Origin of the sequence: Pseudomonas chlororaphis (genome assembly GCF_001921865.1) — a bacterium.
Lineage (GTDB): Bacteria > Pseudomonadota > Gammaproteobacteria > Pseudomonadales > Pseudomonadaceae > Aquipseudomonas > Aquipseudomonas chlororaphis_D.
Window position 1 is genome coordinate 114,226 of the sequence record NZ_MSCT01000009.1, and the last position, 55,245, is coordinate 169,470.

Annotated in this window: 51 protein-coding genes and 3 pseudogenes; 27 read left to right on the forward strand and 27 right to left on the reverse strand. The window is 63.5% G+C overall.

Going from position 1 to position 55,245, the window contains the following annotated elements; all coding sequences use genetic code 11:
- Positions 1–231: 231 nt before the first annotated feature.
- The 9 genes and pseudogenes from BTN82_RS30995 to BTN82_RS10580 all read left to right on the forward strand — a co-directional run bounded on the left by BTN82_RS30995 (position 232) and on the right by BTN82_RS10580 (position 8,737).
- Positions 232–1,374, forward strand: coding sequence for an aromatic ring-hydroxylating oxygenase subunit alpha (locus tag BTN82_RS30995; RefSeq protein ID WP_075119063.1), 1,143 nt, complete (start codon positions 232–234; stop codon positions 1,372–1,374).
- Positions 1,371–2,126, forward strand: a complete 756-nt coding sequence (locus tag BTN82_RS31000) for an SDR family NAD(P)-dependent oxidoreductase (protein WP_075119064.1) — start codon at positions 1,371–1,373, stop codon at positions 2,124–2,126. Before BTN82_RS30995 ends, BTN82_RS31000 begins: the two co-directional genes overlap by 4 nt.
- Positions 2,127–2,134: 8 nt before the next feature.
- The gene (locus BTN82_RS10550) at positions 2,135–3,064 is read left to right on the forward strand and encodes a 3-keto-5-aminohexanoate cleavage protein (protein WP_075119065.1); all 930 of its coding nucleotides are present in this window, start codon (positions 2,135–2,137) and stop codon (positions 3,062–3,064) included.
- A 25-nt stretch (positions 3,065–3,089) separates the two neighbouring features.
- Positions 3,090–4,511, forward strand: coding sequence for an aminobutyraldehyde dehydrogenase (locus BTN82_RS10555; RefSeq protein WP_075119066.1), 1,422 nt, complete (start codon positions 3,090–3,092; stop codon positions 4,509–4,511).
- A gap of 5 nt (positions 4,512–4,516) precedes the next feature.
- A complete protein-coding gene (locus BTN82_RS10560; protein WP_075119067.1) occupies positions 4,517–5,266 on the forward strand; it encodes an SDR family NAD(P)-dependent oxidoreductase in 750 nt (249 codons plus the stop codon).
- On the forward strand, positions 5,266–6,201 hold the full coding sequence (locus BTN82_RS10565; protein ID WP_075119068.1) for a 3-hydroxyacyl-CoA dehydrogenase NAD-binding domain-containing protein: 936 nt from the start codon (positions 5,266–5,268) through the stop codon (positions 6,199–6,201). The genes BTN82_RS10560 and BTN82_RS10565 overlap by 1 nt, the downstream gene beginning before the upstream one ends.
- A gap of 88 nt (positions 6,202–6,289) precedes the next feature.
- Entirely contained in the window at positions 6,290–7,240 is a 951-nt protein-coding gene (locus BTN82_RS10570; RefSeq protein ID WP_186828379.1) for a PDR/VanB family oxidoreductase, read from the forward strand.
- Between the two features lie 29 nt (positions 7,241–7,269).
- Positions 7,270–7,731 carry a thioesterase family protein gene (locus BTN82_RS10575; RefSeq protein WP_075119069.1) on the forward strand — a complete coding sequence of 154 codons (462 nt, stop codon included), beginning with the start codon at positions 7,270–7,272 and terminating at the stop codon, positions 7,729–7,731.
- 64 nt (positions 7,732–7,795) lie between these two features.
- A pseudogene (locus tag BTN82_RS10580) lies at positions 7,796–8,737 on the forward strand (choline ABC transporter substrate-binding protein).
- A gap of 138 nt (positions 8,738–8,875) precedes the next feature.
- Here BTN82_RS10580 and BTN82_RS10585 read toward each other — a convergent pair.
- Positions 8,876–9,322: an HIT family protein gene (locus BTN82_RS10585; RefSeq protein ID WP_075119070.1), complete on the reverse strand. Its 447-nt coding sequence runs from the start codon at positions 9,320–9,322 to the stop codon at positions 8,876–8,878.
- A gap of 98 nt (positions 9,323–9,420) precedes the next feature.
- Positions 9,421–10,242, reverse strand: coding sequence for an alpha/beta fold hydrolase (locus BTN82_RS10590; protein ID WP_075119071.1), 822 nt, complete (start codon positions 10,240–10,242; stop codon positions 9,421–9,423).
- Between the two features lie 351 nt (positions 10,243–10,593).
- Here BTN82_RS10590 and hemB point away from each other — a divergent pair, with 351 nt between their 5' ends.
- Complete coding sequence (gene hemB, locus BTN82_RS10595) at positions 10,594–11,568, forward strand: porphobilinogen synthase (RefSeq protein ID WP_075119072.1); 975 nt, start codon at positions 10,594–10,596, stop codon at positions 11,566–11,568.
- Between the two features lie 132 nt (positions 11,569–11,700).
- On the opposite strand, the gene BTN82_RS10600 is transcribed toward hemB, so the two are convergent.
- The 3 genes from BTN82_RS10600 to BTN82_RS10610 are packed head-to-tail and all read right to left on the reverse strand — an operon-like array spanning position 11,701 to position 14,291.
- Positions 11,701–13,221 carry an FAD-dependent oxidoreductase gene (locus BTN82_RS10600; RefSeq protein ID WP_075119073.1) on the reverse strand — a complete coding sequence of 507 codons (1,521 nt, stop codon included), beginning with the start codon at positions 13,219–13,221 and terminating at the stop codon, positions 11,701–11,703.
- 52 nt (positions 13,222–13,273) lie between these two features.
- Positions 13,274–13,888 carry a LysE family translocator gene (locus tag BTN82_RS10605; protein ID WP_075119074.1) on the reverse strand — a complete coding sequence of 205 codons (615 nt, stop codon included), beginning with the start codon at positions 13,886–13,888 and terminating at the stop codon, positions 13,274–13,276.
- Positions 13,889–13,922: 34 nt separating this feature from the next.
- Positions 13,923–14,291: a VOC family protein gene (locus BTN82_RS10610; RefSeq protein ID WP_075119075.1), complete on the reverse strand. Its 369-nt coding sequence runs from the start codon at positions 14,289–14,291 to the stop codon at positions 13,923–13,925.
- 139 nt (positions 14,292–14,430) lie between these two features.
- On the opposite strand from BTN82_RS10610, the gene BTN82_RS10615 reads away from it, so the two are divergent.
- Complete coding sequence (locus tag BTN82_RS10615) at positions 14,431–15,558, forward strand: DUF1615 domain-containing protein (protein ID WP_261792949.1); 1,128 nt, start codon at positions 14,431–14,433, stop codon at positions 15,556–15,558.
- 143 nt (positions 15,559–15,701) lie between these two features.
- On the opposite strand, the gene BTN82_RS10620 is transcribed toward BTN82_RS10615, so the two are convergent.
- The 3 genes from BTN82_RS10620 to BTN82_RS10630 all read right to left on the reverse strand — a co-directional run bounded on the left by BTN82_RS10620 (position 15,702) and on the right by BTN82_RS10630 (position 17,703).
- On the reverse strand, positions 15,702–16,142 hold the full coding sequence (locus BTN82_RS10620; protein WP_075119076.1) for a phage infection protein: 441 nt from the start codon (positions 16,140–16,142) through the stop codon (positions 15,702–15,704).
- Positions 16,143–16,451: 309 nt separating this feature from the next.
- The gene (locus BTN82_RS10625; RefSeq protein ID WP_075119077.1) at positions 16,452–17,240 is read right to left on the reverse strand and encodes a DUF4349 domain-containing protein; all 789 of its coding nucleotides are present in this window, start codon (positions 17,238–17,240) and stop codon (positions 16,452–16,454) included.
- Positions 17,241–17,280: 40 nt separating this feature from the next.
- Positions 17,281–17,703: an NUDIX hydrolase gene (locus tag BTN82_RS10630; protein ID WP_075119078.1), complete on the reverse strand. Its 423-nt coding sequence runs from the start codon at positions 17,701–17,703 to the stop codon at positions 17,281–17,283.
- Between the two features lie 150 nt (positions 17,704–17,853).
- On the opposite strand from BTN82_RS10630, the gene BTN82_RS10635 reads away from it, so the two are divergent.
- The 5 genes and pseudogenes from BTN82_RS10635 to BTN82_RS31835 form a co-directional block, all read left to right on the forward strand.
- A complete protein-coding gene (locus BTN82_RS10635; RefSeq protein WP_075119079.1) occupies positions 17,854–18,276 on the forward strand; it encodes a PaaI family thioesterase in 423 nt (140 codons plus the stop codon).
- Between the two features lie 150 nt (positions 18,277–18,426).
- Complete coding sequence (locus BTN82_RS10640; protein WP_075119080.1) at positions 18,427–19,056, forward strand: glutathione S-transferase family protein; 630 nt, start codon at positions 18,427–18,429, stop codon at positions 19,054–19,056.
- Positions 19,057–19,142: 86 nt separating this feature from the next.
- Positions 19,143–19,436 carry a DUF3144 domain-containing protein gene (locus BTN82_RS10645; RefSeq protein WP_075119081.1) on the forward strand — a complete coding sequence of 98 codons (294 nt, stop codon included), beginning with the start codon at positions 19,143–19,145 and terminating at the stop codon, positions 19,434–19,436.
- Positions 19,437–19,800: 364 nt separating this feature from the next.
- A pseudogene (locus tag BTN82_RS31830) lies at positions 19,801–20,436 on the forward strand (cache domain-containing protein); the annotation flags it as partial.
- A 588-nt stretch (positions 20,437–21,024) separates the two neighbouring features.
- Positions 21,025–21,558 (forward strand): annotated as a pseudogene (locus tag BTN82_RS31835) (methyl-accepting chemotaxis protein); the annotation flags it as partial.
- 52 nt (positions 21,559–21,610) lie between these two features.
- On the opposite strand, the gene lysA reads toward BTN82_RS31835, so the two are convergent.
- Positions 21,611–22,849 carry a diaminopimelate decarboxylase gene (gene lysA, locus BTN82_RS10655; protein ID WP_075119083.1) on the reverse strand — a complete coding sequence of 413 codons (1,239 nt, stop codon included), beginning with the start codon at positions 22,847–22,849 and terminating at the stop codon, positions 21,611–21,613.
- Positions 22,850–22,974: 125 nt separating this feature from the next.
- Between lysA and BTN82_RS10660 the strand changes: the two genes are divergently transcribed.
- Entirely contained in the window at positions 22,975–23,898 is a 924-nt protein-coding gene (locus tag BTN82_RS10660) for a LysR family transcriptional regulator (RefSeq protein WP_075119084.1), read from the forward strand.
- A gap of 51 nt (positions 23,899–23,949) precedes the next feature.
- On the opposite strand, the gene BTN82_RS10665 is transcribed toward BTN82_RS10660, so the two are convergent.
- The 5 genes from BTN82_RS10665 to BTN82_RS10685 form a co-directional block, all read right to left on the reverse strand.
- Entirely contained in the window at positions 23,950–24,522 is a 573-nt protein-coding gene (locus tag BTN82_RS10665) for a hypothetical protein (protein ID WP_075119085.1), read from the reverse strand.
- On the reverse strand, positions 24,513–24,914 hold the full coding sequence (locus BTN82_RS10670; protein ID WP_075119086.1) for a hypothetical protein: 402 nt from the start codon (positions 24,912–24,914) through the stop codon (positions 24,513–24,515). Before BTN82_RS10670 ends, BTN82_RS10665 begins: the two co-directional genes overlap by 10 nt.
- Positions 24,915–25,239: 325 nt before the next feature.
- The gene (locus BTN82_RS10675) at positions 25,240–26,418 is read right to left on the reverse strand and encodes an acetyl-CoA C-acetyltransferase (RefSeq protein WP_075119087.1); all 1,179 of its coding nucleotides are present in this window, start codon (positions 26,416–26,418) and stop codon (positions 25,240–25,242) included.
- A gap of 14 nt (positions 26,419–26,432) precedes the next feature.
- A complete protein-coding gene (locus BTN82_RS10680; RefSeq protein WP_007920581.1) occupies positions 26,433–27,092 on the reverse strand; it encodes a CoA transferase subunit B in 660 nt (219 codons plus the stop codon).
- A gap of 32 nt (positions 27,093–27,124) precedes the next feature.
- Positions 27,125–27,823: a CoA transferase subunit A gene (locus tag BTN82_RS10685; RefSeq protein WP_007920583.1), complete on the reverse strand. Its 699-nt coding sequence runs from the start codon at positions 27,821–27,823 to the stop codon at positions 27,125–27,127.
- Between the two features lie 149 nt (positions 27,824–27,972).
- Here BTN82_RS10685 and BTN82_RS10690 point away from each other — a divergent pair, with 149 nt between their 5' ends.
- The gene (locus BTN82_RS10690) at positions 27,973–28,878 is read left to right on the forward strand and encodes a LysR family transcriptional regulator (RefSeq protein WP_075119088.1); all 906 of its coding nucleotides are present in this window, start codon (positions 27,973–27,975) and stop codon (positions 28,876–28,878) included.
- Here the strand turns inward: BTN82_RS10690 and BTN82_RS10695 are convergent.
- The 3 genes from BTN82_RS10695 to BTN82_RS10705 all read right to left on the reverse strand — a co-directional run bounded on the left by BTN82_RS10695 (position 28,875) and on the right by BTN82_RS10705 (position 33,365).
- Entirely contained in the window at positions 28,875–29,714 is an 840-nt protein-coding gene (locus BTN82_RS10695; protein ID WP_075119089.1) for an NAD-dependent protein deacetylase, read from the reverse strand. The genes BTN82_RS10690 and BTN82_RS10695 overlap by 4 nt on opposite strands.
- 127 nt (positions 29,715–29,841) lie before the next feature.
- Entirely contained in the window at positions 29,842–32,067 is a 2,226-nt protein-coding gene (locus BTN82_RS10700) for an LTA synthase family protein (protein WP_075119090.1), read from the reverse strand.
- Positions 32,068–32,288: 221 nt separating this feature from the next.
- Positions 32,289–33,365, reverse strand: a complete 1,077-nt coding sequence (locus tag BTN82_RS10705; RefSeq protein ID WP_075119091.1) for an AbrB family transcriptional regulator — start codon at positions 33,363–33,365, stop codon at positions 32,289–32,291.
- Positions 33,366–33,493: 128 nt separating this feature from the next.
- On the opposite strand from BTN82_RS10705, the gene BTN82_RS10710 reads away from it, so the two are divergent.
- Complete coding sequence (locus BTN82_RS10710; protein WP_075119092.1) at positions 33,494–34,396, forward strand: LysR family transcriptional regulator; 903 nt, start codon at positions 33,494–33,496, stop codon at positions 34,394–34,396.
- Positions 34,397–34,625: 229 nt separating this feature from the next.
- Here BTN82_RS10710 and BTN82_RS10715 read toward each other — a convergent pair whose 3' ends face one another.
- The gene (locus BTN82_RS10715) at positions 34,626–35,066 is read right to left on the reverse strand and encodes a CBS domain-containing protein (protein WP_075119093.1); all 441 of its coding nucleotides are present in this window, start codon (positions 35,064–35,066) and stop codon (positions 34,626–34,628) included.
- Between the two features lie 280 nt (positions 35,067–35,346).
- Here BTN82_RS10715 and BTN82_RS10720 point away from each other — a divergent pair, with 280 nt between their 5' ends.
- Positions 35,347–35,742 carry a GFA family protein gene (locus tag BTN82_RS10720; protein ID WP_222610209.1) on the forward strand — a complete coding sequence of 132 codons (396 nt, stop codon included), beginning with the start codon at positions 35,347–35,349 and terminating at the stop codon, positions 35,740–35,742.
- A gap of 66 nt (positions 35,743–35,808) precedes the next feature.
- On the opposite strand, the gene BTN82_RS10725 is transcribed toward BTN82_RS10720, so the two are convergent.
- From BTN82_RS10725 to BTN82_RS10750, 6 genes are all read right to left on the reverse strand, one after another.
- Positions 35,809–36,333, reverse strand: coding sequence for a DUF2867 domain-containing protein (locus BTN82_RS10725; protein WP_075119095.1), 525 nt, complete (start codon positions 36,331–36,333; stop codon positions 35,809–35,811).
- A 686-nt stretch (positions 36,334–37,019) separates the two neighbouring features.
- Positions 37,020–38,126, reverse strand: a complete 1,107-nt coding sequence (locus BTN82_RS10730) for a polyamine ABC transporter substrate-binding protein (protein WP_410002804.1) — start codon at positions 38,124–38,126, stop codon at positions 37,020–37,022.
- 141 nt (positions 38,127–38,267) lie between these two features.
- Positions 38,268–39,149 (reverse strand): ABC transporter permease subunit, encoded by an 882-nt coding sequence (locus BTN82_RS10735; protein ID WP_075119097.1) that lies wholly within the window; start codon positions 39,147–39,149, stop codon positions 38,268–38,270.
- Complete coding sequence (locus BTN82_RS10740) at positions 39,146–40,027, reverse strand: ABC transporter permease subunit (RefSeq protein WP_186828384.1); 882 nt, start codon at positions 40,025–40,027, stop codon at positions 39,146–39,148. Before BTN82_RS10740 ends, BTN82_RS10735 begins: the two co-directional genes overlap by 4 nt.
- 41 nt (positions 40,028–40,068) lie before the next feature.
- Positions 40,069–41,211, reverse strand: coding sequence for an ABC transporter ATP-binding protein (locus BTN82_RS10745; RefSeq protein WP_075119099.1), 1,143 nt, complete (start codon positions 41,209–41,211; stop codon positions 40,069–40,071).
- Positions 41,212–41,448: 237 nt separating this feature from the next.
- A complete protein-coding gene (locus tag BTN82_RS10750) occupies positions 41,449–42,204 on the reverse strand; it encodes a gamma-glutamyl-gamma-aminobutyrate hydrolase family protein (RefSeq protein WP_075119100.1) in 756 nt (251 codons plus the stop codon).
- Positions 42,205–42,469: 265 nt separating this feature from the next.
- Between BTN82_RS10750 and BTN82_RS10755 the strand changes: the two genes are divergently transcribed.
- The 4 genes from BTN82_RS10755 (at position 42,470) to BTN82_RS10770 (ending at position 47,685) form a co-directional block, all read left to right on the forward strand.
- The gene (locus tag BTN82_RS10755) at positions 42,470–43,846 is read left to right on the forward strand and encodes a glutamine synthetase family protein (protein WP_075119101.1); all 1,377 of its coding nucleotides are present in this window, start codon (positions 42,470–42,472) and stop codon (positions 43,844–43,846) included.
- A gap of 33 nt (positions 43,847–43,879) precedes the next feature.
- Positions 43,880–45,370, forward strand: coding sequence for an aldehyde dehydrogenase (locus tag BTN82_RS10760; protein WP_075119102.1), 1,491 nt, complete (start codon positions 43,880–43,882; stop codon positions 45,368–45,370).
- A gap of 52 nt (positions 45,371–45,422) precedes the next feature.
- A complete protein-coding gene (locus BTN82_RS10765) occupies positions 45,423–46,706 on the forward strand; it encodes an NAD(P)/FAD-dependent oxidoreductase (protein WP_075119103.1) in 1,284 nt (427 codons plus the stop codon).
- A gap of 430 nt (positions 46,707–47,136) precedes the next feature.
- Positions 47,137–47,685, forward strand: a complete 549-nt coding sequence (locus tag BTN82_RS10770) for a cupin domain-containing protein (protein WP_075119104.1) — start codon at positions 47,137–47,139, stop codon at positions 47,683–47,685.
- A gap of 191 nt (positions 47,686–47,876) precedes the next feature.
- On the opposite strand, the gene BTN82_RS10775 is transcribed toward BTN82_RS10770, so the two are convergent.
- Together BTN82_RS10775 and BTN82_RS10780 are read right to left on the reverse strand one after the other, a co-directional pair.
- A complete protein-coding gene (locus tag BTN82_RS10775) occupies positions 47,877–48,959 on the reverse strand; it encodes a DUF6516 family protein (RefSeq protein WP_075119105.1) in 1,083 nt (360 codons plus the stop codon).
- A gap of 435 nt (positions 48,960–49,394) precedes the next feature.
- A complete protein-coding gene (locus BTN82_RS10780; protein ID WP_075119106.1) occupies positions 49,395–50,840 on the reverse strand; it encodes a hypothetical protein in 1,446 nt (481 codons plus the stop codon).
- A gap of 669 nt (positions 50,841–51,509) precedes the next feature.
- Here BTN82_RS10780 and BTN82_RS10785 point away from each other — a divergent pair.
- Entirely contained in the window at positions 51,510–51,782 is a 273-nt protein-coding gene (locus tag BTN82_RS10785; protein ID WP_075119107.1) for a hypothetical protein, read from the forward strand.
- A 96-nt stretch (positions 51,783–51,878) separates the two neighbouring features.
- Here the strand turns inward: BTN82_RS10785 and BTN82_RS10790 are convergent, their stop codons facing one another.
- Positions 51,879–52,499: a hypothetical protein gene (locus BTN82_RS10790; protein WP_075119108.1), complete on the reverse strand. Its 621-nt coding sequence runs from the start codon at positions 52,497–52,499 to the stop codon at positions 51,879–51,881.
- Between the two features lie 334 nt (positions 52,500–52,833).
- On the opposite strand from BTN82_RS10790, the gene BTN82_RS10795 reads away from it, so the two are divergent.
- Positions 52,834–54,291: a PAAR domain-containing protein gene (locus tag BTN82_RS10795; RefSeq protein ID WP_075119109.1), complete on the forward strand. Its 1,458-nt coding sequence runs from the start codon at positions 52,834–52,836 to the stop codon at positions 54,289–54,291.
- Entirely contained in the window at positions 54,288–54,686 is a 399-nt protein-coding gene (locus BTN82_RS10800; RefSeq protein ID WP_075119110.1) for a hypothetical protein, read from the forward strand. The genes BTN82_RS10795 and BTN82_RS10800 overlap by 4 nt, the downstream gene beginning before the upstream one ends.
- The last annotated feature ends 559 nt before the right edge of the window (positions 54,687–55,245 follow it).

The window sequence follows — 55,245 nt, forward strand, 5'->3', positions numbered from 1 at the left end:
GATTTTTCTGCCTGCCTGAACTGATTGGCCTGCGTGGCCCTGCCGCGCCGGGCGGCCGTGCGCGGTGCTCTGGCAGGTCGCGATTCGACCGCGCATACCTGAAAACGACACCGGCCAAAAAGCAACAAAACGCGTCGAATCCTGCATAACTTCCAGCGGCCAGGACGACCACTATCGGCTCCGAGACAAGCACCCAAATCCAAGAAATCCTTGTACCGGAAGGCCGCTGATATGTCTGAAGTCATCTCCCAAGTACAGCTCGAGAACATCGCCCGGGGGTATCACCCGGACCCGCTGGTCTCGCAGTCCCTGCGTGCGGATGCGTACGTCGATCCGCAATGGTTTCGCCTGGACCAGCAGCAGATCATCGGCAAATCCTGGCAGTGGGTCTGCCACGTGGAAAAGGTCCGCGAGCCGGGCACCTACACCACCGCGGAAATCGCCGGCAACCCGATTGCCGTGGTGCGCGACCACGACGGCCAACTGCGGGCCTTCTACAACGTCTGCAAGCACCGGGCGCATCCGGTGCTGTCGGGCGAAGGCAAGGTCAACCGCATCATCTGCCCGTACCACTCCTGGTGCTATGGGCTGAACGGCCAGCTCAGCGGCGCGCCCCATGTCGGTGGCCTGAAGGATTTCGACAAGGGCGAGATCCACCTCAGCCCGGTGCAGGTGGAGGAGTTCTGTGGCTTTATCTTCGTCAACCTCGACCCCGGCGCGCGCCAGCTGCGGGAGCAGTCGGGCGCGCTGCAGGAGGAAATCCTGCACTGGGCGCCGGACATCGCCAACCTGACGTTCGGCCATCGGCTGACCTATGCGATCAAGTCGAACTGGAAGAACGTCGTCGACAACTTCCTCGAGTGTTACCACTGCCCGACGGCGCACAAGGACTTCTGCACCCTGGTGGACATGGACACCTACCGGGTACAGACCCACGGCATCTACTCCAGCCACATGGCCGAGGCCGGCAACGGCCAGAACAGCGCCTACGACACCTCCCAGGCCAAGGTGCGGACCCACGCGGTCTGGTGGCTGTGGCCCAACACCTGCCTGATGCGCTACCCGGGGCGCAGCTCGATGATCGTGCTGCACATCGTTCCCGTCGGGCCCGACCTGACCTACGAAACCTACGACTTCTACCTCGAGACGCCCGAGGCGAACGAGATGGAGCGCGAAGCCATCCGTTACCTCGACGAAGTGCTGCAGGTCGAGGACATCGCCCTGGTGGAGAACGTCCAGCGCGGCATGCGTACCCCGGCCTTCGAGCAGGGGCGGATCGTCACCGACCCCAACGGCTCGGGCAAATCCGAGCATGCGTTGCATCATTTCCATGGCCTGGTGCTGGATGCCTACGGTCAGGGAGTCGAGTCGTGAGCGCTGCTCTGGCCGGCAAAGTGGCCCTGGTCACCGGCGGCCTGGGCGGCATCGGTCGCGCCATCTGCGCGCGCTTCCTGAAGGAGGGGGCGACAGTCTTCGCCGCCGACCTGAACGAATCGCAGCCGGTGCCGGGCGCCCGTTTCATCGCGCTCGATGTCAGCTCGGAAGAGGACGCGCGCCAGGCCATGGTCGCGGTCGAGGCGCAGGCGGGCCAGCTCGACGTACTGGTGAACGCCGCCGGCATCGAGATCGAGAAGACCATCGAGCACACCAGCCTGGCCGATTGGAACCGCTTGTTCGCGGTCAACGTCACCGGCACTTTCCTGGTCTCGAAATTCGCCCTGCCGCTGCTGCGCAAGAGCGGTTCGGCGAGCATCGTCAACTTCGGCTCCTACGACGGCTTCATCGCCGACCCAGGCCTGGCAGCGTACTGCGCGAGCAAGGGCGCGGTGCATGCGCTGACCCGCGCCATGGCCTGTGACCACGGCCCGGAGGGCATCCGCGTCAACGCGGTATGCCCCGGCTACGTGGACACCCCGATGTTGCGCGGCTTCTTTCGCGACCAGGGGGATATCCAGAGCCTGGAGCAGGCGGTGCGCAACGTGCACCCCATGCGCCGCTACGGCACCCCGGAAGACGTCGCCAACCTGGTGAACTGGCTGGCCGGCGACGAAGCCCGGTACGCCTCGGGCCAGCTGTGGGTCCTCGACGGCGGACTGACCGCCCAAGTCCAACAAATGCAATGGTGAGAACAACCATGTCCAAGCCCGTGATCATTACCTGCGCCACCACCGGCGGCGTGCACACACCGACCATGTCGCAATACCTGCCCATCACCCCCGACGAGATCGCCCGCTCGTCCATCGAGGCGGCGCAGGCCGGCGCGTCGATCATCCACCTGCATGCCCGTCATCCGCAGACCGGTAAGCCCGATCCGCGCCCCGAACTGTTCCGCGACTTCATGGGGCAGATCAGGGACCGCAGCGACGCCGTGCTCAACGTCTCCACCGGCGGCGGCCTCGGCATGACCCGGGAAGAACGCCTGCGCGCGGCGGTGAGCCTGAGCCCGGAAATGGCCTCGCTGAACGTCGGCTCGATGAACTTCGGCATCTTCCCGATGAAGGACCGATATTCGAGCTGGAAGCACGAGTGGGAACCGGCCTTTCTCGACAGCACCCGCGACTTCATCTTCCGTAACACCTTCGCCGACATCGAATACATCGTGAAGGCGTTGGGGGACGGCCACGGCACGCGATTCGAGTTCGAGTGCTACGACCTCGGCCACCTCTACAACCTCGCGTGGATCATCGAGCAGGGCTGGGTCAAGCCACCGTTCCTGGTGCAGATGGTGTTCGGCGTGCTCGGCGGCGTCGGCGCCGATCTGGACAACCTGATGCACATGCACACCGTCGCCCAGAAGCTGTTCGGCAAGGACTACGAGTGGTCGGTGCTAGCGGCCGGCAAGCACCAGATGCCCTTCGCCACCCAGGCCGCGCTGCTGGGCGGCAACCTGCGGGTCGGCCTGGAAGACAGCCTGTACATCGCCCCGGGCGAGAAGGCGAAAAGCAATGCCGAGCAGGTGACCAAGGTCCGCTCCATCGTCGAGAGCCTCGGCCTCAAGGTCGCCACGCCGGCTGAAGCGCGGGTGCGCCTCGGGCTCAAGGGCGGCGACCAGGTCGAGTTCTGACAACCCATTTGCTGGAGAAGTCTTCATGCATACCCGAATGCTCATCAACGGTGAGCTGCTGCAGGGCGAGGGCCAGGCATTGCCGGTCCTCGACCCGGCCAGCGGCGAACAGATCGCCTTGGTCAACGAAGCGAGCCAGGAGCAAGTGGACGCCGCCGTGCGTTCGGCCGAGGAAGCTTTTTGCAGCTTTGCGCGGACTACACCCGCTGCGCGCTCCGCGTTGCTGCTGGACATCGCCGCGCTGATCGAGGCCCACGGGCCGGAGCTGGCCGCACTGGACAGCGCCAACGTCGGCAAGCCCTGGCCGTCGGCCCTCGACGACGAACTACCGCTGACCGTGGACAGCGTGCGTTTCTTCGCCGGCGCGGCGCGCACCCTGTCGGGCGTCGCCGCCGGGGAATACGTGGCGCGGCACACCAGCCTGATCCGCCGCGACCCGCTCGGGCCGATCGCCGCCATCGCGCCGTGGAACTACCCGCTGATGATGGCGGCCTGGAAACTTGCCGCGCCGCTGGCCGCCGGTTGCAGCGTGGTGCTCAAGCCCTCGGAGGTCACACCGTTGTCGACGTTGCGGCTGGCCGAACTGCTGCAAGACGTGGTGCCCAAGGGCGTGGTGAACCTGATCAACGGAGCAGGAGCGAGTGTCGGTGATCGTCTTGTCAATGCTGCTGGGATCGAAGGCATCAGCATCACCGGCTCGCCCGCCACAGGCGCGGCGGCCATGCGCGCGGCATCGCGGCAGCTGCGCCAGGTGCATCTGGAACTGGGTGGCAAGGCGCCGGTGATCGTCTTCGCCGACGCCGATATCGAGAAACTGCTCGCGACCCTGCGCGCCACGGCGTTCTTCAATGCCGGCCAGGATTGCGCGCAACCCTGCCGCCTGTTGGTGGCCGACGCGGTCTACGAGCGGGTGGTCGCCGGGCTGGCCGAGGCGGCGGCGTCGATCCGCACCGGCAGCCAGCGCGAGGCGGGTACCGAAATGGGCCCGCTGGTCAGCGAGGCGCACCGCCAGCGCGTGGCCGGTTTCGTCGAACGTGCGCGGGGCCGGGCCGAGGTGGTCGCCGGCGGCTATGCCGAGGATCGTCCGGGTTTCTTCTATCGACCCACGGTGGTGGCCAATGTCGATCCGGACGCCGAGATCGCCACCTGCGAAATCTTCGGCCCGGTGGTCAGCGTGTCGCGCTTTGGCGAAGGCCAGGACCCGGTCGCCATCGCCAATGCCGGGCGCTATGGCCTGGCGTCCTCGGTCTGGACCCGGGACAACGGGCGGGCCATGGACGCCACCAGCCGGCTGCGCTACGGCTTTACCTGGGTCAACACCCACGGCGTGGCGACCCCGGAAATGCCCTGGGCGGCGATGAAAGGCTCGGGGCACGGCTGCGACATGTCGGTGTTCGCCCTCGACGCCTACACCGCGGTGCGCCACGTCATGTTCGCGCACGGGTGACGGCCATGCACAACGATATCGTGATCGTCACCGGCGGCGGGCGCGGCATTGGCCGGGCCATCGTCGACAAGTTCCTCGCGCTGGGGGCGCGCGTCGCCAGCTGCGGTCGCGGCGCGCGACCGGCCGACTTGGATGCCGGCGTGTTGTGGGTCCAGGCGGATGTCTCGCGCACAGAAGATGCCGCTCGGCTGTTGCAACGCACGCTCGATGAACTGGGCCCGCCGACCATCCTGGTGAACAACGCCGGGGTACAGATCGAGCGCAGCCTTATCGACACCAGCGACCAGGACTGGGAACGGCTGATGGGGGTCAACGCCAAGGGCACGTTCAACCTGTGCCGCGCGGTGTTGCCGCTGATGCAAGAACAGGGCGGCTGCATCGTCAATATCGGCTCGATTTCCGGTCTCAACGCCGATCCGTCCATGGCGCTCTACAACGCCTCCAAGGCTTTCGTCCATGGCCTGACGCGCTCCATCGCCGTCGATCACGGACCCAGGGTGCGCTGCAACGCGGTGTGCCCGGGCTGGATCATGACGGCGATGGCCGAAGACGCTTTCTCCCTGGCCCGGGACCCGGCCCGGGCCCAGGCCGATGCCTTGGCCCGGCATGCCGCCGGCCGCTTCGGGCGGCCCGAGGACGTGGCCGAGCTGGTCGCCTGGCTCGCCAGCGAACAGGCCACGTTCATCACTGGCCAATGTTTTGTCATCGACGGCGGATTGACCGCCGCTTCTGCACTCCAACCGAGGTTGTTCTGATGAGCGAATTCAAAAATGTGGCGGTACTGGGGGCCGGCGTCATCGGCGCCAGCTGGGCCGCGTTGTTCCTGGCCTCCGGGCGTAACGTGGCGGTCTTCGACCCTGCCCAGGGCATGGAAGACGAGGTACGCGACTACGTGCGGAATGCCTGGCCGACCCTGGTCGAGCTGGGGCTGGTGAAGGCGGGCGCGCCGGGGGAACTGAGCTTCCACAGCGATGCCGCCGAGGCGGTGCGCAACGCCGATTTCATCCAGGAAAGCGTTCCCGAGCGGATCGGCATCAAGCACGCGCTGTATGCGCAAATCGAACCGCTGCTGCGGCCGGGGGCGGTCGTCGCCTCGTCCGCTTCGGGCCTGCCGTTGAGCGAAATGCAGGCCGGCTGGAAGGACCCGTCGCACTTCGTGCTCGGCCACCCGTTCAATCCGCCGCACCTGATTCCCCTGGTGGAAGTCATGGGCAACCAGCACACCGCGCCGCAGGCCGTCGCGGCGGCGGAGCGCTTCTATGAGCTAGTGGGCAAGGTCACCATCCGCGTGCATCGCGAAGTCCCGGGGCACATCGCCAACCGCCTGCAAGCGGCGCTGTGGCGCGAAGCGATCCACCTGGTGAAGATCGGCGCGGCCAGCGTCGAGGACGTCGATACCGCGGTGTGGGCAGGGCCCGGGCTGCGCTGGGCGGCGATGGGGCCGAGCCTGTTGTTCCACCTGGGTGGCGGCCCCGGCGGGCTGGAATCGTTCTGCGAGAAATACACCGCGAGTTTCCACCGCTGGTGGGACGACCTGGGCGACCCGCGGCTGGATGCCGAGACCGCCGCGCTGCTGGTGCAGGGCGTGACGGCCGAGTCCGCCAACGGCAGCCAGGCCGAGCTGTCCCTGGCCCGCGACGCGCTGATCACGGCGATGCTCAAGACCACCGCGAACCTGCGGCGCAAATGAGCCGGCAAGCTTGTTCGAGGGCTGGCGGGGAGCAGGCTCCCTGCCGGGCGAACGCGGGCAGGAGGCCCCAATCCTGGAGGCAGAAATCATGATGGAACGCCTGACATTACGGGTCGCGGGTATCGCGAGCGCGGCCAGGGAGGCGCTGGTCGTCGAGCTGCGCGACCCCGCCGGCGGCGAGTTGCCGCCCTTTACCCCCGGCGCGCATATAGAGTTGCACCTGCCCGATGGCCTGGTGCGCCAATATTCGCTGTGTGACGACGCGCGAAGACGCGACCGCTACCGGGTCGGCGTCGGGCTCGCGCCAGCCAGCCGTGGCGGCTCGCGCTATATCCATCAGGAACTGCGGGTTGGCGACCTGCTCGAGGTGACGCCGCCGCGCAACCATTTCCCGCTGTGCGAGGACGCTACCGAGCTGGTGTTCTTCGCGGGCGGCATCGGCATCACACCGATCCTGTCGATGATCCTCTGGTGCGAAGCCAACGACCGTCCCTGGCACCTGTTCTACCTGGTGCGCAGCCGCGAGCGGGCGGCGTTCCTGGAGCCGTTCGCTGCTTACGCCGACAAGGTCACGCTGCACACGGACGAGGAGGCCGGCGCCTTGTTCGACGTCGCCGCCACGGTTGCTCGCTTGCCGGCGCAGGCGCACCTCTACACCTGCGGGCCGATGCCGCTGATGCTGGCGGTCGAGGCGGCGGCCAAAAAATACCCCGCCGAGCAGGTGCATTTCGAATGGTTCTCGCCGCGCCAGATCGACCCCGCCCAGGCCGACGCGCCTTTCACCCTCAAGCTGGCCCGCAGCGGCCAGTGCCTGGAGGTGCCCGCCGACCGCAGCATCCTGCAGGTACTGGAGGCGAATGGCGTGCGGGTCGAGAGTTCATGCCGGGAGGGCACCTGCGCCTCCTGCGAGACTCGCGTGCTGTCCGGGGTTCCCGAGCACCGCGACAGCGTGTTGAGCACGGCCGAGAGAAGCAGCAACCGGACCCTGATGGTCTGCGTCTCCCGGGCGTGCTCCGCGGTGCTGGAGCTGGATCTCTGACCCCTCACGGTTAACCACAGGACGAGCCCATGCTGACTTATCGAACCCCCGTGCTGCGCGACTGGATCGATTACAACGAGCACCTGCGCGATGCCTTCTACCTGTTGATCTTCAGTTACGCCACCGATGCGCTGATGGCGCGGATCGGCCTGGACGCCGCGGGGCGCGCCGACACCGAGCACACCCTGTTCACCCTGGAAGCTCATATCAACTACCTGGCCCAGGCCAGGCTGGGCGATCCGCTGCAGGTGCGCACGCAGTTCCTCGACCGCGACCGCAAGCGCCTGCACCTGGTGCACAACCTCTATCGCGAAGGTTCGCCGGAGCCTTTGGCGGTCAGCGAACAGATGCTGATGAACATTGATACCCGCTCGGGCAAGCCCCATGCCTTTGCCGAGAGGGTGGAGGCGCGCATTACCGAGCTTTTCCGCCAGCACCAGGGTGCCAGCCATCCTGGCTACTGCACCCGAACCATCGCCATACGCCGGTGAGGCAGGCTTTCACATAACCAGGCGTAACCCATAAAAAACCAGATCTGCCTTGAGGGTCCATCAAATGAAAGTTGCATCGTTGCTGTTCCTGGGTGCATTGGCGGCGCTTCCCGTCGTGGTATCGGCCGCCGAGCCCGCGCAATGCCGGACCGTGAGGATGTCCGACCCCGGCTGGACGGACATTCAATCCACCACCGCCATCGCCAACACCTTGCTCAAGGGCTTGGGCTACCAGACCAAGGTGACCCTGCTGGGCGTGCCGCTGACCTACAAGGCGCTCGCCGAAGGCCGCAACATGGATGTGTTCCTGGGCACCTGGATTCCTACCATGGAGCCTGACCTGAAACCCTATCGCGAGGCTGGCAAGATCGACATCGTGCGGGTCAACCTGGAGCACGCCAAGTACACCCTGGCCGTGCCGGAAGCGCTGTGGAACAAAGGGCTCAAGGACTTCGCGGACATTCCGAAATTCAAGGACTAACTGAACGCCAGGATCTATGGCCTGGAGCCGGGTGACGGTGGCAACAATGCGGTGCTCAAGGCCATCGAGCAGAATGCCTTCGGCCTCAAGGACGCCGGTTTCAGCGTGGTCGCTTCGAGCGAGTCGGGCATGCTGTCGCAAGTGGAGCGGGCCATCCGACGCGATACCGCGATCCTGTTCCTGGGCTGGGAACCGCACCCCATGAACACCCGGTTCAAGATCCGCTTCCTCACCGGCGGCGACGACTTTTTCGGCCCGGACTTCGGCGACGCCACCGTCTACACCAGCACTCGCAAGGGCTATGTGGACGAGTGCGCGAACGTCGGGCAGTTGCTGAAGAACCTGAGCTTCACCCTGGGCATGGAGAACAGCATCATGGGCTCGATCCTGGACGACAAGATGGAACCCGAGGCGGCGGCGCGGGCTTGGCTGAAAGACCATCCCGAGGTACTGGAACCCTGGCTGAAGGACGTCGCCACCGTGGACGGCAAGCCGGGGCTGGAGGCGGTCAGGAGCAGTCTGTAAGACCGTGTCGATCAGGTGCTGGCGCAGCGTCCGGCACCTGATTTGACGAAGAGCCCTCGCCGGTTTTTCACACTGCGGCGCACCTGGCCAGCGATTCTCCCCATTCCCCAGGGCCAGGTTGCCAAGGCATCAAGCGCCCTAGGCGTCCTGGCTCGATGCCCCCAATAACTCAGCAATGCGTTTGCGCAATGGCCCATGGGTGTGTTCCGCGTAAGGGATGGCCGTCTTCCAGTCGTAGAACCAGGCGGGCATCTTGCGGTTTTGTTCCGGCTCCGAGGCATACCGCGGGAACAGGTGGCAATGCAGCTCCGGCTCGGAATTCCCGAGGATTTCATAGTTCATGCGCAGGGCCCCGGTTGCCTGTAGAACGGCATCGCCGATGCGGGCCATGTCGAGCAGGTAAGTTGTCCTGGCCTCGGTACTCAGGTCGTTCAGGCTGGGGACGACAGGGTCGGGCAGCAGCAGGCAGTAACCGGGCAGGAATTGCACGTCGCCCATGACTGCCCAACCCGACGCCATTCGGCAAATCACCTTATCGTTAGCCCCGTTGCGTGCGAGCTCTACACGTTGCGAAATCAGCGGCATGTCGGGTCCTTGATATGTCGTTGCCGGCGGACGGCTTCTGGGCTGCGTCCGCGGCGCTAGCGTGGATGGGGATCTGAAGTGGTTGGTCGGGCGATGGATCAGGGCACAGGCCAGGCTGGGCAAGCGCCCCGCAAATGTTCGCGCACCGCCTCCAGCACCTGATCCATCGCCTCGCGATGCGGCACGTGGCGGCAGCCGTCGAGGATCAGGCAGCGCGCAGGGGCGCTCGCCAGGCGGGCGATCCGTTCAGGGTGCAGCAGCGAGCCGTATTCGTCGTCGGCGCCGTGCAGCACCAGCAGCGGGCAGTCGATCGAGGCCACGCCGCTTTCCAGGGTCCAGGACGCGAACGCCGCCGACAGCCAGGTGTCGGTCCAGGCCGCCAACACCCAGGGCGCCTTGTCGCCGTGGTAGCTGTGCAGGCGCTGGAGTTGCCCGGGGGCCTGGAACTGTTGCTTGGCCAGTTGGATGCCCTGGCGGGTGCGGTCTTCGACGAAGGCCTGGGCCGACTCGGTGATCAAGGCCTGGCACTGCCGCGGATAACGCGCGGCGCAGGTGGCGGCCATGGCGCCGCCGACGCTATGGCCGAAAGCGACGAAGCGCTCGACCCGCCAGTGCGCCAGCAGCAGGGGCAAGAAGCGCTCGGCCTCGTCTTGAATGAAGTGCGTGGGCAACTCGCCCGGGTAGGCATCGGACCGGCCGAAGCCGAGCCGGTCGTAGGCCAGCACCTCGCGCCCGGTGGCCTGGCACAGGCGTTGCGGAAAGTCTCGCCACAGCGCCACGCAGCCCAGGGAGTCATGAAACAGCACGATGGGCGCTTGCCGTTGTTCGCGATGCTCGCCGGCCGGCGACCAGCATTGGGAAAACAGGCGGCCGTGGGGCGTCTCGATCCAGCGGGATTCTTCGTTCACCAGCGTCGGCATGGCGGTCCTCGACTCAGTGTTCAGGCAGGCAGCGGGTAACCTAACGTCGCCGTTGCCTGGATGGCAACATCCGACGGGCCAATCACCTGCTTTCGGGCGACCGCCTCGACGCGGCTGCGTTCAAAGGGTTGATCCTGGCAGTGGCGCTCAATACCCCGCGGTGAAGCGGGGCGGCCATTGGTCGCACCCCGGCGCCGCTCGGGCCTGCGCGCCGCGGTTTGCCGGCATTGTTACCAAAGTGGCAACGCAGTCTTGGCCGGGCGGGGTTTGTGCTCGTCGCCGCTTCGGGCATAAGCTGCCCTGCTTTTTTACCCCGGGTCCTGTTCACTCGGCCTGCCCTGAGGAGATCCCATGTCCAGCCAGTTCCCCCAAGCCCGTCCCCGTCGCCTGCGTCGTTCCGAGCAGATGCGCAGCCTGTTCCAGGAAACCGAGTTCAGCCTCAACGACCTGGTGCTGCCGATTTTCGTCGAGGAAGAGATCGACGATTTTGTGCCGATCAAGAGCATGCCGGGGGTGATGCGCATTCCGGAGTCGAAGCTGGCCGGGGAGATCGAGCGTTACGCCCGGGCCGGGATCAAGTCGGTGATGACCTTCGGCGTCTCCCACCACCTGGACAGCAGCGGCAGCGACACCTGGAACGACAATGGCCTGGTGTCGCGCATGTCGCGCATCGCCAAGGACGCGGTGCCGGAGATGATCGTGATGTCCGACACCTGTTTCTGCGAGTACACCGACCACGGCCACTGCGGCGTGCTGCACGGCCATGAAGTGGACAACGACCGGACCCTGGTCAACCTCGGCAAGCAGGCGGTGGCCGCGGCCCGCGCCGGCGCCGACGTGATCGCGCCGTCGGCGGCCATGGACGGGCAGGTCCAGGCCATCCGCCGGGCCCTGGACGAAGCCGGTTTCACCCAGACCGCGATCATGGCCTATTCCACCAAGTTCGCCTCGGCGCTCTACGGCCCGTTCCGCGAAGCGGGCGGCAGCGCCTTGAAGGGCGACCGCAAGAGCTACCAGATGAACCCGATGAACCGCCGCGAGGCGGTGCGCGAGTCGCTGCTGGACGAGCAGGAAGGCGCGGACTCGCTGATGGTCAAGCCGGCCGGCGCCTACCTGGACATCATCCGCGACATCCGCGAGGCCTCGCGCCTGCCGGTGACGGCGTACCAGGTCAGCGGCGAGTACGCGATGATCAAGTTCGGCGCCCAGGCCGGGGCCATCGACGAGGCGCGGGTGGTGCGCGAGAGCCTGGGTTCGATCAAGCGTGCGGGTGCTGACCTGATCTTCACTTACTTTGCGATGGATTTGGCGCTCGCCGGGATCTGAAGCATTTTATAGCGCCTTCACCGGCCTCATCGCGGGCAAGCCTCGCTCCTACAGATGTCTGGTGTTTCTTCTGTAGGAGCGAGGCTTGCCCGCGATAGCGTCATCCCTGACGTCACAGAATCCCTGTCGCCCTCACAGCGTGATCCCACGCGCCTCGAAATACCGCTCCAGCACTTTCGGGTCTGCCGAGCGCTCGGCCAGCGCCACGTAGGTGTCCGGCCGCAGCAGGTAGAAGCCGTTGCGCGCCAGGCCAGCGGCCTGGTGCGCCGGTTCCCAGTCGAACACCGTCAGCGGCAGCTGGCGCTCGGCGCACCAGGCGCGCAGGGCGTCGCTGGTGACGCCATACACATGCACCTGCCAGCCCACGTGGTCGAGGCTGGCGAAGTTGTCGGTGACCGCGCCATGGGCCCAGGGCAGGCGGTCGCCGCCGTGCACATGGCCGGCGCTGCCGACGCTCAAGGGCATGTCGCGGTAATTGAGGGTGATCTGCGACACCGTGCGGAACAGGAACTCGCGCGCCGCTTCCAGCGCGGTCACCTTGGGAATCAGCAGCGGCGCCAGGCGCGTGCGCAGCAGGTTGGCGAGCGGCCCGTCGGCGGTGACGAAGCTGAACACCCGGTCGGTGGTGGCCACCAGGCGTCGGGCGAATTCGATGCGTTCGAACTCGTAGGTCGCCAATAGATGTTCCTCGGCCTGGCCGGCGAGCACCGCGGCGAGTTTCCAGGCCAGGTTGATGGCGTCGCCGATCCCGGTGTTCATGCCCTGGCCGCCGGCCGGGCTGTGCACATGGGCTGCGTCGCCGAGCAGGAAGGCGCGGCCGCTGCCGAAGTGCGGGGCCACGCGATGGTGCACGCGGTAGGTGGAGAACCAGTTGACCCGCTCGACCTGGACCTTGAGGTTGTCCATGGCCCGCCGGCTGACGTCCTCGAACTTGAGGGTCTCGGCCTGGTCGGCACGTTCGTCGCGCACCGTGCCGATCAACCGTGCCCGGCCTTCGCCGGCCAGGGGAAAGACCGCGAGGAAGTCCGCCTCGTCGAGGTCGACATGCAGCTCGCCGTCGAGCGCCGGGCCCTGGGCGTCGACGTCCGCCACATAGAACACCTGCTGGTAGGTGCCGCCGGGAAACTCGATGCCCAGGGCCTTGCGCACCGTCGAGCGGGCGCCGTCGCAGCCGGCCAGGTAGAAGGCCTGGCAGGTTTCCTCCTGGCCGTCGGCGCCGCGCAGCTGGGCGCTGACCAGGTGGCCGTGGTCGGTGAAGTTCAGCAGTTCGGTGCGGCGCTCGACTGTCACGCCGAAGCGTGCGAGGCGTTCGATCAGCAATTGTTCGTGCAGGTCTTGCGGGTAGATCTCCAGGAAGGGGTAGGGCGTCAGGTCGGCGCCGATATCGCTCAGCGGCAGGTGGGCCGCCTGCTCGCCCTTGACCCACAGGTTGGCGGCCGGCACCCGGTGGCCCTGGTCGAGGATGGCCTGGGTCAGGTCCAGCTGGCGGTACAGCTCAAGGGTCCGGGCCTGCACCGCCAGGGCCCGGGAGGTGGTGCCCGGGCCGGCGGTCTGGTCGATGACGCGGACCTTGACCCCCTGGCGGCTCAACCACAGTGCCAGGACCAGGCCGGTGGGGCCGGCGCCGATGATCAGTACGTCGCTGCGGTTCATGTCCTTGCCCTCGTCTAGGGATCAATGTCATGCCGGTGTCGCGTACAGCCTCTCAGCGTTGGCTGAACGCCAGGTTCAGGCCCAGGGCGGCGAAACTGGCGGCAAAGCTGCGGCGCAGCCAGTTCTGCACCCGGGGCGATTCGATCACCGCCTGGCGGAACAGGTTCGCCAGCAAGCCGTAGAGCACGAACACGGCGAAGGTCATGGCCATGAATACGCCGCTCAGGCCAAGCATTTGCACCGCCGGCGAGGCGCCATCGTGCTGGATGAACTGCGGCAGGAAGGCCAGGAAAAAGATCGTCAGCTTCGGATTCAGGATGTTCAGCAGGCAAGCCTTGAGCACCAGGCCGCCGTTGCTGGTGGCGGGCACGCTGGCGTCCACGGCGAAGGCCGAGCGGTCGCGCCAGGTGGCGTACGCCAGGTACAGGAGGTAGGCGACCCCAGCAAACTTCAAGCCCTGGAAGGCCAGCGCGCTGGTGTGCAGCAACGCCGACAGGCCCAGCACCGAGGCCAGCAGGTGCGGGACGATGCCCGCGGTGCAGCCGATGGCGGTGAACAGGCTGGCGCGCTTGCCGGCCACCAGGGCAGTGGAAATGGTCAGGATCACGCCACTGCCGGGAATCAGCACGACGATCAGCGAGGTGACGAGAAAGTCCAGTGAAAGCATGGCGCGCGATACTCCAGGGCAGGCGAAGGGGATCTCAGGTCTGGCTGAACACTTCCAGCAGGTGGCCGTCGGGGTCGTCAAAATACACCCGGCGCCCGCCTTCATGGCGATTGATTGCGTTCGGCAACTGCTTGCCCGGGTCGGCCCAGAACGCCAGGCCGCGCTGGCGAATGCGCTGCAACACCGGCTCGAACTCCTGCGCACCGAGCCTGAAAGCATAGTGCTGGGAGGCGATGGGCGGTTCGTTGTCGTAATAGTCCAGGGACACGTCGTTGGCCAGCCGTACCACCAGCATCGGGCCAAAGGGCACGGGTGGTGGCAGGCCGAGCAGTTGCACGAGAAAATCCGCCGACCGGCGCTTGTCGCGGCACCAGACGATGGTGTGGTCGAGTTGCACGCTCATGGAGGCCCTCCGGGTTCTTTTCTGGGGCGATGTGGGTTCAGATTAGGTGAAATTCGCCGGGCTTCACGGGGAATGCTCAAATGGCCTGTCGCCCGGCAGGGAACAGCGCGCTGGCGCGGGGGTCGATATCCGCGGCGTTATGCTGCTTTTTTTGTATTTTTCGGGAGCCAGGCTTATCAACGTTCTGCATTCACTTCGCTGGGCCGGCGTCGTGGCCTTGCTGGCCCTGGCCGGTTGCGCCAGCCAGAGCGGTTCGCAGGCGCCCGCGCCGAGCCCGGCCCAGGTCCAGGCCCAGGTGGTGCGCCTGCTGCCGGCCAAGGTCGCCGACCGCCAGGGCTGGGCCCGGGATATCCAGGTGGCCTTTACCGCCCAGGGCATCGAGCCGAGCAAGAGCAACCTGTGCGCGGTACTGGCGGTGGCCGAGCAGGAGTCGACCTACCAGGTCGACCCGCCGGTGCCGGGCCTGGGCAAGATCGCCCGCGGCGAAATCGACCGCCGCGCGGCCAAGGTGCATGTGCCGTCGCTGCTGGTCAGCGCCGCCTTGCAGGTGCGTTCGCCGAACGGCAAGTCCTACAGCGAACGCCTGGCGGCGGCGCGCACCGAGAAGGAACTGAGCGCGATCTTCGACGACTTCATCGGCTCGGTGCCCATGGGCAAGACCCTGTTCGGCGGGTTCAACCCGGTGCATACCGGCGGGCCGATGCAGGTCAGCATCGCGTTTGCCGAGCAGCAGACGCGCAACTATCCGTACACCGTGGACGGTTCGATCCGCCGCGAGGTGTTCAGCCGGCGCGGCGGGATGTATTTCGGCATCGCCCACCTGCTCGGTTACCCGGTGCATTACCCACAGCCGCTGTACCGCTTCGCCGACTTCAACGCCGGTTGGTACGCCAGCCGCAACGCGGCGTTCCAGAATGCCTTGAGCGTGGCTTCGGGGATTTCCCTGGCACTGGACGGCGACCTGATCCGCTACGGCTCGATCATGCCCGGCAGCACCGAGCTGGCGGTGCGCGCCCTGGGCAAGTCCCTGGACATGCGCAACCCGACCATTCGCGATCAACTGGAGCAGGGCAACAGCCTCGAATTCGACGACACCAAGCTCTACAAGCGGGTATTCGCCCTGGCCGAGCAGGCTCAGGGCAAGGCCTTGCCGCGTCAGATCCTGCCAGGGATCGAGCTGAAGAGCCCGAAGATCACCCGTAAACTGACCACCGCCTGGTTCGCCAAACGGGTGGACGAGCGTTACCAGCGGTGCATGGCGCGCTAGGCAGCGCCTGGCCGCTGCGCGGATCGCTTGTAGGAGCGAGCTTGCTCGCGATAAACCTGGCGGGCGCGACGCGCCTCACGCCCAAATGAAAAAAGCCCGGCTGATAAGGCCGGGCTTTTTTTCGAGTACCGCGGATCGAGCGATCATGCGGTGCGACGTTCGATCAGACGGTCGGAACCACCTTCGGCAACGCGGCGTTCGATCAGGCGATCGGAGCCACCTTCTGCCACGCGACGTTCGATCAGGCGATCGGAACCACCTTCGGCAACGCGGCGTTCGATCAGACGATCGGAACCGCCTTCGGCAACGCGGCGTTCGATCAGACGATCGGAACCGCCTTCGGCAACGCGGCGTTCGATCAGACGATCGGAACCGCCTTCGGCAACGCGGCGTTCGATCAGACGGTCGGAGCCACCTTCGGCAACGCGGCGTTCGATCAGGCGATCGGAACCGCCTTCGGCCACACGTTTTTCAATCAGGCGATCCGAACCGCCTTCGGCGACGACCGGGTGGGCCGACGAGGCGGCGAAAGCGTTGGCTGCAAGAACCGAGAAAGCGATGCTGAGAAGGATCTGGCGTTTCATGATGGTGTGCTCCGGGGGTGTTGTTTGTTGGGTATGGAGCAGATGTTACGCGGCGGTTTTTTTTTGAGAATTTCATTGGGTCGATGGTGACCATCGATGCCAATGATAGCGGCGTGAAGCCGCGCAATAGAGGGTTTGGGCGAGGGTTTCAGGTGTCGGGCCGCTGCGCGGATCGCGAGCCAGCTCGCTCCTACAGGGGGGGGCAGGGCGTGAAGTCGCCGCCGCGGCCCTTTGTAGGAACGGGCTTGCTCGCGATAAAAATAGCCCGGCACGACGCCGGGCTTTGTCGTCAGGCGAGGCTGCGTTGCCTCAGCGACGGCGCACGAACCGGCGCCACAGCCAGACCCAGATCATCACCAGCGGGAATGCCAGGATCAGGAACGGCAACACGTAGCTGCCTTTCTCCAGGGCCTCGGCGGTGCCGTAGGCGAGGTTGTCCAGCAGGTTGTCGAAGGCCCGTTGCAGCTTCGAGCCGCGCTGGCTGCTGTCGGTGGGGACGAAATTCAGGGTCAGGCGATTGGTGTCGAGCCGGCGCTGCTGGCCGGCGGCGGTCTGGGCCAGGGCCTGCAGGTCGTTTTCGATGCTCGCCTGTTCCTTGCTGAGGACAATCAGGTCGCTGACGGTGATGTCCTTGCGCGCCGCCAACTGGTCGAGGCGCTGCTGCTGGGCCTTGAGCCGTTCCTGCTGGCGCTGCACGTCGGCCACCGCGTCGGCCAGGTCTTCGGCGCTGGTGATGCGCTCGCCGATTTCGGCGCCCTGGGCGGCCAGGCCGACGATCGGTTCGACGCCGCCGGGAACGATCCGCAGGATCGCCTGGGCGCGGTACTGGCCCTGTTGCAGGCGCAGGATATTGCAGGCGCCGAACCGGGCGCTTTCGCAGGCTTCGCGGGTGGCGGCCAGGCGGTCGGCGATCTGCGCCGAGGGCAGCGACAGGGTCAGCTCATGTTCGTAGGCCAGTTGCGCCCCGGCCTTGCCCTGGGCGCCGCCGACCGCCACCGAAGACGAGCGGTCGCCGGGCGAACAGGCGGCCAGCAGGCTGCTGAGCAGGAGGCAGGCAAGGGGGCCTGGGCGAAGGGTTTTGCGGTCCTGGCGATGCATGGTTTCTCCTTGAGAGGGGCAGGCAATAGGTGTCGCGGTGTCAGAGCAGGTCGAGCAGGCCGTGCGGGTAGACCTTGAGGCGCTGGTCGCGGATCTGTTGCAGGCTGACCCAGCGCACGGCAAAGCGCTGGCCGTTGGTTTCCACGCCCTCGAGTTCGCTCGCGGCATAGAAGCGCGGGTCGACAAACTGCGCTTCATGGATAAAGACAATTTCATGGCCGGGCGTTCCGTCGAACACGAACAGGTTTTCCAGCACGCCCAGCCGTTCGATGCCATGGATGTGCGCGCCGATTTCTTCCAGCACTTCGCGCCTGGCCGCGGCGGCAGAGGTCTCGCCAAAGTCGATGCCGCCGCCGACGGGCATCAGGTAATGCTCGTTCTTGCCCGGGTCGAAACCTTCGGCAAGCAGGATTTGCTGGCCCTGGCGAAAGACGCACACGGATTTGGCGCGGATGGTTTGCATGGTGCCTCGGTCCTTCTGAATGGCAGGGGCGTGGTGCCGCTTATCGCGGCCGATTTGCCGCGCTGATCTGGATAGCCGCGGGCTGGATTGTGGACTACACCTTGAGTCCATCGCGTCCTGCGGCCGCCATCATACAAGCAAGGTATCGCCATGACTGATTTTCCAGTGCCCGAAGGCTACGTCCTGCTCGCCCGCAGCAGCCCCTTGCTGGAGCTGATCGGCCCGGTGTATTGCCGTGGCGACGGCTTGCAACTGGAGATCGGCCTGCGCGCCGACCGCTGCCACGCCAACGGGCGCGGCACGGTGCACGGCGGCATCATCGCGACCCTGGCCGATGTCGGCATGGGCTACGCCATGGCGTTTGCCAGCGACCCGCCGCTGGCGCTGATCACCGCCAGCATGCACCTGGATTACCTCGGCGCGGTGCAGGTCGGCGAATGGATCGACGTGCGCCTGGAACATTCCAAGTGTGGCCGGCAGATGGCCTTCGCCACCGTGACCCTGCAGGTCGGCGAGCGCGTGGTGGCCAGGGCCAACGCAGTGTTCGCGGTGCCGCAAGCGAAGCCGGTGTAGCCGTGGCGGGTGGCGCAGGGGCTTTCTGAGGGGGCGTTGTCTGGTTTGGCGGCTGCTGCGCAGGCTGCGCCAGCGGCTACAGGGGCGGTGCGGGGGGCAGTATCTTCTACACTGGGCGCGCGGCGCTGACGCTGAATCAGGAGGTTTGCCATGTACACCCTCTACGGAACCCAGGGCTCCGGCTCGGCCATCGTCGAGATCGCCCTCGAACGATGCCAGGTGGCGTACCGCCTTGTCGACGCCTCGCCTTGGGAGCCGTCGCCCGGGGTCGATGAGCTGGAGCGACTCAACCCGCTGAAACAGATCCCGACCCTGCAACTGCCGGACGCCAGCGTACTCACCGAGAGCGCGGCGATCCTGATCGAACTCGGCCTGCGCCATCCGCGCGGCGAGCTGCTGCCCGCGGATGAAGGCGAGCGGGCGCAGGCCATTCGCGGGCTGGTGTATATCGCCGCCAACTGCTACGCGGCGATCAGCGTGATCGATTACCCGGAGCGTTGGTTGCAGGGCGCCGATGAAGGGCTGAAGGCGCGAGTACGGGACGCGGCCCAGGAGCGCCTGCACCGCAGTTGGGAGGTGTTCGCCGATCAGTTCGCGGCGCGGTTGTACCCCAGCGGTTCGCCCTTGGCGGCCCTGGATGTCCAGGCTGCGGTGGTGTCGCGCTGGGGCGGCGCGCGCGAGTATCTGCGGCGCTGGCGCCCCGGGTTCTGCGCAACGCTGGAGCGTATCGACCAGCATCCGCAGGTGGTTCCGGTGCTGGCGCGGCACTGGCCGGGCTGAGGACGGCGGCAAAAGCCGTCGAAGCTTGGGCGCAAGGCTTTTATACTCGCCGGCTTTGTTCACGCTCACTTTCTGGAGGACCCACCGTGGCCGACGAAGCAGATCAGGATTTCTACAACCGCGCCGACGCCATCATCGAACTGGCCAACGCCCATATCGGCGACAGCAGCCGCGGCAAGGCCAGCGCCTCGCTGATGTACGCCAACTCGCGTTTCGCCGCCTGGGTCAGTGCCTGCGGTTGCCGCGACGCCGCGGAACTGGCGGCGAACAAGCAGCAGGCCCTGGACTACTTCGTCGGCGAGTTCCGCCTGATGCTGGAAGAGAATCTCACCGACTACGTCGAGAATTTCGACCTGTACATGAGCGGCAAACAGGACTGAGCGGCTGGCCTGGCCGAAAAGAACCGGCGAATGGCACTACGCCCCCCTCAAGTGTTCCGTAGCGGTGGTCGATAAATCCTAAACGCCCATCGATACGGAGTACGTCATGGTCCTGCTACCGGTTCGTCTGTCTCATCGTTTGACTCTCGGCAGCGTGCTGTTGCTGCTGTTCACGGCGTTGGCGGTATTCGCGGTGATGACCCTGCGTGGGCAACCCCGGGTGGTGCAGGAGAGCTCGGCGCTGATCGAGCAGACTGGCAGCGCCATCGTCCGCCAGCTGGCGCTGCAATTGGCGGGGATCGAAGGCGTGACCGCCAGCATGGCGCATCTGGTGGAGGGGCTGCCCAAGGACCCGGAACTGGTCATGGCCACCTTGCCCAAGGTGATCGACCACGAAGGGGACAAGGCGATTGCCGGCGGCGGGATCTGGCCGGAACCGAACGCCTTCGCGCCCGGGGTCGAGCGCCGCAGTTTCTTCTGGGCCCGCAGCGATGCCGGCCCCTTGGCGTTTTCCGACGACTACAACGCCGCTGGCGGTTCGGGTTATCACCATGAGGCCTGGTACACCGGCGCGCGCAGCAGCGCGGCGGGGCGTTGCCTGTGGTCCGAGGCTTATCAGGACCCGGTGACTCACGTGCCGATGACCACCTGCAGCGTGCCCTATCGCCAGGGCGGCGCTTTTGCCGGGGTCGCCACCATCGACCTGCGCCTGGATGACCTGGCGCGTTTTCTCAAGGAACAAGGTTCGGTCACCGGCGGTTATGCCTTCGCCCTGGACCAGGCCGGCAACGTCCTGTATTTCCCCGATGCCCAGGCGGGCGGCGGGGCGCAGATGCTCGGCTTCGAGGCCTTGAGCCAGCAACAACCCTGGTTGCGTCCAGTGGCCGCGGCGTTGGCCACGGCGGCGGCCCCCGGCCAGGTGCGCAGCGTGGACCTGGCCGAGGACGGCCGGTTGCGCGAGGCGGTGCGGGTCAGCCTGTTCTCCATGCCGGGCAGCGGCTGGACCATCGGCCTGGTGACCCCGGAGCAGAAGGTCACCGGCCTGGCCCGGGCCATGACCGCCGAGATCCTGCTGTTCCTCCTGCCGTTGCTGGCCTTGCTGCTGTTCTTTGCCTGGCTGGGCGGGCACAAATTGATTGCCCAACTGGAGGAAACCACCCAGCAGATCGACGCCCTGGGGCGCGGCCAGGCCAGCGACAACGCCGAGCTGCAGGTAGCCCGCGCCGACGAGATCGGTGCCTTGCGCGGCGCGGTCAACCGCTATGCCGGGCAACTGCGGCAGATGCTGCAGAAGATCGCCAGCGAAGCCCGCCAGTTGCAGAGCGAAGCCGGGCACCTGGGCGAATTGAGCAGCACCCTGGCCCGGCGGGCCGAGCAGCAGCGCCAGGAAAATACCCAGCTGGCCACGGCCATCACCGAGATGTCCTCCAGTGCCCTGGAGGTCGCGCAGAACACCAACAACTGCGCCGACACCGCGCGCCAGTCGCTGGTGGTGGTGCAAGACGGGCAACAGCGGGTCAGCGCCAACAGTCAGTCGATCCAGCAGCTGTCTGCGGAAATGGCCGAGGCGACTGCGGTGATCCAGCGTCTGGAGCAGGACAGCCAACAAGTCGGCGCGGTGCTGGATGTGATCAAGGCCATCTCCGAGCAGACCAACCTGCTGGCGCTGAACGCGGCCATCGAAGCGGCCCGGGCCGGCGAGCAGGGGCGTGGCTTCGCCGTGGTAGCGGACGAGGTGCGGACCCTGGCGGGACGGACCCAGACCTCGGCCAACGAAATCAGCGGCATGATCAACGACCTGCAGCAGGCCTCGCGCCAGGCGGTGCAAGCGATCCAGGCCGGCGAGGCGCGGACCCGCGAGGCCGTGGGCGAAGCTTCCGGCGCCTCGGAGGCGCTGTCGAGCACGGTGACCAGCTTCGACGACATCTCCCAGCGGGCCCAGCAGATCGCCGTGGCGGCGCAGCAGCAGAGCCATGTGACCCAGGAGATCAACGAACTGGCGGTGCGTATCCACGGCATCAGCGAGGACAACGCCCGGGATGCCCAGGCGCTGGACAAGGTCAGCGCCGCCATGCAGGCGCTGTCCGGGCGCCTGTCGGACCTGAGCCAGGGCCAGCGCTGAAGCGCCGTTCGCCCGGGCCGAGCGGCCCGGGCGGGCGCCGTGACGCCAGGCCTTACAACCCCGTTTCCAGCCCCAACAGATCCTCCAGCGCCTGGCGGCGACGGATCAGTCTCACCTGGCCGTCCTCGAACAGCACCTCCGGCAGCAGCGGCCGGCTGTTGTAGTTGGAGGACATGCTGGCCCCGTAGGCGCCGGTGTCGTGGATCACCAGCAGATCGCCGACCCGGGCCTGGGGCAGCAACTGCGGGGTCAGGCTTTCGTCGTCCTGGGTGAAGATATCGCCGGACTCGCACAGCGGGCCGCCGACCACGGTCGGCCGGGCTGCGCGCTGCACTGCCTGGCCGTTGGCGTCGATCAGGCTCATGGCGTGGTAGGCGCCGTACATGGCCGGGCGCATCAGGTCGTTGAAGCCGGTGTCGGCCAGCACGAAGTGATGGTGGCCGGCGTCTTTCACCACCCGCACTTCGCTGACCAGGCAGCCGGCCTCGGCCACCAGGAAGCGCCCGGGTTCGATTTCCATGCGCACGCCGTGGCCGAGCCAGGCTTCGATTTCCTCGCGGGCCTGGCGCCAGGCGTTGGCGTAGCGGCGCACGTCCACCGGCTCGTCGCCAGCGCGGTACGGGGTGGACAGCCCGCCGCCGATGGAGAAGGCCTCGATGTCGTGGTCCAGGGACTTGACCGCCGCGACCATGGCCGCGCCGACCTGTTCCAGGTGACCGTAGTCCACGCCGGAGCCGATGTGCATGTGCAGGCCCACCAGCTTCAGGCCGTACTGACGGATCACCGCCAGCGCTTCGCCGATCTGCTCGTGCCAGATGCCGTGCTTGCTGTTTTCGCCGCCGGTGTTGGTCTTGCGGCTATGGCCGTGGCCGAAGCCCGGGTTGATGCGCAGCCACACGCGGTGCCCCGGGGACTTTTCGCCGAGCTGGCGCAGCATGTCGATGGAGCCGGCGTTGACCTCGATGTTCAACTCGACCACCCGGTCCAGGGTCGCGGTGTCGAACAGGTCGCAGGTGAAGACGATCCCGGCCGGCGAGCCCGCCGGGCTGAACCCGGCCAGCAGGGCCCGCTCGATTTCCCCCAGGGACACCGCGTCCACCTGCACCCCGGCTTCGCGGATCAGGCGCAGCACTTGCAGGTTGGAGCAGGCTTTCTGCGCATAGCGGACGGTGTCGAAGGCCTTTAGTTGCTGGATGCGGACCTTGATGGTCCGCGCGTCGTAGCACCACAGCGGGGTGCCGTACTGGCGGGCGGCGGCGGTCAGTTGCTCGGGGGAAAAGGGAATGGCCATGGCAGTCGTCTGTGGGCGGGAAAGAGGCCTGCATGATGCCGAGGGCGATTCATTCAATAAAATATCTATTCTTTGTGGATCGATTCAGTTTTGATATGACTTTGTCCAGATCATGGAGCACACCCGTGGAGCTTTCCCTGCGGCATATCGAGGTATTTCGCGCCATCATGCAGGCCGGCAGCGTCACCGGCGCGGCACGCCTGCTGTTCACCTCGCAACCCACGGTCAGCCGCGAGCTGGCGCGGCTGGAGAGCCTGTCCGGGCTGCGCCTGTTCGACCGCGAAGGCGGCCGCCTGCTGCCGACCGCCCAGGCCATGCTGCTGCTCGAAGAGGTGGAGCGCGCCTACGTCGGCCTGGAGCGGATCAACAGCGTGGCGCAGTCGATCCGCCGTTTCGAGCACGGCCAGTTGAGCCTGACTTGCCTGCCGCTGTTCTCCCAGACCCTGCTGCCAAGGGTGTGCAAGCACTTTCAGCAGCGCCACGCCGGCATCGGCCTGAGCATCACCGCCCAGGAGTCGCCGCTGCTGGAAGAGTCCCTGAGCGCCCAGCGCCATGACCTCGGCCTGACCGAAAGCGAGCACCTGCCGCGGGGCACCCAGGGCGAGCTGCTGTTCTGCGCCGACATGGTGTGCATCCTGCCGGAGGGGCATCCGTTGCTGGCCAAGCCGCTGCTGCACAGCGAGGATTTTCGCGGGGTGGATTTCATCAACCTGTCGGGCCTGGACATCTATCGGCAGACCCTCGACGAGCACTTCCGCCAGGCCGACATCGACCGTCGCGTCGTCATCGAAACCACCAACGCCGCCTCGGTGTGCGCCATGGTGCGCCAGCAGTTGGGAGTGGCGATCATCAACCCGCTGAGCGCCATGGAAGAGGCGGGCCGCGGCCTGGCGATCCGCCCGTTGCAGTTGTCGGTGCCATACCGGGTGATGCTGATCCGCCCCGACTACCGGCCTTCGTCGATTTTCGTCGAGGCCTTCTGCGCGTCCTTGAAACAGGAAGCCGCGGTGCTGGCGGCGGCGCTGGAGCGGCGGTTGCAGCGCGGCTGACAGTGGCCACGGCGTTTTACTCGGGGCTGGTCTCAAGCCTCGGTCAGTTCATCAGGTGCTTGGCTGGTCCACCGACAGGGTCCAGACAATCGAGGTCAGGATGCCCAGGTCGAGCAGCAGGGCTTGGGAGCGCAGGGCCTTGCGCAAGACGGGGTAGTCGGCCTTGGACCTCTTGAAGCTGGATTTTTCCAGGACCTGGATATGCCGGGTAATCGCCGTGACCGCCAGTTCGGCCAGCTGTTTCTCGGTGGCGGGTTCGGCCAGGCCCAGCTCCTTCAGGCGGCCCTGGAAGGCGCCGATGACGTCTTTTTCCTCGTTCGTACTGGGCTGGTAGACGATCTTCTGCTCAGGCGCTTCTGCGCTGACCTTCTTGAACAGCACGACGGATTCGTTGAAGTGTTGCAACGCCAGCGCCTTGGATTTGTTGGCATTGTCCGTCTCGCCCAGTTCGAGGTACATCAGCATTTCGTGGAAGGCCTGGAAGCCTCGATGCAGCTCGGCGCCGGCCAGGTCCGAGCCTTTGGCCAGGGCTTCGCGGTCCGAGTTGAAGGACGGGCCGGCAGTCGCCTGGAGGCTGGCCAGCCCCGTCAGCAAGACCAGGAACAGGCAGTTGATCAGGCGCATTTTTTGCTCCTCGCCATGCGGTCGATAAAGGCCACGAAGGATTGGGTGTAGTACTGCTTGGGCGCGTTCTGCCAGAACTCGCGGGCTCGCGGGTCGTCGAGGACGAAACGGCACAGGGACAGGTTGAGGGCCTGGAAGGGTTCGGCGAGCAGGCGTTCATTCTGCTGATAGAGGTACACCTGGTAGTAGAAGGACAAGACCTGGCGTGCCTGGATCTTGCCGGTTTGGTAGTCCTGTTCGACCTGCATGCCCTGGTCGAGGACCTTGATCGAGTTCGCCAGTTGGGCGTCTTCGTTCGCCTGGTTCAGTTGCGTGATGCTGAGGTACAGAACCACGATGGTTGTCGCGGTCGCCAGGTTGGCGAGCACCTCGATGACCTCTGGAAATTTCATGCTGCCTCCCGTGACTGGGGGGCCGGTTTTGAGGAAAAACCGGGTCGAGAACCAGACGTTGAGTCATATGGGGCAGGCAGCAGTCTTGGCACTGAGCGCGGCTGTTTCAGCCGTGAGTCAGTGGGCGGAAGGGGTGGGGAAAACAGCCTGTCGCCAGCCGTATGAGTTGAATGTAGCTGACGGATAGCGCGCTGCCAGCGGCCTTCGTGGGCCATCGGTCAGGTCGCGAAAGGCACCCGGCGCACAGGGAAGTGCGCTGGGTGTGTTGCCGGCCGGCCGCCGGATATCGTGGGTCCGAGGGCCAGCCGTGGAGCGCGGTGGCGGCTTAGCGTTCGATGGCCAGGGCCACGCCTTGCCCGCCGCCGATGCACAGGGTGGCGAGGCCTTTCTTGGCGTCGCGCTTGAGCATTTCGTGCAGCAGGGTCACCAGCACCCGGCAGCCCGAGGCGCCGATCGGGTGGCCGATGGCGATGGCGCCGCCGTTGACGTTGACCTTGCTCGCGTCCCAACCCAGCTCCTTGCCCACCGACAGCGCCTGGGCGGCGAAGGCTTCGTTGGCTTCGATCAGGTCCAATTGGTCCAGCGACCAGCCGGCCTTGTCCAGGCAGCGGCGGGTGGCCGACACGGGGCCGATGCCCATGATCGCCGGATCGACCCCGGCGTTGGCGTAGGCGGCGATTTTCGCCAGCACCGGCAGACCCAGGGCGCGGGCTTTTTCGGCGCTCATGAGGATCACCGCGGCGGCACCGTCGTTCAGCGACGAGGCGTTGCCGGCGGTGACTGTGCCGTCTTTCTTGAAGGCCGGCTTGAGCTTGCCCAGGGATTCGGCGGTGGTGCCGGCGCGCGGCTGCTCGTCGGTGGCGAAGGCCACGGGTTCGCCCTTGCGCTGGGGAATCAGGATCGGGGTGATCTCGTCGACGAAACGTCCGCCTTCGATGGCAGCCACGGCCTTTTGCTGCGAGGCGGCGGCAAAGGCGTCCTGGGCTTCGCGGCTGATGGCGTATTTGTCCACCAGGTTCTCGGCGGTGATGCCCATGTGGTAGTCGTTGAACGCATCCCACAGGCCGTCGCTGATCATGGTGTCGACGATCTGGCTGTGGCCCATGCGCAGGCCGGTGCGGGCGCCGGGCAGCACGTAGTTGGCCAGGCTCATGTTTTCCTGGCCGCCGGCGATGATCACCTCGGCATCGCCGCAGCGGATGGCCTGGGCGGCCAGGTGCAGGGCCTTGAGGCCCGAGCCGCAGACCTTGTTCAGGGTCATGGCGGGCACGGCGTGGGGCAGGCCGGCCTTGATCGCGGCCTGGCGGGCGGGGTTCTGCCCGGCGCCGGCGGTGAGCACCTGGCCCATGATCACTTCATCGACTTGGGCAGCGTCCAGGCCGGTCTGGGCCAGCAGTTGGCGGATGACCGCGGCGCCGAGGTCGACCGCGGAAACGTTCGCCAGCGAACCCTGGAAACTGCCGACCGCGGTGCGGGTGGCGGCAACGATTACGACGTCTTGCATGGTCTGGTTGCTCCTCAGGCGAACTGCATTTCAGGTACGTGGGCCGGCACGATCAGCTTGCCGGCGGTCTTGCTGACGATTTCCTCGACGCTGACCCCGGGGGCGCGCTCCTTGAGGATGAACGCGCCGTTCTCGATCTCCAGGTAGGCGAGGTCGGTCAGCACCCGCTTGATGCAGTTGGCGCCAGTCAGCGGCAGGCTGCAGCGGCTCAGCAGTTTCGACTCACCGTCTTTCGAGGCGTGGGTCATGGTGACGATGATGTTGTCCGCGCCGGCCACCAGGTCCATGGCGCCGCCCATGCCCTTGACCAGCTTGCCGGGGATCATCCAGGAGGCGATGTTGCCCTGCACGTCGACCTCGAAGGCGCCGAGCACGGTGAGGTCGATATGGCCGCCGCGGATCATCGCGAAGGATTCGGCGGACGAGAAGATCGACGCGCCGATGCGCGCGGTGACCGTCTGTTTGCCGGCGTTGATCATGTCGGCGTCGACTTCGTCGTCGGTGGGGAAGGCGCCCATGCCGAGCAGGCCGTTTTCCGATTGCAGCATCACTTCCATGCCGTCGGGGATGTAGTTGGCCACCAGGGTCGGGATGCCGATGCCGAGGTTCACATAAAAGCCGTCCTGCAGTTCGCGGGCGACGCGTTGGGCCATTTGTTCGCGGGTAAGAGCCATTTTTTATTCTCCGTCAGTCGTTGGGCGGGCGATTACTTGCGCACGGTGCGCTGTTCGATGCGTTTTTCGAACGTGCCGCAAATGATCCGGTCGACGTAGATGCCCGGGGTGTGGATCTGTGTCGGGTCCAGTTCGCCCGGTTCGACGATCTCCTCGACCTCGACCACGGTGATCTTGCCGGCGGTGGCCGCCAGCGGGTTGAAGTTCTGCGCGGTGTGGCGGTAGACCACGTTGCCGAAGTGGTCGGCCTTCCAGCCTTTGACGATGGCGAAGTCGCCGGTGATGGACTCTTCCATCAGGTAGGCGCGGCCGTTGAATTCGCGGGTTTCCTTGCCGTCGGCGACCGGGGTGCCGACGCCGGTGGCGGTGAAGAAGGCCGGGATGCCGGCGCCGCCCGCGCGCATTTTCTCGGCCAGGGTGCCTTGGGGGGTCAGCACCACTTCGATTTCGCCGCTCAGCAGTTGCTTCTCGAACAGGGCGTTCTCGCCGACGTAGGAGGCCACCACCTTGCTGATCTGCCGGTCTTCCAGCAGCACGCCAAGGCCGAAACCGTCGACCCCGCAGTTGTTGGAAACCACGGTCAGGTCGCGGGTGCCGCGACGCTTGATCTCGGCGATCAGGTTCTCCGGGATGCCGCACAGGCCGAAGCCGCCGGAGATCACGGTCATGCCGTCCTTGAGGCCTTCGAGGGCTTCCTCGTAGGACGCTACGCGCTTGTCGAAACCTGCCATCTGCACATCCTCTTGTTCTTGGTATTTGCTTGGCCAGCCGGCTGACGGGCCGTTTGAGCAGCAGTGTTGCGCTGGTGAATTCATTTGTTAAGTTGATTTTTAAGGTTGATTGATAGATAAAACTCAACAGTTTATTTCGAGGGCACCCCATGACCGTCAAACAGATCCGCGCCTTCCTGGCGGTGGCCCAGAGCCTGAGTTTCGCCGTCGCCTGCGAGCGCCTGCACCTCTCGCAGTCGGCCCTGAGCCTGACCATCAAGGCCCTGGAAGACGGCCTGGGCGGGCGCCTGTTCAGCCGCAACACGCGCAACGTCGCCCTGACCCCGGAGGGCGAAGCCCTGGTGCCCCTGGCGCGGCGCCTGGTCGCCGACTGGGACAACGCCGAGGACGAACTGCGGCAGCGCTTCACCCTGCAACGCGGGCGGGTGACCCTGGCGGCGATGCCGTCCTTTGCCGGCAACCTGCTGCCGCCGATCCTCAAGACCTTTCGCGCGCGCTATCCGCAGGTCAATGTCACGGTCAACGACGTGATCAACGAGCAAGTGCTGGAAATGGTCCGCGACCGCCAGGTGGAGCTGGGGGTGGCCTTCGAGCCGCAGCAAAGTGCCTCGCTGCAATTCACCCCGCTGTACATCGACCGCTTCGTCGCCGTGGTGCCCAGCGACTCGCCGTTGGCGGCGCTCAAGGACATCGACTGGCAATCGCTGCTGGAGCAGCCCTTCATCACCCTGCAACGACCGTCCACGGTGCGGGTGATGCTCGAGGAACACCTGCGGGCGCGGAGCATGAAACTGCCGGTGGAATTCGAAAGCCATCAGTTGGCGACGGTGGGGCGCATGGTCGCCAGCGGCCTCGGCGTGAGCGCGGTGCCGGCCCTGTGCGCCGGGCAGATGCGCGAGCTGGGCGCCCGTTGCATCACCCTGCGCGACCCGGTGGTGGAGCGCGCCATCGGCGTGTTGACCAAGCCCGGGCACGAACTGTCGAGCGCGGCCCAGGCGTTGTTCGATATCTTGCGTGGGGCCGGTCTGGCCGAGCGGTTATCGGTTGGGCCTTAGGGCGTCAGGCGCTCGGCCAGCAGCGGTAGCAACTGCTCGCAAGAGGCGGCGATCTTCAGGTCCAGCAGTTCGTCGGCGCGGGTCTTGCCGACGTTGATGGCGATCAGCGGCTTGCCCTGGTCGACCACGGCCTTGCACAGGCGAAAAGCCGAATAGGCCATCAGGGACGAGCCCACCACCAGCAGGCCGGCGGCCTGCTGGATGCCGTGCATGGCCTTGGCCGCGGTGGCTTGGGCGACGTTCTCGCCGAAGAACACAACGTCCGGTTTCAGCCGCTCGCCGGCGCAATGGGGGCAACGCGGCACCTGGAAACGTTCCTCGAACGCCGGGTCCAGCAGGGTGTCGCCATCGGGCGCTTGCGCAGCGTCGACGCCGGCCAGGTAGGGGTTGTGCAGCTCCAGCAACTGCTGGATCGCCTGGCGTTCGCTGTGTTGCGCGCAGTCCAGGCAGACCACCCGGTGCAGGCTGCCGTGCAGTTCGATCACGTCGCGGCTGCCGGCCTGGTCGTGCAGGGTGTCGACGTTCTGGGTGATCACCCCGGCGATCTTCCGGCGTGCCTGTAACTGCGCCAGGGCCTCATGGGCGGCGTTCGGCCGGGCCTGGCGAATCCGCGGCCAACCGAGCATCGCCCGCGCCCAGTAGCGGCGCCGGGCCCTGGGGTCGGCCAGGAACTCCTGGTACATCATCGGTTGCTGGCCGCGCCGCACGCCGTCGTTGTCGCGGTAGTCGGGAATCCCCGAAGGGGTGCTGATGCCGGCGCCGGTGAGGACCATGAACGGGCGCTCGGCCATCAACTGCTGCAACTGTTGCAGGGAGTAGTCCAGGGTGTCGGTCATCGGCGTCCTCGTGCTCGGGCGTTAGCGCCGCGAAGCGCTGCGAGGTCATACCTTGGGCCTGGCGAGGCGTTTCGACAAGGGGGGAACTGGACGGCCGTGGGCCGTCCAGCGTTGTGCGGGGGAAGACTCAGGAGGACTGCGCGCTGTCGTCCTGGGGTTCCTCGGTGGCTTCCTCTTGCCCCGGCAATTCGGTGATCACGCTGAAGTCGCTGACTTCCACCGCGCCCAGGCCGTAGCCCAGCAGGTGGAAGGAGAAGGCCTTGCGCGATTCCGGGTTGTCGAAGCTGAAGTCCATTTCCAGGGGCTGGTCGGGGGTCACCAGCATTTCTTCCGGCAGGCCCAGGGCCACGTCCTGCTCGCGCTCCTTGCCCTTGAGCAGGATGTAGGCGTTCTGCTGCGGGTCGGCCGAGCGCACGGTGAAGCGCACCCGGGTCTGCGAGCCCTTGGGCATTTCCAGGTACTGCGCGCCGATCAAGTTGTCGGCCCAGTCGTCCTTGATCTGCGCTTGCAGCGGGATGATCGCCGGGCTGCCGAACTGATAGTGCAGGTTCAGCGGCGATTGCAGCAGGGTGCGGTCCAGTCCTTCGGCGCGGGCGCTGATCTGGCGCGCGCGCAAGCCGCCGTACTGGCCCTTGAAGGTGGCGCTGTCGGCGATGAAACCGGGGCTCGCGTAGTAGCGGCAGCGTTGCTGGAAGTCGCATTCGGTCAGGGTGCCCTGGCCGTCGTGGTAACGCAGCTTGCCGTTGGTGTAGGACATGATTTCCCGGCCCAGCGGGTAGTCGCGCAGCAGCGAGCGGCCGCTGAGGTTTTCCGGGGGCTGGAAGCCGAAGTAGTCGAGCACCGAGGCGCTCAGGTCGACATGGCCGTAGGTCCCGGACTTGATCTTCGGCAACTGTGCCTGCTCCGGGGCCAGCAGCAGGTTGAAGCCCCAGGACGAGGCCAGGCGCACGCCGTCGATACCGTGGGACTCGTCCGAAGTGACGATTACCAGGGTGTCCTTGAGCACGCCCTGGCGCTCCAGTGCGTCGAGGAACGGGCCGATGGCGTCGTCCAGGTAGGCCACGGCGGCCTGCTTGGGCGTGTCGAAGCGTTCCAGGTAGTCCTCGGGCGCGGAATAGGGCTGGTGGGTGCCGACGGTCAGCAGGGTGAGCATCCACGGCTTTTTCTGCTTTTTCAGCTGGCCGACATAATCCAGCGCGCCTTCGAAGAAGGCCTTGTCGTCCTTGCCCCAGGGGAAGTCCAGGTAGTTGGCGTTGGCGAACCATTCCAGGCCGTGGGTCGCGTCGAAGCCGATGTGCGGCATGATCTTGTCTTTGGCCATGAAGCGCAGGCCGGCGCCTTGCAGGTAATGGGTGGCGAAACCGTGGTTGCGCAGCTGGGCCGGCAGGCAGGCCTGGTTGCGCTGGGCCTGGGTCAGCAGTTCGATGCCCTTGGGCGTGCCGTTGTCGAGTTTGTCGTAGTCGCCGCAGAGCATGGCGTACAGGCCGCGGATGGTCTGGTGGCTGTGCAGCACGTAGTCCGGGGTGTTCATGCCGCGCTCGGCCCAGGCGCTGAGCCTGGGCATCAGGTTGTCCTGGTAGCGGCTGTGCAGGGCGTCGCGGTTGGTCTTGAGATAGGCCCCGGGAATGCCTTCCAGGGCGATCACCAGCACGTTGCGCGCCTGGCCGGGAGCGGCCAGCAGCGGTTCGCCGTCGAGGTCGAGCTGGGTCAGGCCGGCCATCTGTACCGGCAGCTCGGGCACGTCGCCCTCCAGCCATTGTTCCAGCTGCACCTGGCCCTGGCCGGCGGCGGCCGCGAGCAACTGGTGCGGCAGGTTGAACAGGCGCCATTGATCGGCTTCGCTGGGGTTCAGGTACTGCACGCCGCCATGGGCCAGCCACAGCAGCGCGGGGGCGCTCCAGGCGTGGCGCGGCAAGCGCGGGGCGTGGGTGCCGCGCGTGGCCCATTGCACGCTGAGCCACAGGCCCAGGCCGATCAGCAGCGCCGCTGCCAGCCAGGGGTGGGCCAGGCCGCCGCCGGTGGAGTTGCCGACGAACTGCGGGTCGAACAGGTAATGCAGGTCGGCGGCGTTGGGCAGGCGGCCCACGGCGCTGACCAGCTCGGCGCTGGCGATGCTCAGCAGGCACCAGGCCAGTAGCACCGGCAAGGCCAGCCACCAGGGCCGGCGGTACAGCAATACCGTCAGCAGGCCCGCGGTGCCCAGGTCCGAGAGATACCCCAGGGGGTCGGACCAGCCGAGCAGCGTGCGCGCCACCAGCGGCACGAGCAGCACCAGGCTCAGCAGGGCGCCGAGGGGGGCCAGGGGGTGATGGAAAACACGTCGGATGAACTTCACGAAAAACCTGCTCGTCATTAAATCGTCACGCAAATGTGCGCCATGTTAACAACAGCCGGCGGCAAGACGTTTCTTATTCGAGAGCAAAGCAGGGCCCCGGGTCGTTGGCGAAACGGTCCGGGGCGCGCTGTGACGGTGGCTTGAGTCCTGTATTCAGGCGCTTGGCGGTGGACTGGGGACGGGGCGATGGCGCTCGGATTTACTATTTCAGAGTATTTAAAGGCGCGCGGTCCCGGGGTTCAGCTGGCCCACTTGATGATCAGCCGGGCGAAAAACGCGCCGCTGACGATCACCGCGAACAGCCGCAGGGTCTGCATGGCCAGCACCAGGCCGACGTCGGCGTGGGTGTCCACCGCGATGATCGTCATCGAGTCCAGGCCACCGGGGCTGGTGGCGAGGTAGACCGAGAGAAAATCCTTGTCCAGCCAGTGCGCCAGCAGCCAGGCCGACAGCGCGCAGAGGGCAATCAGCAGCACCGCGCCGCCAATCATCGCCGGCAGCCGGCCCCATACGTAGCGTACGGTCGGGCGGTCGAAGCGCAGGCCGACGTAGCAGCCGATGGCGCCGTAGGCCAGGGCCAGCAGCCAGCCGGGCAAGGTGATGTGCAGCAGCCCGGAGATCTGCAGCGCGCCGCCGACCAGCAGCGGCACCAGCAGTGCGCCGGCCGGCACCCGCGAACCGAGCAGCACGCCGAATACCAGGGTGCCGAGGGTCAGGCCGAGGTTGAGCAGGGTGAAGCCCTGCAGGCTGGCGTCGCTGCCGTGGGTCGCGTTGCCGCCGGTTGGCGCGCCGATCCAGTGGCTGGCCAGGGCGCCGATCATGACCACGCAGACCACGCGCACGTATTGCATGGTGGCCACCACCCGCGCGTCGGCGCCGAAATCGTCGGCCATCGAGACCATGGCCGAGGCCGCTCCCGGCGCGGTGCCCCAGGCCGCGGTGCTGGGCGACAGGCCGCCGAGGCGCACCAGCACCAGCCCGACCAGGGCGCTGAGGCAGACGGTGAGCAGGGTGGCGAACAGCATCACGTGCCAGGACTGCGCCATCGAGACCAGCACGGCCAGGGTCATGGAGTGGGCGGCGAGCACCCCGACCGCGCCCTGGCCGAGGCGGAACGCCTGGCGCGGCACGCGAATGCGCGCGCCGCTGACGCCAAAACCGATGGCCACCAGCATCGGCCCGAGAAACTGCCCGGCGGGCACTTCGAAATGCTTCAGCGACTGCCCGGCGGCGCCGGCCAGGATCAGCAACGCCAGCCATTGCACAGGCAGGGGCCAGGCAGACAGGGATAAACGCAAGGGACGGGGCAAGGGCATTCTCCGACACGCTGGCCGCTCCTGTTGCGGGACCGTTGTTACCAGCGCTTCGAGGCAAATTATTGATAGCGCAATCGATCAGGTCCAGTTTCTAATTGTGATCAATCAATAACTCTGGTTTATCGATCATGGACCTGCGCGACCTGACGTATTTCGAAACCATCGCCGAGCTGGGCCACCTCGGCCACGCCGCGCAGAAGCTCAATCGCAGCCAGCCGGCACTGAGCAAAAGCATCCAGCGCCTGGAGGAATCGTTCGGCACCAAGCTGTTCGAGCGCGAGGGGCGGCGGATCAAGCTGACCGCAGTGGGCCAGTTGTTGCAGCAGCGTGCCCGGCAGTTGCAGCAGAACATTGCCGAGACCCATCGCGAGGTGCGCGACTTCGCCAGCGGCGTGCTCGGCAATATCCGCCTGGGGTGCGCGGCGAGCATGGCCGAGCACTTGCTGCCGCAGATGACCGCGACCCTGCTCGAGCATGCGCCGGACATCACCCTGAATTTGGTGATCGGCCAGGACGACCTGCTGCGCGAGTCGTTGCGTTCCGGGCGCCTGGACATGGTGGTCTGCCCGCTGTCCGAGAGCGATCCGCAGTTGCTGCACCATCTCCTGTTCGAGGACCAGGCGGTGGTGGTGGCCAGCCGCGAGCACCCGGTGTTCGACACGCCGATGCGCCTGCGCGACCTGTGCAATTACCGCTGGGTGCTGCCGGGCACCGGGGTCTGGGCCCGGCGCTGGATCGACAACGTGTTCCAGAGCCAGCAATTGCCTCTGCCTTCGGTGCAGATCGAGACCAACACCATTTCCCTGTTGCCGCGGCTGATCGCCAAGACCGGCCTGCTGAGCTTCCTGGCCCGGGAAACCCTGGACGACTTCAAGGGCATCGCCCACCTGCGGGAAGTGCCGCTGGCGCAAACCTGCATGCGCCGGCGCATCGTCGTGCTGGTCCGGGCCGAAGGCTACCTGTCGCCAGCGGCCCAGTTGCTGCTGGATCTGCTCAAGCGCGATGGGCGACAGTTTTTCACCGCGGGTTAAAGGTAACTGACTACACACTGTGTGCTTCTGTAGGAACAGCCGGTCGACGCTCGATTGCTCGCGATAGCCGGCAAAGCCGGCGCTATGACAGCCAATGCGCGATATCAGGTAAACCGCGTGCATAGGTTTTGCGACCGCTATGCGGTCGATCGTGAGCAAGCTTCGCTCCTACAGAAGATAGGTGTATGGGGAATTGTAGCCGTCTAAAGACGGCTACCAGGGAGAAGGCTCATTCGCCGCGGATGTATTGTTCCAGCTGGCGGATCAGGTCGGCCTGCGCGGCGATGGCTTCCTTGACCAGGTCGCCGATCGACAGCAGGCCCAGCAACTGGCCGTTCTCCACCACCGGCAGGTGGCGCAGGTGGCTGTCGGTCATGATGCCCATGCAGGTTTCCACGCTCTGGTGCGAGTCCACGGTGATCACCGGCGAACTCATGATCGCGCTGACCGGCGTGCCCACCGATGAGCGTCCGTGCAGGACCAGCTTGCGTGCGTAGTCGCGCTCGCTGATGACCCCGACCACCACGCCGTTTTCCATCACCGGCAAGGCGCCGACGTTTTTTTCCGCCATCAGCATCAGCGCTTCGAGCACCATCTGGTGCGGTGCGATGGTGTGCACTTGCTGGTTGTGCTTGGCCTTGAGTTTCAGCAGTTCTGCGACGCTCTTCATGGGGCGCTCCTTGGTGGGCCGGGACGGTCTGACGCCGCTCCGAGAGGGTTCCTACAGAATCGTAGAGAGTGAGCGAAGGGGCAAGGTTGAAAGCGGCACCCACCGCAGGAAAAACGTCACTGAAACGTTTCTGCCGCGAATGCCGGCGTGGCAGCGTTTGGTGTCGGCGTGTTGTCATAGGCAACAGTCGGGTCTGCCGGGCGAGCCGGCGGACTTCTTTCGGTGCAGCGGCCGGCGGCTTGCCTGGTGCGCAGGGCCACGACAAGACGAGGTCCGGACCATGGAACAACCGATGAAATACACCGGCGAGTGTCACTGCGCAGCCGTCGCCTTCGAGTTCGAGGGCGCGCTCGACGAGCTGGTCCGTTGCGATTGCTCGTTATGCCGCAAGCGCAATGCGCTGATGGCGACGGTGCCGCGCGAGCAGTTCCGTATCGTCCGCGGCGAGGAGGCGTTGCGCCTGTACCGCTGGAACAGCGGCGTGGCCCAGCATTACTTTTGCGGCGTATGCGGCATCTATGTCTACCACCGGCGCCGCAGCAACCCACAAATGCTTAGTGTGAACGCCTGCTGTATCGACGGCCTGGACGTCGCCGCCCTGCGGGTGCGCCAGGTCGATGGCAAGAGCCGCAGTACGGTCGACCGCCCCTTGCCGAGCGACGACGCCAGCCGCTAGCCGGCCCGCGAGGGGCCGACTGTCGGGTTGAAGCGCGGTGCTTGCGTGGCTCAGTCCTTGGGGGGCTCAGAGACGATTGATATTGGCCAGGGTCAGCGGCGCGATAAGCCGGTGGAACGGCGCCACCGGCAGCATGTATAGACGCCCCAGCAGGTTGTGCGGGTGGACCACGGTGGACAGCACCACCGGGCGCCGGCCCTCGGCGGTCAGCGGCAGGCGGTTGAGGGACAGGTGTACGTCCAGGTGCTTGTCGCGGTCCGCCACCAGCACCTCGTCGGGGTTCTGGGAGATCAGGGTGAAGATGCCGACCCGCTCGCCCGGCCGGTAATCCTCGTCGGCCCGGGTCAGGTCTATCTGCGTCAGGTGCCCCAGATCCTTGAGGCCGAACAGCTGCACCACGCGGTTGCGCAAGCCCATCATGCGGTCGATCCAGGCCGGGGTCTGGCTCATCAGGTGCAGCAGATGGCGCATGGCGCTGCGCTCGGTGTCCTGGGCCAGGGCCAGGTGGCAGTCGATAAAGCTCGCGCCGGCGGCCAGGTTGGCGATGCTGGACGGGCTGGGCAATGGGCAAGGCTGAACGGCGGTCGGCATCGAAACATTCCCTGTAGACGCGCGGCGCAGGGCTGCGCCGCAAGTGGCGAAAAATAGCATTGTTTGCCGTGGGAGCATGGGCGGGGCTGAAACCTTGCGAGCGCTGCGCGCCCGTACGCAGCCTGCGGCAGCGGCTACAGGGCGCCCGGCCGATCTTTTGCCAGGACTCCTGTAGCCGCTGCCGAGCTTGCGAGGCTGCGTAAAGGTCCGCAGGACCTTCGGCGGTCGTGAGATCGTCGCGCCCCTGCGGGTCGTACGCAGCCTGCGGCAGCGGCTACAGAGCGCTCGACACGATCTTTTGCCAGGACTCTTGTAGCCGCTGCCGAGCTTGCGAGGCTGCGTAAAGGTCCGCAGGGCCTTCGGCGGTCGTGAGATCGTCGCGCCCCTGCGGGTCGTACGCAGCCTGCGGCAGCGGCTACAGGGCGTTCGGCTCGGTCTTTTTGTCAGGCCCTGATCTTGTAGCCGCTGCCGAGCCCGCGAGGCTGTGCAAAGGCCCGCAGGGCCTTCGGCGATCGTGAGGTCGGCGCGGGTGCCGAAAGCAAAAAAGGCGCCCGAGGAGGGCGCCAAGGAGTCGCCTGAACCGAGGGAGCCAGGCGAGCCCGTTCGCAGGAGTGTCGCGGTGGTAAGGCGCGACTGAACGGAAGAGAGCGGCGGCGCCCGGCGCGGCGGCCGGGCGCGCGCACGGTTTATTTGCCGAGCTTGATCCGCGTCCAGCCGCGGTTCATCACGCGCTGGATGGCGATCGGCTGGTCCGGCACCGCGTACAGGGTGGCGAGCACGTCCTGGGGCGGGTAGGAGGCCGGGTCGTTGCGGATGGCTTCGTCCACCAGCGGCGTGGCGGCCGCGTTGGCGTTGCTGTAGCCCAGGCTATTGGTGACCTCGGCGATGATGTCCGCGCGCATCAGGAAGTTCATGAACAGGTAGGCGTTGTCGACGTTGGACGCGTCCTTGGGCATGGCCATCATGTCGTAGAAGCTGCCGGCGCCTTCCTTGGGAATGCTGAAGGCGACCTTCTCCTTGTTGCCCGCTTCCTCGGCGCGCGAACGCGCTTGCAGCACGTCGCCGGAGTAACCCACGGCCACGCAGATATTGCCGTTGGCCAGGTCCGAGATGTACTTGGAGGAATGGAAGTAGGTCACCGAAGGCCGGATCTTCATGAACAGCGCCTCGGCCTCGAGGATCTGCGCCTTGTCCTTGCTGGTCACCGGGTAGCCCAGGTAATGCAGGGCGGCCGGGAGCATTTCCGTCGGCGAGTCGAGGAAGCTGATGCCACAGGCCTTGAGCTTCTCGGCGTTCTCCGGCTTGAACAGCAGGTCCCAGGAATTGGTCGGCGCGTCCGCGCCCAGCACTGCCTTGACCTTGTCCGGGTTGTAGCCGATGCCGATCGAACCCCACATGTAAGGGAAGGCGTGGGCGTTGTCCGGGTCGCTGGCGGCGGCGTTCTTGAGCAGTACCGGGTTGAGGTTTTTCCAGTTCGGCAGCCGCGACTTGTCCAGCTCCTGATAGACCCCGGCCTTGATCTGCTTGGCCAGGAAGCTGTTGGACGGCACCACGATGTCGTAGCCGGACTTGCCGGTGAGCAGGCGCGCCTCCAGGGTTTCGTTGCTGTCGAAGACGTCGTAGGTAACGTGGATGCCGGTCTCGGCCTCGAACTTTTTCAGGGTGTCCGGGGCGATATAGTCCGACCAGTTGTAGACGCGCAGCTCCTTGTCGCTGGCCTGGGCGGCGGTAACCATGGCGCTCATCAGGGACAGCGAGAGCATGGTTTGGGCAAACAAGGTCCTGCCAAGCATTTTCATCGGTACAACTCCATTTCTTGTTGTGCGGATTGCGGTTAGAGCGTGGTGTGTCAGGTCTGGCGCTATCGCGAGCAAGCTTGCTCCTACAGGGGTGTGCAATGTCTGTAGGAGCGAGCTTGCTCGCGAAACGACGGCCTAGGCCGTCGCTTGCATCCGTGAGGTTGCCGGTTGATAGGCTTCGTTGGCGGTGTATTCCATGGCTTCCTGGATCGCCCGCTTGCGCGCGGCCTCGGCGCGACGGCCGAAGTACCAGACCAGGAAGGTCACCAGCGACACTGCCAGCAGAATCAGGCTGGCCACGGCGTTGATCTCCGGTTTCACCCCCAGGCGCACCGCCGAGAACACTTCCATCGGCAAGGTGGTGGAGCCCGGGCCCGAGACGAAGCTCGCCAGCACCAGGTCGTCCAGCGACAGGGCGAACGACATCATGCCGCCCGCCGCCAGGGATGGCGCGATCATCGGGATGGTGATCAGGAAAAACACCTTGAACGGCCGCGCCCCCAGGTCCATCGCCGCTTCCTCGATGGACAGGTCCAGTTCACGCAAGCGCGCGGAGACTACCACGGCCACATAGGCGGCGCAGAATGTGGTGTGGGCGATCCAGATGGTGACGATGCCGCGCTCCATCGGCCAACCGATCAACTGCGCCATGGCGACGAACAGCAGCAACAGCGACAGGCCGGTAATCACCTCCGGCATTACCAGCGGCGCGGTGACCAGGCCGCCGAACAGGGTGCGGCCCTTGAAGCGGGTGACCCGGGTCAGCACGAAGGCCGCCAGGGTGCCCAACGCCACCGCCGCGATCGCCGTGTAGCAGGCGATTTCCAGGGAGCGCAGCACCGAGCCCATCAACTGCTGGTTATCCAGCAGGCCGACGTACCACTTCACCGACCAGCCGCCCCAGACCGTCACCAGCTTGGAGGCGTTGAACGAGTAGATCACCAGGATCAGCATCGGCAGGTAGATGAAGGTCAGGCCCAGCACCAGCATCAGCTTGGAAAATCCGAAACGTTTCATGCCCGTCCCTCCATCTCTTTGGCCTGGCTGCGGTTGAACAGCAGGATCGGAATAATCAGGATCGCCAGCATCACCACCGCCAACGCGGAGGCCACCGGCCAGTCACGGTTGTTGAAGAACTCCTGCCACAGCACGCGGCCGATCATCAGGGTCTCGGGGCCGCCCAGCAGCTCCGGAATGACGAACTCGCCGACCACCGGAATGAACACCAGCATGCAGCCGGCGATGATGCCGTTCTTGGCCAACGGCACGGTGATTTTCCAGAAGTTGTTGAAGTTGCTCGAACCCAGGTCCGAAGCGGCTTCCAGCAGGCTCTGGTCGTGCTTGACCAGGTTGGCGTACAGCGGCAGCACCATGAACGGCAGGTAGGCATAGACCACGCCGATGTAGACCGCGGTATTGGTGTTGAGGATCTCGATCGGCGCCGAGGTCAGGCCGCTCCACATCAGGAAGGCATTGAGCAGGCCGTTGTTGCTGAGGATGCCCATCCAGGCGTAGACGCGGATCAGGATCGCGGTCCAGGTCGGCATCATGATCAGCAGCAGCAAGACGTTCTGCGTTTCCTTGCTGGCCTTGGTGATTGCGTAGGCCATGGGGAAGCCGACCACCAGACACATCAGGGTGCTGAGCAGGGCGACTTTCAGCGAGCCGAGGTAGGCCGAGATATACAGCTCGTCGCCCACCAGCAGCGCGTAGTTGCCGACGTTGAGCAGCAGCTGGAATTTCTGCTCGGCGAAGCTGTAGATCTCCGAGTAGGGCGGAATCGCCAGGGCGGCTTCCGAGAAGCTGATCTTCATGACCAGGAAGAACGGCAGCATGAAGAACAGGAACAGCCAGAGGAAGGGAATGCCGATCACCAGCTTGCGACCGCTGGGCAGCACACGGAGCAGTTTCCGATTGAGGGTCATGGCCAAGGTACTCATGCGCGCAGTACCACGCCGCTGTCGTCTTCCCACCAGACGTACACCTGGTCGTCCCAGGTCGGCCGCGCGCCGCGGCGCTCGGCGTTGGCCATGAACGACTGGACGATCTTGCCGCCGGGCAGCTCGACGTAGAACACCGAATGCCCGCCCAGGTAAGCGATGTCATGCACCTTGCCGCGGGACCAGTTGTAGCGGTGCTCGGGCTGCTCGGTGCTGACCAGCAGCTTTTCCGGGCGGATGGCGTAGGTCACCGACTTGTCCTGCACCGAGGTGCTGACGCCGTGGCCGACGTAGATCTTCTGTTCCAGCTCGGGGCAGTGGATCACCGCGTGGCCTTCCAGGTCTTCGATCACCGTGCCGTCGAAGGCGTTCACGTTGCCGATGAACTCGCAGACCATGCGGCTCACCGGGGCTTCGTAGATGTCCACCGGGCTGCCGATCTGGGCGATCCAGCCCAGGTGCATGATGGCGATGCGTTGGGCCATGGTCATGGCCTCTTCCTGGTCGTGGGTCACCATCACGCAGGTCACGCCGACGCGCTCGATGATCTCGACCAGTTCCAGCTGCATCTGCGAGCGCAGCTTTTTATCCAGGGCGCCCATGGGTTCGTCGAGCAGCAGCAGTTTCGGGCGCTTGGCCAGGGAGCGGGCCAGGGCCACGCGTTGGCGCTGGCCGCCGGAGAGTTGATGCGGCTTGCGCTTGGCGTACTGGGTCATGTGCACCAGCTTGAGCATCTCGCCGACCCGGGCATCGATCTCGGCCTTGGGCAGCTTGTCCTGTTGCAGGCCGAAGGCGATGTTCTGCGCCACGGTCATGTGCGGGAACAGCGCGTAGGACTGGAACATCATGTTGATCGGCCGCTCATAGGGCGGCATGTCGGTGATGTCCACGCCGTCCAGGTAGATACGCCCCTCCGTCGGCCGCTCGAAGCCTGCCAGCATCCGCAGCAGGGTGGATTTGCCGGAGCCCGAGCCGCCGAGCAGGGCGAAGATCTCGCCCTGGTGAATGTCCAGGGACACATCGTCCACGGCCACGGTTTCATCGAACTTCTTGGTCACGCGGTCGACTCTCACCAGCACCTTTTGCGGTTGCGGGTGACCTTCCAGAGCCTTGCGGTAAGTGCTGGAGGCGTTTGCCATGTGAAACTCCCAACAGATGTCAGCAGCCCGGCCAATGCGGCCGGGCTTAAAGGTTGATTGCCAGCCTGCAGGGCGCGCGGGCTGATTCGGCGCTGCCTCCCTGGCGGCCTGACGCTATTTGTTGTTGTGGTCTTGCCGTGTGTTGCTCACGCCGAACGTCGGGCGCACACCGGTGCGCTCGCCGCGGGGCAGGGCGTGGTGAATCGTGTGGGGGTGCAAAGCCTGGGGCGTGCGGGCTCAGCGCCGTTGCGCGGCCCGTTGCCGGCAGGCCTCGCCGAAGGCCTGGAAGAGCCGCAGGTAGACCGGGTTCGACAGCACCTGCCATTCCGGGTGCCACTGCACGCCGAGGGCGAAGGCCGCGCTGTGTTCGACCGACACCGCTTCGATCAGGCCGTCCGGCGCCTTGGCCTCGGCGCGCAGGCCGGGGGCCAGGCGGTCGATGCCCTGGCTGTGGATCGAGTTGACCTGGAACTCGGTGGGCAGGTCCAGGGCCTGGAACACCCCGCCCGGTTGCACCGTAACGGCGTGGGCGGGGGCGTATTGCACGGCCAGGTCCGGGTGGTCGGCCTCGCGGTGGTCGAGGTAGCCCGGCAGTTCATGCACCTTCTGGTGCAGGCTGCCGCCGAAGGCCACGTTCATTTCCTGGAAGCCGCGGCAGATGCCCAGCACCGGCACGCCGGCGGCAATCGCCGCGCGCAGCAGGGGCAGGGTGGTGGCATCGCGCTGGGGGTCGTGGGCGGTGCCCGGTTCGCTGGCCGGACCCTGGTAGTGGAAGGGCTCCACATTCGACGGCGAGCCGGTGAACAGCAAGCCGTCCAGGTTGTGCAGCAGATCCTTGATATCGATCAGGTCCGCCAGGGAAGGAATGATCAGGGGCAGGCCCTCGGCCGCGGTACTGACAGCACGCAAGTACTTGTCGCCGCTGACATGGTAGGGGTGCAGGCCGATCTCTTTGACGCACGCAGTAACGCCGATCAATGGCTTGAATGCCATTTTTATCACCTCGAAATTCACGCTGGAACGAGTTTTTCCAGAGCTTAGCCTCGTTGATTTTAATTGACAACTGGGGTGTAAAAAATTCTAAACGAAATATTTCTCTTGGTCGTGATCGGCGCCTTATGGCGCCTGTGTTGCGGCGATAAAGGGCAAAATATTTAACGGTTTTGCCCGCTTTGCCGCGCTTGACTTCACTTTTCCTTTCGGATTGACTGCTGCCACGTAACCGCTTTGAACATAATAATTAACACATAGGTGCATCATGTCGGTCCCACTGCGTGCCGTTCAGCTCAACGAAGCCAACGCCTTCCTGAAGAATCACCCCGAGATCCTCTACGTCGACCTGCTGATTGCAGACATGAACGGCGTGGTGCGCGGCAAGCGCATCGAGCGTACGGCCCTGCACAAGGTGTACGAGAAAGGCATCAACCTGCCGGCCTCGCTGTTCGCCCTGGACATCAACGGTTCCACCGTGGAAAGCACCGGCCTGGGCCTGGACATCGGCGACGCCGACCGCATCTGCTACCCGATCCCTGGCACCCTGAGCGTCGAGCCCTGGCAGAAGCGCCCGACCGCGCAACTGTTGATGACCATGCACGAGATCGAGGGCGAACCGTTCTTCGCCGACCCGCGGGAAGTGCTGCGCAAGATCGTGAGCAAGTTCGACGAACTGGGCCTGACCATCTGCGCGGCCTTTGAGCTGGAGTTCTACCTGATCGACCAGGACAACGTGAACGGTCGCCCGCAATCGCCGCGTTCGCCGATTTCCGGCAAGCGTCCGCAGTCGACCCAGGTCTACCTGATCGACGACCTCGACGAATACGTCGACTGCCTGCAGGACATCCTCGAAGGCGCGAAAGAGCAGGGCATCCCGGCCGACGCCATCGTCAAGGAAAGCGCCCCGGCGCAGTTCGAGGTCAACCTGCACCACGTGTCCGACCCGATCAAAGCCTGCGACTACGCGGTGCTGCTCAAGCGCCTGGTGAAGAACATCGCCTACGACCATGAGATGGACACCACCTTCATGGCCAAGCCTTACCCGGGCCAGGCCGGCAACGGCCTGCATGTGCACATCTCGATCCTCGACAAGCAGGGCAACAACATCTTCGCCAGCGAAGACCCCGAGACCAACGAGGCCCTGCGCCATGCCATCGGCGGCGTGCTCGACACCCTGCCGGAGCAGATGGCCTTCCTCTGCCCGAACGTCAACTCCTACCGCCGTTTCGGCGCGCAGTTCTACGTGCCGAACTCGCCGACCTGGGGCGTCGACAACCGTACCGTGGCGGTGCGCGTGCCGACCGGTTCGGCCGACTCCGTGCGCATCGAACACCGTGTGGCCGGCGCCGACGCCAACCCGTACCTGCTGATGGCTTCGGTGCTGTCGGGCATTCACCACGGCCTGACCAACAAGATCGAGCCCGGCCCGGCGATGGAAGGCAACGCCTACGAGCAGAGCGAGCCGAGCCTGCCGACCAACCTGCGCGACGCCCTGCGTGTGCTGGACGACAGCGAAGTGATGGCCAAGTACATCGACCCGACCTACATCGACGTGTTCGTCGCCTGCAAGGAAAGCGAACTGGCCGAGTTCGAGAACTCCATCTCCGACCTCGAATACAACTGGTACCTGCACACGGTCTGACCGCCGTGCCTATTTCTGCGTTGAGTATTTGCCATGACTAAATCCCGCAGTGACTGGGAGCAGCGCTTCCAGTCCTTGACCCTCGAAGGGCGCGCCTTTATCGACGGCCAGTATTGCCACGCCGCCAGCGGCGCCACTTTTGAAAACACCAGCCCGGTGGACGGGCGCTTTTTGGCCCATGTCGCCAGCACCGACGAGGCCGATGCCGAGCGCGCGGTGCAGGTGGCGCGCCGGGCGTTCGAGTCCGGCGTGTGGTCGCGCAAGGCCCCGGCCGAGCGCAAGCGCGTGCTGATCCGCTTTGCTGACTTGATCCTCGAACACCAGGAAGAACTGGCGCTCCTGGAAACCCTGGACATGGGCAAGCCCATCGGCGATTCCTTGAGCATCGATGTGCCGGCCACCGCCAACGCGATCCGCTGGAACGCCGAAGCCATCGACAAGATCTACGACGAAGTCGCCGCCACGCCCCACGACCAGTTGGGCCTGGTGACTCGCGAAGCGTCCGGCGTGGTCGCGGCCATCGTGCCGTGGAACTTCCCGCTGATCATGGCCAGCTGGAAGTTCGCCCCGGCCTTGGCGGCGGGCAACTCGTTCATCCTCAAGCCGTCGGAAAAGTCGCCGCTGACCGCGATCCGCATCGCCCAGCTGGCTCTGGACGCCGGTATTCCCCAGGGCGTGTTCAACGTCCTGCCGGGCTACGGCCACACCGTCGGCAAGGCCCTGGCCCTGCATGGGGACGTGGACGTGCTGGCCTTTACCGGCTCCACCGCGGTGGGCAAGCAACTGCTGGTGTATGCCGGGCAGAGCAACATGAAGCGCGTATGGCTGGAGGCGGGCGGCAAGAGCCCCAACGTGGTGTTCGCCGACGCCCCGGACCTGCGCGCCGCGGCGGAGGCGGCGGCCAGCGCCATCGCCTTCAACCAGGGCGAAGTCTGCACCGCCGGCTCGCGCCTGCTGGTGGAGCGCTCGATCCGCGATCGGTTCATTCCGCTGCTGGTGGAAGCGCTCAAGGCCTGGAAGCCCGGGCATGCGCTGGACCCCGAGACCCGCGTCGGCGCCGTGGTCGACCAGCGTCAACTGGACAACGTGCTGCGCTTTATCGACATCGGCAAGGAGCAGGGCGGGCAACTGCTGGCCGGCGGCGCGCGGACCCTGGAAAGCACTGGCGGCCTGTACGTCGAGCCGACGATTTTCGACGGCGTGACCAACGCCATGACCATTGCCCGCGAAGAGATCTTCGGCCCGGTGCTGTCGGTCATCAGTTTCGACACGGAAGAAGAAGCGTTGCAGATTGCCAACGACAGCATCTTCGGCCTGGCGGCCGGGGTCTGGACCAGCAACCTCAGCCGCGCCCACCGCTTCGCCCGCGGCCTGCGCGCCGGCAGCGTGTGGGTCAACCAGTACGATGGCGGCGACATGACCGCGCCGTTCGGCGGCTTCAAGCAGTCCGGCAACGGCCGCGACAAGTCGCTGCACGCCTTCGACAAGTACACCGAGCTGAAAGCGACCTGGATCAAGCTCTAACCCTAACAACAACGGCGGGGCCGGCCTTGGGCGGTACCCGCTGGGGACTCTGATGATGCAAACCTACGTAAACAGCTACTACGCCGCGACCCGCAACCCGACCGCCGACTTCCCGGTGCTCGAAGAGTTGGTGGAGTGCGACGTCTGCGTGATCGGCGCCGGCTACACCGGCCTGTCCTCGGCGCTGTTCCTGGCGGAAGCCGGCTACAGCGTCACCGTGCTCGAAGCGGCCAAGGTCGGCTTCGGCGCCAGCGGGCGCAACGGCGGGCAACTGGTCAACTCCTACAGCCGCGACGTCGATGTGATCGAGTCGCGCTACGGCGAGAAAAGCGCCGAAGTGCTGGGCAGCATGATCTTCGAAGGCGCCGACATCATTCGCCAGCGCATCCAGCACTACGACATCCAGTGCGACTACCGTCCGGGCGGCATCTTCGCGGCGATGAACAACAAGCAGCTCAAGGGCCTGGCCGAACAGAAGGCCAGCTGGGAGCGCTACGGCAACAAGCACCTGCAACTGCTGGACAAGGCACAGATCGCCCAGGAAGTCGGCTCCGACGCCTACGTCGGCGGCCTGCTGGACATGCAAGGCGGGCACATCCACCCGCTGAACCTGGCCCTGGGCGAAGCCAGCGCCATCATCGGCCTGGGCGGCAAGATCTTCGAGCAATCGGCGGCGGTGGAAATCACCTACGGCGAACCTAATGTGGTGCGCACCGCCAAGGGCGTAGTCCGGGCCAAGTATTTGCTGATCGCCGGCAACGCCTACCTGCAACAGGACCTCGACCCACGGGTGACGCGCAAGAGCATGCCCTGCGGCTCGCAGATCGTGGTCACCGAGCCACTGTCCGAGCAAATGGCCCGCAGCCTGATCCGCAACAACTACTGCGTCGAAGACTGCAACTACCTGCTGGACTACTACCGCCTCACCGCCGACAACCGCCTGCTGTACGGCGGCGGCGTGGTCTACGGCGCCCGCGAACCGGACGACATCGAGCAATTGATCCGGCCGAAGATCCTCAAGACCTTCCCGCAACTGAAGAACGTCAAGATCGACTACCGCTGGACCGGCAACTTCCTGCTGACCATGTCGCGCATGCCGCAATTCGGCCGCATCGAAAAGAACGCCTACTACATGCAGGGCTACAGCGGCCACGGCGTCACCTGCTCGCACCTGGCCGGCAAGCTGATCGCCGAAATGATCCGCGGCGACGCCGAACGCTTCGACGCCTTCGCCTCCCTGCCGCACATGCCGATGTTCGGCGGCCGCACCTTCCAGGCCCCCCTGACCGCCATGGGCGCCGCGTACTACGCCCTGCGCGATCGACTTGGCATCTAAGAGCATGGCACCCCGCGCTCCTGCTCTTGTAGGAGCGCAGCTTGCTCGCGATAAACGATAACGCGGTCTACCAGGCACTCCGCGTAAACAGGCTTGGCGCCGGCTGCGCCGTCGTACGCAGCCTCGCTAACGCTCGACAGCGGCTACAGCCCCCAGGCGGCCACAGGCGGCCCCAACCCGGGGCCAACCCCGGCTCAACGCCGACCTGTAGCCGCTGCCAAGCCCCAGCGCGGCTGCGCCGAGGTCCGCAGGACCTCCCAAGGCCCGCAAACCCACCGTAAAATCCCCGCCAACCCCTTATCGCCAGCCTTTACAGCACCGCCGTCAAACATGTTTAAATAGCCGCCTTTCAGGCTCCAGAGGCACCCAAATCGCGACAACCGCGACCCAAGCGCCGAATACCCTTAAGTTCCTCTCGCATAAGGCTGTTATGGACACGGGCACCCGACTCAAACTCGTTCGCGAAAGCTACAAACTGTCCCAGCGCGAGCTGGCCCGACGCAGCGGCGTAACCAACGCCACCATCTCCCTGATCGAACAGAACCGCGTCAGCCCCTCCGTCAGCTCCCTGAAAAAGCTGCTCGAAGGCATCCCCATGTCCCTGGCCGACTTCTTCACCTTCGACCAGCCCCCGCGCGAACACCAATACGTCTTCCGCGCCAACGAACAACCCGACCTCGGCCGCGACGGCGCCCGCCTGCTGCTGATCGGCGCCGCACTGCCAAGCCGCCAGATGCGCTTTTTGCGCGAACAATATGCTCCAGGCGCCAGCTCTGGTGATGAGCCGATCGTGCATGCGGAAGGGGAGGAGTGCGGGCTTGTGACCCGTGGCACCGTGGAGTTGACGGTGGATGGGCAGGTGAGCGTGTTGAATCCGGGGGATGGGTATTATTTTCCGACTACGTTGCCGCATAAGTTTCGGAATATTGGGCAGGATGAGGCGGAGATTATTAGTGCGAATACGCCAGCGAACTTCTGAGCTGGGCAACTCCTGAAGCACTCTCTTGATCTTGAGCGGCTAATGATAGCCGCTTACCCTAATCACGGTTGTAATTTACGGGGCGTTCTTGAACTATTTTTCGGCTCTTGAATGCTGATGAGTAATGTAGGTATCTGATTGAGGGGCGTCCGCTCTTGGGCAAAAGCGGGCATAAAATTGTTTCTATCAATCTAAGGGCATTGGAGAGGCGCTCCCTGATTGCTTGAAAATTTACTCTCAGCCTCTTGGATTAATTTTAAAAGTAATTTTACATCCAGTCCTACGTCGCCATATGTGAAACTTGCCTCGACGATATTCTTCTTAGACTTACTCAGGTCGGAATGTACGTGATCTGGGCCGTAAGGTACTTTGTGATGATTGGCTGAGTCGACTCTGGACAGCTGTCTACCTTCAGGGCTCAGGATGTTATATGCATAATTTGATGGGGAGTGTTGTCTAACGACTACGGTAATCCCGGAAGGTCTACGAGCAGTTACAGTTCGATCTTCCACCTTCGTGATAGTGCACTCGAGTTTTAATTTAAGAGTTTCACAGGTTTGCTCAAGTGCTTCTTCAGCGGTACGTGGGCGCGTATTTGAGAACATAACCGTTCCCCCTAAATGCTTAGCGAGATAGTCAAGCAGAGTCGATTGTTTTTGAGATTCGGCCTCGTGCGTCAAACAAAGCTGAAAACCAACCATCATTCCTGACTCCCCCCAAACAGTACTGGTCGCCATACGATCGGTTTTTACGCCACAAACTAAGCATCGCCCGTCTGAAGACAGCCAGATACCCTGATCTATGGCAGTATTTTCGCGGCGTCCTCCGAGTAAGCCATCGAATGATCTAGCGTCGGTGTTCCATCTCTCACGCCATGCCTCGTAGCGCTGTGCATACCCAGCATCATCAATGAGTATTGAGAAGTCGGCATCGTTCACTGGGCTGAGCTTGATTCCGTGCTGTTCTATATAGACACCAATCTTGCCAACCAATAGAAGGTTTTCCGTTTTCATAAAATAAATTCTAGCAGCAGGAAAACGTTCATTAGATTCATACAGTGCGTTCATATAAAAAACACCTGCGCTGATATAAATGTGAACATTCGTTGCTTCCTGCATCATCCAAAGCAAGATTTCTTTGGTTGAAACTTCAATCGCTAAAGCGGGGCGCTTTTCTTCAAGAAGATTCCCCCCGAAACTCTGAATTGCAGTGTCGGTTGCAAATCCATTCAATTTAAGGCGAATACAGTCTTTGATTACATCATTGAGTTTCAAGTAGCTTACCTATGTTGTTTTCATTGAGGTCGTGCAGATGTATCAAAAAGATGACTCAAATGATAAGCCTTGGCAATAGAGCAAATTAAAAATGGTCAAATCCAAAAATGGGATTTGGCGATTCACCTATTCGAGGAAGTGAGCTGCCCTGGTTTGTACAGGCACAGAATTAATGCTTCGGGCCATGAATTGCCGATCCTCACCGACTCTAATCGGCCAAAAACAGAGATCCATGGCTGGTCCGCTTCCAGCTAGAAGCTGTCTATCGCAGAGCATGGTGGACAAGTAACCGTTGTCCGATCTACAACACTCCCGAAAACGTGTAAGGATAGAAGTTTCGAAACAATTATCACCGGCAAACTCCCAAACTACTTGCGGAGCGATACCTAGTGCACCTAATGCCGCGTTCACTGGATTTTTATCGTGTAATGTTTGTCATGCTTCATCGTTCTTAGGTAGCTCGTCTTCTGTAACTGCTTCCTTTGGCACATCAGGGAAATCAACTTTTCCTATGGCAGTTAATATAGCTTTCCGACATTTAGCTGCATATTTTGCATCACGTTTATCTTTCAGGTACCTAGCAACAAGAAAGAGGTCCGGAGTAAATACAAGGGCAGTAGAGCTTGTAGATGCAGCTGAAATGCACTTCAATGTAAATGGCTCTGGCCTCTCATCAATTGATTGTAATCTGTATGGATTACCAAATAGCACTGCCTTTGCAGGCTCGCTAACTTCGTCCCGCTCAAGATCTTCGTGTATATTCATTGCCAGTTGCCGAAGCTTATCGATATTTATAGCTTTATTATCTTTACCTTCAGCCTCTCCAATCAGCCTGCCTTCCTTAGACTCAAAAACAGCATCAAACTCAGATTCGCCATTATCAAATTGCGACACTTCGAATCCGATTATTTTTAGGGCGTCTAAAATTGCTAGTTCTAGCGGCTTACCTTTTTCGAACAAAAGATTCCTAAGCCTTCCCAAGTCTTTTATTTCATCGATTATGGCCTCTTTTTTAGCTTGAATTACTTCAAGATTTCGTTCTATTTTTAGGAGGCTTTGAGATGCTAGTTTTTCTTGACTTAATTTATATTTGATATCTTTTGCCCAGTCTGGCTCTGGAGTTAGTTCGGCAGAAGATCGCAGAGACTTCTCCATCGAAACAATCGATTTTATCATCCGAGATGCAAACTGCCTTGCTTCTGACGTCCAATCGCCTTCATTTTCTCCACCCTCTTCGTCAATGAAAAACGACTCGGGATAGAAGTCAATATCAGGAAGGCATAACAAGGCACCACTAGAGTTTTTCGATCTAAAAATAGTACCTACAACTTTATCACCATGTTTGGTTAGCAAGCATGGTGATACTTCACCTTCAATAATAACTTTGTACGATGAAACACTTGAAAATTCATGCCAGTAGGAAGATATGCATTCAGAGTTTTTTGCAGAAAGTTTTATCTCCTTCCCTTTTGAGGTTATTGGCTTTAGACCTAACGGGATCGACTGATAGTTATCATAGCCAGTTACGATTCTTGTCACCTTTTGATTTCTGCCAGTTCCAGAGTATTCTTTCTTTCCAGTTGCAATACTTAGCAGGGTCAGTTCACTCAAAAACACTAGTACTAACTTTCCATGCTCAATAGCTGCTTTTATTTCTCTTCGCCAATGCTCCGATTGTGCTCTCAGTTTGAATGATTGATCGTCCGATAGACATGGCTTCCCTTCAAAAGTACTTTCACGCCTATAGAGATATTCGTTGATATCTGGCTTAAAAAGTATTATATCCCAATCCAAAAGAGAAGTATCAGAGTCAAACTCGCAAAATTCAGCTTGTTCATCAGCCAACGACAACCCAATTGTTAATATTTTTTTATTTGCCATGAGTTATCCAGAATCCTTAAATCAAGATAGCGTTTGATTGATGCCTTGAGGCGTTCTTGATCTTTCTTGTAGGTCCCTTTCGAGGCGTAAATCGGCTTTTCTGCCTGGGGGCATTCCAGCACTGGAAATAAGTGGCATGCGCGTGGAGCACGAGAACCAAGGCAGACGGCACAATGAATGCGATAGCTCCGACTGTAACTCCTTCGTGGCGGAGGCTGCTCACTGAGAGAGCCCTCCAGGAAAACTTGCGCCAGAAGACCGCAATTCGTACTCCCGCTCGCTGGGCATAACGATCCTTGTTCATTTGTCCCCCCTCAGTGCCCTGAGTGTAGAGCGGTGATTACGCCAAACGAACAGACAGTAAAGCAACGAGGTATGCGCGAGCAATCAAGAGGCCCGATTTAAATCACAAAATCCAATGTCTGCTTCAGCCGAAAGTAGCCATTCACAGACTGCTCACGGAATATTTTTGAAACGAAAAAACGAACAGCCCTCCATCTGACAAGCTGTCCTCAAGCGAATACCGCTTCTATAGTTCAACTCGTCATTGCTGACAGATGACTGGTCATCGCGGGCCAAAAACTATGTGCATAGCATCTCATTCATCAACCGGTTCTCTATCCGGCTGGATGACGGAGGTAGGGCTTGAATACTCATGGAGCTTCACCAATGACCCGCACAGAAATTTGCAACCTCGTTCCACTCACCCGCAACGACACCGACCACCCCGTCCTCTACCTGGACGCCAACGCCTCGCTCGCCGATCTCTACACCTGCGCCCAACAACGCATCGGCGCAGCCCGCAACCTGTTGGAAATCCTCGACTGCGCTTCCGGTACTCAAGATGTCGCTCAGATCCGCTTTGCTAGTGGCCTGTTGCTCAGCGACGGCTGCGACCTGCTGCGCACCCTGGGTGATAAGAGCCAGGCACTAAACGCTTAACTTCGACAATCAACGACCGGGCAGCGCAGGCCCGGTCGCAACCTGAGCGGTGGGCGAAGCAAACCAACGGAAGCCTGTCCATCGTTCATGCTGGCGTCACTCACCGCCCATTAATTCCAAACTGCCTATCCACTCAGGCGTGGCGTTGTAGCGGACGTAGTAGGCCTGCTTCTCTGTGTCACTCAAGCCTTTAAAAAACGGATAAAAGTAATGGTCGTTGTAGTAGCCCTGAGCCCCTTGCAGGTGTTCTCCCCACCATGAAGGGTCGTAGCCCTCGAAGGCTATCCAGGGAGGAGGGACGGCGAAACCTTGGCGATGAATGGTATGGAGGAGGTCAGCGCTGTTCGTCACCAGACGTACCGTGACGGCGTTGAATTCCCGGGGAGAGGTGAAAACAATCAGGTGCTGGTTTTTTTGTGGGTTTTCGTACTGCTTGACCGGTAGGTCGTTGAAGCTGCGTTCATTGGTTAGCGTGAAGCTGGATTCGATGAGTGTCTGCAGCGCGCCTAGGTCGTTGCCATTGATCAGGAATGCCCAGTAATAAGCCGGCACGCCTCTATCTTCCAAAGAGATGGCTGGTGGTGTGAGGGGCAGGGCAGGAGCTGGGGATGGCAGAGGGGCGATAAAAACCGATTGGAGTTCTGGCGGTGAGTAGCCAGCAATTTGCTCTTTGGGGGCTCGGTCTATAAAGCTTTTGATACGGTCGAACACACTCATGATTGTCCTTGTTCCTGAAGATTCATGGAGCTTCGCCAATGGCCCACTCCTATATCTGTAATCCCGTCCCGCTCACTCGCAACGACACCGACCACCAGCACCCAACAATGCGAAGTTTGCCGGGGCCGACTGTATCAGGCGTGCATGAAAACAGGTTTTGGAATAGGCATTCGACTGGGCTTGGGTGTAGCGCTTTTCCCCTCGATCACGAACGGCCCGCCACAACCGCTCAACCTCTTTTAAGAATCGCCTTAAAGTCTCGGTCCCCGGTCCTGCGCTAGCGTCCCTTGTCTCCCGGAGGGAGGCGCCTTTACCCATAGCGCAGGGACTCTCCATGATTGCTTCAGCTCGCCTCGGCGACAGCCATGTCTGCCCGATCCCGGGGCATGGCACCACTTCCATCGTTTCCGCCTCTTCCAACGTCAGCATCAACGACATGGGCTCCGCCCGGGTCGGTGACACCTGTGGCTGCGGCGCGGTCATTACCACTGGCTTCCCCTCGATCTTGATCAACGGTCGGCCCATGGCCCATCTGGGCAGCCCCACCAGCCATGGCGGCACCATCACCACGGGTTCCAGTGACACTTTCGGCGGCTTTACCTTCGCCCCTGCGCCCGGAGCGGCCATCGTCAACTTCGCCACCCTGGGCGCCATCCGTGCCGATGGTTCGGTAGACGAGCAACGCATGGCTTCCCTGCTGGCCGATCCCAACCTCACTGAAAAAGCCAAGGTCGCCAACGCCCTGGTCAACTCAACGGCCACGCCCGAGGCGCCCATGACCCGCCTGCAAGAGGGAATCGAGCCTGGGTTCCATATCGTCGAACAGCCCATGTCCCGCTCGGCGCTTGAGTCCATGCTCTTCGCCCAACCTGATAGCGCAGTGCTGGCGAAATTCCGTACCCTCAACCCGCAGCTCACCGATTACGCCAAGCCCGGCCAACTGATCGTCCTCAGCGCCCCGGCCAACTTCCAGTGCTCCCGCGAGGAAGCCTGGCTGATGGAAGCGGCGGAAAAGGTCAACGCCGCGCTGGAGCCGATGAGCGATGAAGAGGCCAGCTTTCTGGCGCGCAACCGGCATTTGCTGGAGTCGTTCGCCTCCCAAGGATCGACCGCGCTGGGCGTCGGCACAGCGATCTTTGCCAAGAACCTGGAGGACGTGAAAGCGTCGCTAAGGGACATCGAGAGCCTGCATAAACGCAGTTTTCAGCAATATGGGCACTTGCGCTCTGCCGAGTTTTTCACCGAGCGCAAGCGGCTGCTGGCCCAGCTGGATACTCGGCTGACATCCTTTACCCGGGCGGGGATCGGTTTTCCCGAGCATCCAAAGTTGAAAACGGCCTTGGGGATTTCCAGCCGCAGCCTGGTGCACCACTGGACATTGGCCGGCGCGCCGGGGCAGATACCGGGGTATGCGACGCATATGCAGGGGGTGGCTAGGGCGGCGAAGTATGTGAAGTACGCAGGGTGGCTGGGTATCGGGTTGGGTGGGGGCGCTTCGTATATGAAGGTTCAGGATGTGTGTACGGCGGGGGATCGCGAGGCTTGTGAGCGGGTGAGGTTGACGGAGGCAGGGAATTTTATGGGGACAGTCGGCGGTGGCGTGGTGGCGGGCTCCATTTTCACGGGCGCTGTTACCGGGACTATTTGTGTGGCTCTGGGCGTTCCTACTGGAGGGACCGCTACGGTCATCTGTGGACTTGTGGTGGCTGGGGCCGGCTCTTATGCAGGCGGCTCGGTTTTTGGGGCCTTGGGAGAAAGTATTGGTGAAGTTATTTACGAGAGAAGCCGATGAGTTTGATTAAGTCTACGCATGATTTTCTGGCTCTTTTGGGGGGCGTACTCATTGTTGGCTTATTCGTCTGGATCGGTGTGTGTCTGTATTTGGCGTATACCCGTCTCGACGAGATGTTAGAGCGTCTAAAGCATTGCTCAGCGGTGATGAATCGAGCGCCACTTAGGCACGGTGGCCCTTTGGGAAAGGTCTTGTTGGTAGGGGGTATATCAGGAATTGTTACCTTTCCAGGCATCTATCTTAAACATGGTGGAGTCAGTGCTGATGACTTGAGTGAGTTTCCCGCGTCACTTAAGAAAAAACTAGCAGTATTGCAATGGTGCGGTATTGGATTGTTGCTAGGGGGAGTGGCCTGTGCGGCAGGCATAAAACTGATAAAAGTTTACGGTGCGTGATGGAGATAGAGTGGAGCGATGATTGGCGCGGGTCGAAGTTAAATGGAACAGCGAGCCGGTCGAAGCCGTATGCCTCCATTTGGCATTGGCAGGTTATTCTTTCGGGTTAACCAATGAGTTTTTTTGAATTTTTAAATGAGATTTTTCTATTTTATGTGTTGTAGTCATCCTGAGTATGTTGATTTTGATCTGTGTATGCCTGCGTTTGGCGTACACATCTGTGGGTGAATACTTGGAGCTACTGAGAAATTGCCAGGCTGTAGTAAGGCTTACTCCTCTGAGGCAGGGTTGGCTTTGGGGAAGGATATTATTGATGGACGGAATAACATCGATTGTCAGTTTTCCGGGTGTTTACCTTAAGCATGGAGGTGTAAGTGTTGAAGATTTGGAAGGCTTTCCGAAACCGCTTAAGAAGAAATTCCTTGTGTTGCAATGGATCTTGCGAGGATTGCTCGTAATCATGTTTGTGTCTGTGATAGGTGTTAAAGCGATAGAGTATGTGCTCTGAGAGCGGATGGAACATGGAGCTTTGTTGCGAGTTCGATAGTCCTCGATGAAG

What these genes read in the sequence shown, in the direction of transcription:
- BTN82_RS10745 (WP_075119099.1), bottom strand. Translation starts at nt 41,211, where the DNA reads ATGGCAAACGCCTCCAGCACTTACCGCAAGGCTCTGGAAGGTCACCCG.
- BTN82_RS10785 (WP_075119107.1), top strand. Translation starts at nt 51,510, where the DNA reads ATGACCCGCACAGAAATTTGCAACCTCGTTCCACTCACCCGCAACGAC.
- BTN82_RS10575 (WP_075119069.1), top strand. Translation starts at nt 7,270, where the DNA reads ATGCTGACTTATCGAACCCCCGTGCTGCGCGACTGGATCGATTACAAC.
- BTN82_RS10560 (WP_075119067.1), top strand. Translation starts at nt 4,517, where the DNA reads ATGCACAACGATATCGTGATCGTCACCGGCGGCGGGCGCGGCATTGGC.
- BTN82_RS10585 (WP_075119070.1), bottom strand. Translation starts at nt 9,322, where the DNA reads ATGCCGCTGATTTCGCAACGTGTAGAGCTCGCACGCAACGGGGCTAAC.
- hemB (WP_075119072.1), top strand. Translation starts at nt 10,594, where the DNA reads ATGTCCAGCCAGTTCCCCCAAGCCCGTCCCCGTCGCCTGCGTCGTTCC.
- BTN82_RS10780 (WP_075119106.1), bottom strand. Translation starts at nt 50,840, where the DNA reads ATGGCAAATAAAAAAATATTAACAATTGGGTTGTCGTTGGCTGATGAA.
- BTN82_RS10700 (WP_075119090.1), bottom strand. Translation starts at nt 32,067, where the DNA reads ATGACGAGCAGGTTTTTCGTGAAGTTCATCCGACGTGTTTTCCATCAC.
- BTN82_RS10765 (WP_075119103.1), top strand. Translation starts at nt 45,423, where the DNA reads ATGATGCAAACCTACGTAAACAGCTACTACGCCGCGACCCGCAACCCG.
- BTN82_RS10550 (WP_075119065.1), top strand. Translation starts at nt 2,135, where the DNA reads ATGTCCAAGCCCGTGATCATTACCTGCGCCACCACCGGCGGCGTGCAC.
- BTN82_RS10670 (WP_075119086.1), bottom strand. Translation starts at nt 24,914, where the DNA reads ATGAAATTTCCAGAGGTCATCGAGGTGCTCGCCAACCTGGCGACCGCG.
- BTN82_RS10760 (WP_075119102.1), top strand. Translation starts at nt 43,880, where the DNA reads ATGACTAAATCCCGCAGTGACTGGGAGCAGCGCTTCCAGTCCTTGACC.
- BTN82_RS10565 (WP_075119068.1), top strand. Translation starts at nt 5,266, where the DNA reads ATGAGCGAATTCAAAAATGTGGCGGTACTGGGGGCCGGCGTCATCGGC.
- BTN82_RS10790 (WP_075119108.1), bottom strand. Translation starts at nt 52,499, where the DNA reads ATGAGTGTGTTCGACCGTATCAAAAGCTTTATAGACCGAGCCCCCAAA.
- BTN82_RS10615 (WP_261792949.1), top strand. Translation starts at nt 14,431, where the DNA reads ATGCTGCTTTTTTTGTATTTTTCGGGAGCCAGGCTTATCAACGTTCTG.
- BTN82_RS10680 (WP_007920581.1), bottom strand. Translation starts at nt 27,092, where the DNA reads ATGGCTCTTACCCGCGAACAAATGGCCCAACGCGTCGCCCGCGAACTG.
- BTN82_RS10685 (WP_007920583.1), bottom strand. Translation starts at nt 27,823, where the DNA reads ATGGCAGGTTTCGACAAGCGCGTAGCGTCCTACGAGGAAGCCCTCGAA.
- BTN82_RS10620 (WP_075119076.1), bottom strand. Translation starts at nt 16,142, where the DNA reads ATGAAACGCCAGATCCTTCTCAGCATCGCTTTCTCGGTTCTTGCAGCC.
- BTN82_RS10625 (WP_075119077.1), bottom strand. Translation starts at nt 17,240, where the DNA reads ATGCATCGCCAGGACCGCAAAACCCTTCGCCCAGGCCCCCTTGCCTGC.
- BTN82_RS10720 (WP_222610209.1), top strand. Translation starts at nt 35,347, where the DNA reads ATGGAACAACCGATGAAATACACCGGCGAGTGTCACTGCGCAGCCGTC.
- BTN82_RS10770 (WP_075119104.1), top strand. Translation starts at nt 47,137, where the DNA reads ATGGACACGGGCACCCGACTCAAACTCGTTCGCGAAAGCTACAAACTG.
- BTN82_RS10705 (WP_075119091.1), bottom strand. Translation starts at nt 33,365, where the DNA reads ATGCCCTTGCCCCGTCCCTTGCGTTTATCCCTGTCTGCCTGGCCCCTG.
- BTN82_RS10635 (WP_075119079.1), top strand. Translation starts at nt 17,854, where the DNA reads ATGACTGATTTTCCAGTGCCCGAAGGCTACGTCCTGCTCGCCCGCAGC.
- BTN82_RS10590 (WP_075119071.1), bottom strand. Translation starts at nt 10,242, where the DNA reads ATGCCGACGCTGGTGAACGAAGAATCCCGCTGGATCGAGACGCCCCAC.
- BTN82_RS10665 (WP_075119085.1), bottom strand. Translation starts at nt 24,522, where the DNA reads ATGCGCCTGATCAACTGCCTGTTCCTGGTCTTGCTGACGGGGCTGGCC.
- lysA (WP_075119083.1), bottom strand. Translation starts at nt 22,849, where the DNA reads ATGGCCATTCCCTTTTCCCCCGAGCAACTGACCGCCGCCGCCCGCCAG.
- BTN82_RS30995 (WP_075119063.1), top strand. Translation starts at nt 232, where the DNA reads ATGTCTGAAGTCATCTCCCAAGTACAGCTCGAGAACATCGCCCGGGGG.
- BTN82_RS10725 (WP_075119095.1), bottom strand. Translation starts at nt 36,333, where the DNA reads ATGCCGACCGCCGTTCAGCCTTGCCCATTGCCCAGCCCGTCCAGCATC.
- BTN82_RS10750 (WP_075119100.1), bottom strand. Translation starts at nt 42,204, where the DNA reads ATGGCATTCAAGCCATTGATCGGCGTTACTGCGTGCGTCAAAGAGATC.
- BTN82_RS10695 (WP_075119089.1), bottom strand. Translation starts at nt 29,714, where the DNA reads ATGACCGACACCCTGGACTACTCCCTGCAACAGTTGCAGCAGTTGATG.
- BTN82_RS10690 (WP_075119088.1), top strand. Translation starts at nt 27,973, where the DNA reads ATGACCGTCAAACAGATCCGCGCCTTCCTGGCGGTGGCCCAGAGCCTG.
- BTN82_RS10600 (WP_075119073.1), bottom strand. Translation starts at nt 13,221, where the DNA reads ATGAACCGCAGCGACGTACTGATCATCGGCGCCGGCCCCACCGGCCTG.
- BTN82_RS10730 (WP_410002804.1), bottom strand. Translation starts at nt 38,126, where the DNA reads ATGCTTGGCAGGACCTTGTTTGCCCAAACCATGCTCTCGCTGTCCCTG.
- BTN82_RS10735 (WP_075119097.1), bottom strand. Translation starts at nt 39,149, where the DNA reads ATGAAACGTTTCGGATTTTCCAAGCTGATGCTGGTGCTGGGCCTGACC.
- BTN82_RS10640 (WP_075119080.1), top strand. Translation starts at nt 18,427, where the DNA reads ATGTACACCCTCTACGGAACCCAGGGCTCCGGCTCGGCCATCGTCGAG.
- BTN82_RS10570 (WP_186828379.1), top strand. Translation starts at nt 6,290, where the DNA reads ATGATGGAACGCCTGACATTACGGGTCGCGGGTATCGCGAGCGCGGCC.
- BTN82_RS10630 (WP_075119078.1), bottom strand. Translation starts at nt 17,703, where the DNA reads ATGCAAACCATCCGCGCCAAATCCGTGTGCGTCTTTCGCCAGGGCCAG.
- BTN82_RS10715 (WP_075119093.1), bottom strand. Translation starts at nt 35,066, where the DNA reads ATGAAGAGCGTCGCAGAACTGCTGAAACTCAAGGCCAAGCACAACCAG.
- BTN82_RS10605 (WP_075119074.1), bottom strand. Translation starts at nt 13,888, where the DNA reads ATGCTTTCACTGGACTTTCTCGTCACCTCGCTGATCGTCGTGCTGATT.
- BTN82_RS10755 (WP_075119101.1), top strand. Translation starts at nt 42,470, where the DNA reads ATGTCGGTCCCACTGCGTGCCGTTCAGCTCAACGAAGCCAACGCCTTC.
- BTN82_RS10795 (WP_075119109.1), top strand. Translation starts at nt 52,834, where the DNA reads ATGATTGCTTCAGCTCGCCTCGGCGACAGCCATGTCTGCCCGATCCCG.
- BTN82_RS10675 (WP_075119087.1), bottom strand. Translation starts at nt 26,418, where the DNA reads ATGCAAGACGTCGTAATCGTTGCCGCCACCCGCACCGCGGTCGGCAGT.
- BTN82_RS10610 (WP_075119075.1), bottom strand. Translation starts at nt 14,291, where the DNA reads ATGAGCGTGCAACTCGACCACACCATCGTCTGGTGCCGCGACAAGCGC.
- BTN82_RS10710 (WP_075119092.1), top strand. Translation starts at nt 33,494, where the DNA reads ATGGACCTGCGCGACCTGACGTATTTCGAAACCATCGCCGAGCTGGGC.
- BTN82_RS10555 (WP_075119066.1), top strand. Translation starts at nt 3,090, where the DNA reads ATGCATACCCGAATGCTCATCAACGGTGAGCTGCTGCAGGGCGAGGGC.
- BTN82_RS10800 (WP_075119110.1), top strand. Translation starts at nt 54,288, where the DNA reads ATGAGTTTGATTAAGTCTACGCATGATTTTCTGGCTCTTTTGGGGGGC.